Source organism: Blattabacterium cuenoti (assembly GCF_014251235.1).
Lineage (GTDB): Bacteria > Bacteroidota > Bacteroidia > Flavobacteriales > Blattabacteriaceae > Blattabacterium > Blattabacterium cuenoti_AF.
Genome location: NZ_CP059181.1, coordinates 402690 through 460360 on the forward strand (window position 1 = coordinate 402690; position 57671 = coordinate 460360).

Here is a 57671-nt window from a genome sequence, read left to right on the forward strand (position 1 = left end):
TAAAATTTTTAAATGAAGATTTTGAGGAAAATATTGTTCATAACTCTTAGAGTTTATTGTGATTGACAATTTTTCACTAGATTGTAAATACACGCGAGCAAGAGATCTTTTCCTCCTTCCTACGGAATGATGAACTGTCATATAGTATTATTATAATTTTTTAATAAAACAGGATTTTGAGCATTATGCTTATGATCTTTTCCTTTATAAATACGTAATTTTTTTATCATTTTTTTTCCTAAACGATTTTTAGGAAGCATACCTTTAACTGCTTTATATATTAAAATTCTCGAATCCTTTTTAAAAAGATCTTTCACTGTAGTTATTCTTTTTCCCCCTGGATAACCAGTATAACGAATATATTTCTTTTTTAACCATTTTTTTCCAGTCAATTGAATTTGATCAGAATTAATTACAATTATATAATCTCCACAATCAAAATTAGGAGAAAAAAAAGGTTTATCTTTTCCTTTTATTCTAAATGCTATTTCTGAAGAAAAACGACCAAGTTTTTGATGATTTGCATCCATAATGATCCATTTTTTCTTGTGAAAAAAATTCTTTCCAGAGTCAGTTTTAAAACTTAACGGGTCCATGTTCTTTTTCTATTTCTTTTTTTATTATTAACCTAATATAAGAATTTTTAAAAAAAAATTCCTAAATAAGGAATGACTTTTTGTCATAAAAAAACTAAACATTTCAATTTAAATAAGTTTATTTTTGTCTACTAAATATAATAACTTCATTATGGCATAATGATTGGAGAATTCTTCATAATTAAAAAAAGTAATAAATAATGAGTAGTAAAATTATAGGAATAGATTTAGGAACAACAAATTCTTGTGTTTCCGTTATGGAGATAAATGATCCTGTGGTTATACCAAATTCAGAAGGAAAAAGAACGACCCCGTCTATAGTTGCTTTTGTAAGTGGAGGAGAAAGAAAAATAGGAGATCCTGCTAAAAGACAGGCTGTGACTAATCCACAAAAAACTATTTTTTCAATCAAACGTTTTATGGGAAGAATGTATTCTGAAGTAACTGAAGAATTAAAAAATATTCCATATAAAATTGTGAAAGGTGGAAATAATACACCTCGTGTTGATATAGAAAATAGATTATATGCTCCACAAGAAATATCTGCTATGATACTTCAAAAAATGAAAAAAACTGCGGAAGATTATCTAGGAGAAGAATTGAAAAGAGCAGTTATTACTGTTCCCGCTTATTTTAATGATGCTCAAAGACAAGCAACAAAAGAAGCTGGAGAAATAGCAGGATTAAAAGTGGAAAGAATTATTAACGAGCCTACTGCTGCGGCATTGGCCTATGGTTTAGATAAAAGTAAACAAAACAAAAAAATTGCAGTCTATGATTTAGGAGGAGGAACGTTTGATGTTTCAATATTAGAATTAGGAGATGGAGTATTCGAAGTCCTTTCAACTAATGGTGATACTCATTTGGGTGGAGATGACTTTGATCAAGTAATAATAGATTATCTCGCAAACGAATTTTCTTCTAGAGAAAATATAGATCTAAGAAAAGATCCTATGGCTTTACAACGTTTAAAAGAAGCAGCAGAAAAAGCTAAAATTGAATTATCTTCTTCTACTCAAACAGAAATAAATTTACCATATATAACAGCTACAGAATCTGGACCTAAGCATTTAGTTTTATCATTAACTCGTTCAAAATTCGAACAAATTTCTGAAAAATTAATACAAAGATCTGTTAATCCATGTTCTAAAGCGTTAAAAGATGCAAATTTATCTACTAAAGATATAGACGAAGTCATTTTAGTAGGTGGATCTACTAGAATTCCAAGAGTACAGAAAAGTGTAGAAAATTTTTTTCAAAAAAAACCATCTAAAGGTGTTAATCCTGATGAAGTTGTTGCTATTGGAGCTGCTATACAGGGTGGAGTTTTAACTGGAGATGTTCAAAATGTTTTATTATTAGATGTTACTCCTTTATCATTAGGTATTGAAACATTAGGAGGAGTTTTTACAAAACTTATAGAATCAAATACTACCATTCCTACTAAAAAATCAGAAACCTTTTCTACAGCTTCAGATAACCAATCAGCAGTAACCATAAGAGTAGGACAAGGTGAACGATCTATGTTTAATGATAATAAAGAAATAGGTAGATTTGACTTAGTAGATATCCCTCCTGCACCTAGAGGTATTCCTCAAATAGAGGTTAGTTTCGATATTGATGCAAATGGTATACTTAACGTTTCAGCAAAAGATAAAGGGACTGGAAAAGAACAGTCTATACGTATTGAAACATCATCAGGCTTAAATAAAGATGAAATAGAAAAAATGAAGAGAGAAGCAAAAGAAAACGCTCAAAAAGATGAAAAAACAAAAGGAGAAATAGAGAAATTAAATTCAGCAGATAATCAAATATTTCAAACAGAAAAACAACTAAAAGATTATGAAAATAAATTGTCCGAAGACAATAAAAAAAAGATTACACAATTCTTGGAAGAATTAAAAGAAGCCTATTCTAAAAAAGATTTTGAAAAAATAGATCTTTCTATAAAAAATTTAAACGAAATTTGGACAAAAGTGTTACAAGAAATATATGAATCTTCTAAGAACAAAAATGAAAACAAAAATGAGGAAAAAAAAGAAAAAAAAGATAAACAAAGTAGTAATGAAAATGTACAAGATGTAGATTATGAAGAAGTAAAATAAATATATTAGGGACGAAAATTTTTATGGAATAAAAGATATTACAGTTTTTCCAGCAATAACTTTTTCTCCCTTTTTCACAAAAAAAGTAGTATTCAATGGTAAATAAAGATCTATTCTAGATCCAAATTTAATAAATCCAAATTCTTCTCCTTTTTCTGCTAAATCATTCTTTTTAGAATATAGAATTATACGACGAGCTATAATTCCTGCAATTTGTCTAAATAAAATTTTTTTTTTCGTTTTTGTTTCAACAACTACTGTTGTTCTTTCGTTATTTAGTGAATTTTTATGATCCCATGCAAACCAATATTTACCAGGATGATATTTAACATAAATTACTTTTCCAGAAACAGGGAATCTGTTTACATGAACATCAAACGGGGACATAAAAATAGAAATGCACCAACTATTTCTTTTTAAAAATTCATTTTCATAGATTTTTTTTATTATTATTACTTTTCCATCAGCAGGAGAAATAATCTCTTTATCATTATTTGTTTTTAAAACTGTTCTTTTTGGATTTCTAAAAAAAAAAAGAAAAAAACAGTATAACATGATTGAAAAAAAAGAAATAATAAAACTTATTTTTTTTTGGAAAAAAAATAAGGAAATAAAAATACATATTAATATGAAAACTAACGTATAAATTAAAAAAAAGTAACCTTCTTTATGAATCATAAATTTTTATATTTATACTTAAAATTTTTTTTCTTATAAAGAATAAATTAGAATAATTATAAACATGATAGGAATAACAAATATAAGACTATCTAATCTATCTAAGAAACCACCATGTCCAGGAAACCATATTCCAGAACCAGAATTTTTTACATCGTAAGATCTTTTAATGTATGATTCTACAAGATCTCCTATAGTAGAAAAAATAGGAATAATAAAAGAAAAAAAACACCAGTATTTTTTATCCCATATTTTATATAGAAAAATTCCAAAAATTAAACAAAAAAATAAACCTCCAAAAAATCCTTCCAAAGATTTTTCGGGAGATATAAAACTAGCTATTTTTCTTTTTCCAAATTTTTTTCCTATTAAATAGGATAAAGTATCATGAATCCATATCAAAATAAATATACCTAAAATTAAATTTTTTCCACTATTAACAGTTTTATAAATATAAAAAGTTAAAAAAAAAGGTAATACAATATAAACTAAACCAAAAATTAAATTACTTATTTGCATTATATTTTCCTTTTTTGGAAGCGTTTTTTGATAAAAAATCTGTATTCCAAGAAAAAATATAGGAGAAAAAATAAAACTTATAACATAAGGTAATGTCTCCTCTTTCATTTCCATAAAAAAATCAAAAAATATTGATAATAAAAAAAATAGTGAAATTATTTTTATAAAAAAAGACTTTGTTTTTGAAATAACCAAAAATTCATAAAGACAAAAAAAAGATAGAATCATCATTAAAATTCTAAAATATTTTTCTCCTTTTTCTATAGAAAATAAAATTAAAAAAATATAAATAAATCCAGTAAAAAATCTTATAAAAAAATTCATTATTTCTTATAATATATCAAGATAATGCATGATGATTAATTGTTAGTATATCTTCAATATCATCAGAAAAAGGTCTTTTTCCAAAAATTTTTTTCAAATCTTCTCTAAATATAACCTCCTTGTCTAACAATTGATTAGCTAACATTGATAATTTATCTTTATTCTTTTTCAATAAATTTTTAGCTCTCTGATATTCTTCTTCTATAATTTTAGATACCTCTTCGTCTATAATTTGCGCTGTTCTTTCACTATAAGGTTTTGTAAAAGAAAATTCATTTTGACCAGCAGAATCATAATAAGAAATATTTCCAATTTTGTTATTCAATCCAAAAATAACGACCATAGATTGTGCTTGTTTAGTTACTCTTTCTAAATCATTTAAAGCCCCAGTAGATATACTATTGAAAATAATCTCTTCTGCAGATCTTCCTGCTAATAAGGCACATATTTCATCCTTCATTTGTTCTAAAGTAGTTAATTGTCTTTCTTCTGGTAAATACCATGCAGAACCCAAAGATTTTCCTCTTGGAACTATCGTCACTTTTACTAAAGGAGCTGCATGTTCTAATAACCAACTTATAGTAGCATGTCCTGCTTCATGATATGCTATCCTTTTTTTTTCATTTGGTTTAATTATTTTACTCTTTTTTTCCAATCCTCCTATAATTCGATCTATAGCGTCTAAAAAATCCTGATGGTATATTTTAGGTCTATTTTTTCTAGCAGCAATGAGAGCAGATTCGTTACAGATATTAGCAATATCTGCTCCACTAAAACCTGGAGTTTGTCTAGCTAAAAAATCAATATCAACTTTATCTGATAAAATTAAATTTTTTAGGTGAACACGGAATATTTCTTTTCTTTCATTTAATTCAGGTGGATCTACTATTATAGTACGATCAAATCGTCCTGGACGAAGTAATGCTTTATCTAAAATATCAGATCTGTTAGTAGCAGCTAAAACAATAACGTTAGTATGGGTTCCAAAACCATCCATTTCTGTAAGTAATTGATTTAATGTATTCTCTCTTTCATCATTAGATCCTGCTATACTGCTTTTTCCCCTAGCTCTTCCAATGGCATCAATTTCATCTATAAATATCATACATGGAGATTTTTCTTTAGCTTTTTCGAATAAATCTCTAACTCTAGAGGCTCCTACACCTACAAACATTTCTACAAAATCCGATCCAGATAGAGAAAAAAAAGGAACTCTTGCCTCACCAGCAACTGCTTTTGCTAATAGAGTTTTACCAGTTCCGGGTGGTCCTATTAAAAGAGCCCCTTTTGGAATTTTACCTCCTAATTTAGTATATTTTTGAGGACTCTTTAAAAACTCAACAATTTCTTGAACTTCTTCTTTAGCCCCTTCTAAACCAGCTACATCTTTAAATGTTATTTTCACATTATCATTTTCATCAAATAATTTAGCTCTCGATTTTCCAATATTGAATATTTGTCCTCCTGCTCCTCCTCCAGCTGCTCCTATTTTACGAAATATAAACATCCAAAAAAGAACAAATAATATTAAAAATATACCATAATCAAAAAAAAATTTAGTAAGAGTATATTCTTGCTGATTTTTAAAATCAATCAGAGTGTCTAATTTGTATTTATTTTTATATTCTTCAAATTTTTTTTGAAAGAATTGCAAATCACCTATTTCAAATTCATATTGTAAAGGATTTGTTATAAATTTATAACTGTTATTATTTTTTAGTGAATAATTTGAATTTAAAAAATTATTAGAAGATAAAAATTCTTTTTTTAAATAAACATATACAATTTCTCTGTGTTTGACTATAATTTTCTGAACTTCTCCTTTTACTAATATTTTGAAAAAAGTATCTTGATCTATTTTTCTAGGGTTAGAAAAAGAAGTTTTAAAAAAAAATATACCTAAAAATATAGCTAATATAACTGCATATATCCAAAAAAAGTTATTTTTATTTTTTACTTTTTTATCTATCATAAGATTGTCTTCATTGTTTTAAATATAAACCGTTCCATTTTTTTTCCAAATTTGTTCTATATTGTAATAATTTCTTGCTTTTTTCTGAAAAATATGAACAACAATAGAAACGTAGTCCATTAATATCCATTCTCCATTTTTTAAACCTTCAACATGCCATGGTTTTTCTTTTAACTCTTCTATTGTTATTTCTTGTATAGATCTAAATATAGCATGAACTTGGTTTTTAGTAGATCCACTACAAACTACAAAATAATCACAAACAAAATTATCTCTTTCTTTTAAGTTAAAGATAGAAATTTCTTTACCTTGAACTATTTCAATTCCTTCTATGATTTTTTGCAATAACAAAATGGGTTTGTTTATTTAATAAAATTTTATTTAATTTAATTTCGAAAACAAAAATAAGGTTTTCACATTATTTAAGGAAGTTAAATGTTTTAAAACAAAAAAAATTGAAAAATTTCATTTGGCCAATATATTTAATCTTTATAAAAAAAGTTGATTCTACAAATAAATACCTGAAAAAAAATAAATCAATTTATTATAACAAAGATTGGATTATTGTTTGGTCTAAAAATCAAACAAAAGGAAGAGGAGTAGGAAAAAATAACTGGATATCAGAAAAAGAAAAAAATTTAACTTTTAGCATTTTTATAAAATCTATTACTCTAGATACTAAAAAAGCGTATATAATTAATTTACTTATAAGCAATGCTATTCATAAAATATTGTTTTTTCATTATAAAATGTTAGTTTGGATAAAATGGCCTAATGATATTATCCTCATGAATAAAAAAATTGGTGGTATTTTAATTGAAAATGAAATTTTTTTCAAAAAAATAAAGAAGATTATTGTAGGAATAGGTTTAAACGTAAATCAAACAAATTTTGATATTCAAACTAATATTTCTTCTATGAAACAAATTTATAATAATCATTTTCATTTAGATAAATTATTATATGAAATAATCTATTCTATTCAAAATGAATGTTTTCTTTTTACAAGCTATGGAGAATCATTTATAAGAAAATATTATATAAAATTTTTATACAGAAAAAATAAAAAAACTCGTTTTTTTATTTTCAATAATTCCAATTGTGAAATAAAAGGATTTACTGATGGAATCATACGAAATATTACAAATGAGGGACATTTAATTGTTGAATTATTATACAACAAGAAAAAAATATCTTTTTTTTCTCAAAAAGAAATAAAAACTTTTTTTTGAAAAAAAAATCAACATTAATTACGTTTTTGTCTTTCCTGAATTTTTTGACGAATTTTATTTTCATTCAACATGTATTTTTTTATAAAAAAAATTAATCCAATATTAATAACATTAGATGTAAAATAATAAAGTGAAAGTCCAGATGCATAGCTGTTTATAAACAATAACATAACTACAGGCATGAAATATAATAAAAAATCCATATTAGAGATATCTTCACTGTAATTATTTTTTTCATTGTTACTTAATTTAGTATAAACTAAAAGAGCTATTGAATATAATAAAGTAAGAAGACTTACATGATTTCCATAAAATGGAATAAAAAATGGTAATTCTAAAATTGAGTCATAAGATGTCAAATCTTTAACCCATAGAAAATGTTTTCCTCTAAGATTTATCAAAGTAGGAAAAAATTTAAATAAAGAATAAAAAATAGGGATTTGAAAAATAGCTGAAAAACATCCAGACATAGGATTGATTCCTGCTTTTTTATACAATTTTATTATTTCTCTTTGTTTTATTAATGTATCATAATTTTTGAATTTATTATTTATATTATCTATTTCTGGACGTATAAATTTCATCATAGCACTTAACTTATATTGTTTATAAGTTATGGGTGATAAAATCAATTTAACTACAATAGTCATCAGAATAATGATTATTCCATAATTTAAATTTGTTTTTTCTAAAAAAGAGAAAATTAACAAAAAAAAATATTTATTTATCCATTTTAAAAAACCCCAACCAAATGGAATAATGTTTTCTATTTTTTGATCATATTTTTTTAGAAAAGAAAAATCCAATGGACCAAAATATAATCGAAATAAAATTTTTATTTCCTTATTCTTTTTTATTTTGAAAAGAAATTTTGATTTAACTTTTTTTAAAAATGGTCCAGAAAGGAAATTCTCAGAACGAACAAAAGAATGATCAAATGGTTTTTTAAAGATAAATATAGATGCGAAAAATTGTTGTTTATTAGCTAACCAATTTAAATCAGTTATTTTTTTCTCTTCTTCCTCTTTTTCAGATAAGTATTTAATTTTTCTATTTTCATTATTATTTATAGTAGAATAATAAACTTGTGTATAAGAATTTTCCCATTTTTTATCCTTTTCTAAAGAAAAAATCTTCTGTTCTAAATTTATTGATGCTTCCTCACCTATTTTAAAAGAAGAAGATAAATTAATTGTACGGATCTGAAAATCTAAATCATATTGATTCTTCGATTTTAAAATATAAATATGTTCTATAAAACCATTATTATAAGGATTTTTAGCCCTCATAACAAGAATTGTAAAGTTTTTTTCGTTTTTAAAAAAAAAAGGATAAAATAATAGAGAATTTGTATGTATTAATTTTTCATTTCCTTTTTTATTCGAAAAAGGAAAAGCCATGTTGTATAAAAAACTAGAATCTTTTATTAGATAAAGATTTTTTTTATGAACTAAATAATTAGCATCGTATGCCTTATATTTTTTTAAAAAGACTTCACTAATAGATCCTCCTAAACTAGTGACCTTTAATCTTAAAACTTTATTTTCTAAAATAAAATCTTTTGTTTTACTATTTCTATTGTTAGAATTTTTTAAAAAAAAAGTTTCTATCTTTTTTTTTTTTACATATTTTTTATTTTCAATATTTTCCTTATTGAAATAAGTAAAAAATATTAAGATAGATAAAATAAGAAACAAACCAATTATAGAATTATAATCTAAATTTCTAACCTTCATACATAATACTTTTTCTATAATTTTTAGACGCTTTTACAAAATTCTTGAATAAAGGATGTGGTTTTGTAATTGTACTACTATATTCAGGGTGATATTGAACTCCTAAGAAAAAAATATGATTTTTTAACTCTATTGCTTCTACCAATCCTGTCTCATTATTAATTCCTACTGATTCCATTCCAGATTTAGAAAAAAGATGTATATAATCATTATTAAATTCATATCTATGACGGTGTCTTTCTAAAATTTCTTTCTTTCCATAGATAGAAAATATCTTAGAATTTTTTATTAAAGAACATTTCCATTCTCCTAAACGCATAGTTCCACCCTTTCTAGTTAAATTTTTTTGTTTTTTCATCAGATTGATAACAGGATAAATAGTATTAGGATTCATTTCAATGCTATCCGCTTCTTTTATATTTAAAACATTTCTAGCAAATTCTATTAATGCTATTTGCATTCCTAAACATATTCCTAAAAAAGGAATTTGATTTTCTCTTGCATATTTTGTGGCAAGAATTTTACCTTCTATTCCTCTACTACCAAATCCAGGAGCAATCAGTATTCCAGATATTTTATCAAAATATTTGTTTACATTTTTTTCTTTGATCATTCCAGAATAAATCCACCTAATATTAATACGAACTTCATTTTCTGTTCCTCCATGAATTAATGCTTCTTCTATAGATTTATAAGAATCACGTAAAGAAATATATTTACCTACTAAAGCTATATTTATCTTATACTTAGGATTTTTGTATCTATTTATAAAAACATTCCATTTATCTAACTTTGGAGAGGTGGAAGTTGATAACTTTAAACAATTCAATACTACTTTATCAAAATTTTGCTTGTATAAGAGAAATGGAAGATCATAAATCATTTTAGTATCAATAGATTCTATAACATGTTCAGATTCTATATTACAAAATAATGCTAATTTATCACGTATATTTTTGGTTATATGTTTTTCTGTTCTACAAACTAAAATATCAGCTTGAATTCCTTTTTCCATTAAATTTCTTACAGAATATTGTGTAGGTTTTGTTTTTATTTCCCCTGTAACTGATATATATGGCAATAAAGTTAAATGAATAACAAGACTATTAAATCTTCCCAAATTCCATTTTAGTTGACGTACAGTTTCTATATAAGGTAAACTTTCTATATCACCAACTGTCCCTCCTATTTCTATAATAACAATATCATAATTTTTTTTTTCGATAAGTTTTTTAATACATTTTTTAATTTCATCTGTAATATGTGGTATAACCTGTACCGTTTTACCTAAATAGACACCTTTCCTTTCATTGTCTATGACTGTTTTATATATCAACCCAGATGTAACATTATTATCTTTAGTCATTGATTGATCTAAAAATCTTTCATAATATCCTAAATCTAAATCTGTTTCATAACCATCTTTTGTAACAAAACATTCCCCATGTTCATAAGGATTTAAAGTTCCAGAATCAATATTAAAATAAGGATCTAATTTTTGTATCGTTATCTTATAACCTCTTTTTTTTAATAACATTCCTAAAGAAGCAGATATAATACCTTTACCTAATGATGAGGTAACACCTCCTGTGACAAAAATGTATTTTGTTCCCAAAATCTAGAAATATAATTTTTATTTTTTCAATTGTATTTAAGAAGTCTTTACTAATCTAAAAAAATGAATTTAAATTTTTTTTTTATATTTGCCAAACAAGGAGCAAGTTCTACACAATCAGCTCCCTATGAATCCTCCAGGGTGGGAACACAGCAAAGGTTATTAGGTTGTAGCGATGTGATGTAGAATCGCTTGCTTCTTAATAATAAAACTTCTTATTCAGAAACCATAAAAAAAATTATGGAAAATTCATTAATCTGCAATTTCTGCGGTAAAAAAAAAGATGAAATTACTTTTATTATATCAGGTATTAATGGTCATATTTGCAATTTTTGTATAGAAAAGACTTATTCTATTATTCATAAAAATTTTTCTGCAAAAAAAGAAAATAAAAATGAAAATAACGAAAAAATAGAAATTAAAAAACCTAAAGAAATAAAAAAATTTTTAGATGAATATCTAATAGGACAAGAAGATACAAAAAAAATTATTTCTGTAGCTGTTTATAATCATTATAAACGTATTTTTTTTGAAAAAAAAAAGAAAAATGAAAAAGATAAACATGATGTAGAGATAGAAAAATCTAATATATTATTAATAGGAAATACAGGTACAGGAAAAACATTACTTGCAAAAAGTATATCTAAACTTTTAAAAGTTCCTTTTACAATAGCAGATGCTACTTCATTAACAGAAGCAGGTTACGTTGGAGAAGATGTAGAATCTATTTTAACAAGATTATTACAATCTGCTAATTACAATGTAAATTATGCTGAAAAAGGAATAGTATTTATAGATGAAATTGATAAAATCTCAAGGAAAAAAGGAAATCCATCTATTACAAGAGATGTGTCCGGAGAAGGGGTACAACAAGCTTTACTTAAAATATTAGAAGGTTCTAATATCAATGTTCCTCCTCAAGGAGGAAGAAAACATCCAGATCAAAAAATGATACAAATGAATACAAATAATATTTTATTTATAGCTGGAGGAACTTTTGATGGCATAGAAGATATTTTATATGATAGAATACACAAAATATCTATAGGATTTTTTTCGAATAGAAATGAAAATAAAAATATGATAAAAAATATCATGGCTCATGACTTAAAATCATTTGGATTAATACCTGAACTTATAGGTAGATTTCCTATCATTACATATTTGAATCCATTAAATAAAGATTTATTAAAAAGAGTTTTATTAGAGCCTAAAAATGCTTTAATAAAACAATATCAAAAATTATTTGAAATGGAGAACATATCTTTAAATTTAACAGGAGATGCTGCAGATGTAATAGTCGACCATACAATAAAATTAGGCTTAGGAGCTAGAGGTTTACGTTTTTTTTGTGAAAAAATATTTTTAGATTATTTTTTTAACATCAATAAAAAAACTAAAAAAACAAAACTAAATATAGATAAAGATATAGTTGTAAAAAAATTATCTTAATTTGAATTATTCAAATTAATTTGATTCCACAATTCTTTTTTTAAACTAAAAATTCCATTATTTTTAATAGATGAAATGAAAAAAATTTTTTCTCCAAAAAAATCTTTTTCAATCACTTTTTTTTCTTTTTCTTTTGTTTCATGTTCTATTAAATCTGATTTTGAAATAACTAGTATACGTTTTTTTTTTAATAATATTGGATTAAATTTTTCTAATTCTTTTAATAATATAGAGTACTCTTTTTTCTTGTTTCTTGTTTCTGAAGAAATCAAAAATAATAAAATAGAATTTCGTTCTATATGTTTTAAAAAAAAAAGGCCCAAGCCTTTTCCTTCTGATGCATCTTCTATAATACCAGGTATATCTGCAACAATAAATTTATTATAACCAAATTCAACTATTCCCAAATTTGGAATAATAGTAGTGAAAGGATAATTTCCTATTTTTGGTTTAGATTTTGTTATTTTAGATAGTAAAGTAGATTTTCCAGCATTAGGAAATCCAATAATACCAACATCTGCCAATATTTTTAATTCTAATAAAAACCAGTTGCCTTTAGTTTTTATTCCCGATTGAGAATAGTAAGGAGATCTCCATGTAGAACTTCTAAAAAAAGAATTACCTCTTCCACCTTTTCCTCCTTCTAACAATATTTTTTCTTGAAAATTTTTTTCAATTTCAATCAGAATATTTTTATTTTCATCTTTTATTATAGTGCCTATAGGTACTTCTATAAGTAAATTTTTACCATTAGCTCCGGTTGAATTATTTTTTTTACCTGTAAATCCAGTTTTTGCTACCCAATATCTATTATATTTTAAATGAATAAATGTTTGAATACGAGAATTTCCTCTTATAATAATATCTCCACCTTTTCCTCCAGAACCTCCATCTGGTTTTCCTTTTATTATATATTTTTCCCTATGAAAATGAATACATCCTTTACCTCCATCTCCACTTTTACAATAGATTTTTATAGAATCTATAAAATTTTTTTTCATTAAAAATATTTTATTCTTTTTAAGATATTTTTCTCTATAAAAAAAGATATATTATTAATAGATAAAGAAGCTTGTATGTTCACAATATATTTTTTCCATTTTTCATTATTCCAAATGTATTCTGTGTTATTTTTATATTCTTCAATTCTTTTGTAAATAGTTAAAATATTGTTATCATCATCACGATCACTTATTTTTCCTCTTTTTATCAATCTATCTATTAGTAATTTTTCTCTTATAAAAAAAGAAAAAATTATATTTATATTTCCTAAATAAAGATTCTTCAATATTTCTTCTAAAAAGAAAATTTGATTTTTTGTTCTAGGATATCCATCGTAAATAATTCCATCTGAAAAAACATTTTTTTCAATTTCTATTTTCACTAGATTTTTAGTTATATAATCAGGAACTAATTTTCCTTCTTTGAGAAAAGAAAAAATTTTTTTTCCAAAATCTGTTTTAAACTTGATATGTTTTCTAAATATTTTTCCAGTAGATAAATGATACCATCCAAATTTTTTAGATAATATACGGGCTTGAGTTCCTTTTCCACATCCTGGTGGTCCAAATAATATGATATGTATCATAAATAAATAAGTGTAAGACTGTAATGAAACAAAAAAGTTAGAAAGTTCTTTTTTAACTTATATTATATTTTATAAATGGATCGCTCTTCCATAAGCATTTGAAATAGATTCTATTATACATTCACTTAATGAAGGATGTGGGTGAATACAATTTATAATTTCATAGTTGGTAGATTCTAAATTTCTGGCAACAACTACCTCTGAAATAAGATCCGTCACATTATATCCTATCATATGACAACCTAACCATTCATCATACTTATCGTCAAATATGACTTTAACAAATCCTTCTGTTTTTTCATTACAAACAGATTTTCCGATAGCGCTAAAAGGAAATTTACCTACTCTTATTTGATAACCTTTTTCTATTGCTTCTTTTTCTGTATAACCAACTGATGCTATTTCAGGATAACAATAAACACACTTAGGTATATTATTATAATCTATTTTTTGTGTATTTAAACCTTTTATATTTTCTACACAAGTTATAGCTTCACGTGAAGCTACATGAGCCAAGGATGGACCTTCTATTACATCTCCAATAGCATAATATCCATCTATATTCGTTTTATATTTTTCATCTACAATAATAAAACCTTTTTCATTAGTGTGAATTCCTATATTTTTCAATCCTAAAAATTTAGTATTTGGAATTACTCCAGTAGCATAAAATATTATATCCGCTTTCTCCTTTAATAGAAAATTCGGTGTTTGAACATCTGCTGTTATAACTCCTTGATTGTTTTTTATTATTTTTTTAATAAAGGAAGAAACATAACATTCTATTCCCATTTGATTAAAATATGTCTTTATAGAATCAGATATTTCTTGATCTCCACTTGGAAAAATACGAGAATTTTTTTCTATAAGAATGACTTTTACTCCCATAGAATGATAAAAATAGGAAAATTCCAACCCTACGGAACCAGAACCAACAATAATTATTTTTTTAGGCAAAAAAGATAGATTTAATGCTTCCTTATATCCTATTATTTTTTTATTCAATTCTTGAAACTTTTTTTTTCTAGGAATAGAACCTGTAGCTATAATTATATATGTAGATATATATTCTTTTATTTTATTTCCATTTTGATAAATTTCAACAATTTTTCCTTTTTTTAGTCTTGCAATACCATAAACAATATGTATTTGATTTTTTTTCATTAAAAATGATATTCCATTCCTCATTTTTTTTACTACATCTCTGCTTTTAGAAAGAATTTTAGAATAATCTAGATTAATAGGATCATGTAATCCAAATAAATCCTTATTTTCTTTTATATTCTGTAATATTTGAGCACTTCTCAAAAGAGATTTTGTAGGAATGCAACCCCAATTTAAACATACTCCACCAAGAGATTCCTTCTCAATCATCGCTACTTTCATACCCAATTGTGCTGCACGAATAGAAGCAACGTAACCTCCTGGTCCACTTCCTAAAACAATAACATCAAAATGCATAATTTTTTATTCATAATATGCCATGGATAAATTTACAGTATTTTTTTAATAAAGATAAATTTCCATAAATTTGTATTTTATTATGTTTCAATTCCAATTAATTTAATTATTAAATTATGAAATTTTTTATAGATACAGCTAATGTAGAAGAAATAAGAAAGGCTAAAAATTTAGGAGTACTTGATGGTGTTACAACTAATCCTTCCTTATTATCTAAAGAGAATCTTTCAATAAAAGAAATTGACAATCATTATTTATCTATTTGCAAAATTTTAGAAGAAACAGGAAAAAAAGGAGATATTAGTGCAGAAATAATTAGTTCAAATTATGAAGATATAATTCAAGAAGGTGAAAAATTATCTTCTATACATCCAAAAATAGTAGTCAAAATACCTATTTCTAAAAATGGATTAAAAGCTATTCAATATTTCTCAAAAAAAAATATTAAAACAAATTGTACTCTTGTTTTTTCTTCTGGACAAGCTCTTTTAGCAGCAAAAGCAGGATCTAATTATGTTTCTCCATTTATAGGAAGAATAGATGATTTATCATCTAATGGTTTAACTTTAATCAAGGAAATAAAAGATATATATGATACTTTTCATTTCAAATCTAAAATTATAGGAGCATCTATACGTAATACATTACACATTATTGAATGTGCTAAAATAGGAATATACGCTGTTACCTCTCCTCTAAAAATAATAGAAACTCTTTTATATCATCCTTTAACAAACAAAGGATTAGAAAAATTTTTAAAAGATTATAAAGAAAAAATTTATTAACGTATTTTTAGTTTTCCATCTAACAAATATTGAATTGCTATGGATGTTGATTTTGGCAATTTTTCATAAAATTTCGATAAATCTATTTGTTCTTTATTTTCAATAATTTCTTCTAAATTATTTTTAGATAATACATAAAATTCCTCTAATTTTTTATCTAAATCTTCTTTAAGATTTTTATTTAGTTTCTGACTAACTCTATCTAAAATACAAATAGTTTCATATATATTTTTACCGGATTTTTTTTCTAATTTTGAACGATCAATAGTTATTGTATTTATTGGAGCATGAAAATCTTTTAAATTCATAATCTTATTAATTTTTTATAATACATTTGTAACTCTTTTATTCTAGAATTTGAATTAGGATATAATTTTACATATTCATTATATGAATCAAAAAAAGTTGATGCTTTCTCTTTGTTATCTGCCATTTTATATTTTATTACACAAATTTTATATAAAACTTTTTCTTTAAAAATACTATCTGGATATCTTTTTATGAAATCTTGAAAATAAATTAAAGAAGATTTATATTTTTGCATAAGAAAATAGGAATTTGCTATATAAAAATCTTTTTTTTCTAATTTTTTCATTAAAATATCTAGAATATTTTTTGCTTCTTTTATTTTTTCATGATTAGGATATCTTTGAATAAATGTTTTTAACAAATCAATTGCTACAAGTGTTTTTTTTTGATCTAAGTTAAAATCTAAAGATTTAATAAATTCATCTACTGCATGTTTAAACAAACGATTTTCATCAGAAAACATTTCTACAGAATTAGAAGTAAATTTTTTAAATTTCAAATTTTCAAAAAATCTTCTCAGGATAACGATTTCATATTTAGAAAAATGAATTTTTAAAGAATTCCACCATTTTTTAGGAAAAAAAAAAGAAAAAATATCATCTGATTTAAAAGAATGTGAATCTCCAGAACATCCAATCGTTATTAATAATAATAAGAAAAAAATAATTTTTTTTTTCATGATTTATAATATTTTTTTTACTTGATAATTTTAATTTTTCTAACATCCAAATCAAATAAATATAAACCGATTTTATCTTCTCCTATAAAAGAAATTTTATCCAATAAAATTTTTGTAATTGATTCTTCTTCAATTTGTTCCTCAACAAACCATTGTAAAAAATTATAAGTAAAATAATCTTTTTCTTTCAAGGTTAAATTAATTAAAAAATTAATTTCTTTCGATATTTTTTTTTCATGTTCAAACAAAATTTGAAATAAATCTCTTAAAGAAGATTCATTTTTTAAAAAAAAAGTTGATTCTTTTTCAACTCTATTTTCTTTAAAATTTAAAAAAGAATAAACACCTCTTTTATTTATATATCTTATTATTTTTAACATATGCTTTCTCTCTTCATCAGAATGATCATACAAAAAATTATAAATACCTTCCAAATGACCATATTTACATTCTACCAAAGATCCCATAGATAAATATAATTCAGAAGATTCTGATTCTCTATATAATTGTTTATATAAACTTTCTTGTATTTTTTTGCTAAACATAAATTTATTATTCATTTTTATTACTTAAGATTTCTCGTATGTGTTCAATCTTTCTAACATTCTTTTTCTCAAAAAAGAAGATCCATTTAATAATGGAAGTCTAACATATGAAGAACATAAGTTTTTAATATTTAATAGTGTTTTAATACCTGTTGGATTTCCTTCTTCGTAAATAAGTTCAATTATTTCCATTATTTTGTAAAATAAATTAAAAGCTTCTTTCGCTTTGTTTTTCATAGAGTATGAAATCATTTGTGATACTTCACATGGTAAAGCTTGAGCTATTACGGAAATAACTCCTTCTCCTCCTCCTAATATTATAGGGACAGAAATAAAGTCATCTCCAGATATTAAAAGAAAACTCTTAGGTTTTTTTTCAATAATTTTATAAGATTGTAAGATATTTCCAGAAGCTTCTTTAATTCCTATTATTTTTTTAAAATCATTAGCTAATCGAAGGACTGTATCTGGAAGAATATTAGAACCTGTTCTTTTAGGAACGTTATAAATAATAATTTTAGCATCTGTATGATTAATAATAGATTTAAAATGTTGGTAAATTCCTTCTTGAGTTGGTCTACTATAATATGGAGTAACGGAAAGGATTGCATAAAAATCAGATAAATCAACATCTCTTATTTCTTGAATAATATTACTTGTATTATTTCCTCCAATTCCTAAAACTAACGGTAATTGTTTTTGGTTAATACTTTTAATATATTCAATGATATCTTTTTTTTCTTTTTTATCCAAAGTTGATGTTTCTCCTGTAGTTCCCATAATAACTAAATAATCAACCTTGTTTATTACATATTTAACTACTTTTTCAATTCCTTTGAAATCTACATTTCCATCTTTTTTAAAAGGAGTAACCAACGCTACACCTGTTCCATACAATTTTTTCATGGTATAATAAAATATGTCATATTTATTTTTTCACTTATTTATATTTATTATTCATTTTTTAAAAAAAAAATAACAGATGTAGACGTCTGGATAACGTTTTTTATTTCTCAAATAAAATGAGAATTAAAAATCTTTTTTGGCTCTTGGTCTTGCGACAGAAACAATAATATTACGTCCCATAAATTCTTTTCCATTTAATTTTTCTATAGCTTTTTTTGCACTTTCTTCGCTAGACATCTCTATAAAACCAAATCCTTTACTTCTTTTTCTATTAGAACTTGTTTCATCAAAGATGATTTTTGTATGTAATACTTCTCCTATAGATTCAAAATACTTTTGTAATTCTTGTTCTTTTACTTCATAAGATAAATTGCCAACGTATAATTTCGTATTGTCCATATTAATTAAAAATAAATTGTTTGGTAAACAAATTTAGATAAATATTTTTTCTAAAAAAGAAAAAATCTTCTACAAAAAGAAATTATAATAAAAATGAACAATACTTCTAAAATTGTATCTTTTCTTTACTTAACCTAAAATAATTCATTAAAACTGTTAAATATTTTATCTTATAAAACAAAAAAAATGAGGAATGTTTTTTCATTAAAAACAGAAAATGATTTTTTAAATAAAAATTTTTTAATGAATGAAAATGAAAGGATTATCAATAATATCATCATTGTTAGATAATGATTTTTATAAATTCACAATGCAAAATGCAATAATAAAATTATTTCCTTATGCAAAAGCTAGATATGAATTTATCAATAGAGGAAAACATTCCTTTCCAAAAAATTTTTCAGAAAAATTAAAAGAATGTTTAAAACAGATGTCCTATCTAAGACTATCAAATGAGGAAAAAAATTTTTTAGAGAAATCTTGTCCATATTTTGATTATGAATATTTAAATTTTCTAAAAAATTATCAATATAATCCAAAAGAAGTCTGTATAACACAATATGGAGAAAATATAAAAATTTATATAGAAGGATTATGGAACCGTATTATATTATGGGAAGTTCCATTAATGGCTGTAATATCTGAATTATATTACAAATTGACAGGAGCTGAACCTATATCAGATAAAAAAATAATTCTTTTAACAAAAGAAAAACTGAACAGATATAAGAAATTAAATGTTAAAATTGGAGAATATGGAACCAGAAGAAGATTTTCTTACAAAATACAAAAATTAGTTGTTAAAGTTTTAAAAAAAGGAGGAGGTTCTCTTTTTATGGGAACTAGCAATGTTCACTTATCCAATTTTTTTTCTACAAAACCACTTGGAACACATGGACATGAATGGATAATGTTTCATGCGGCAAAATATGGATTTAGTATAGCAGATAGAATTGCTATGGAAAACTGGTTAAATGTATATAGAAATAATATAGGAGTTGCCTTATCTGATACTTATACTTCTTCTATTTTCTTTCAAAATTTTAATCAGAAATTATCCAATATTTTTAACGGAATACGACATGATAGCGGTGATCCTATTTTGTTTATAAAAAAAACAATAGATCATTATAAAAAATTTAAGATAAATCCTTTAAAAAAAGAAATTATATTTTCTGATAATTTAAATCCAAATAAAGTAGCATATATATCATCTTTTTGTAAAAAGAAAATAAATCCTATTTTCGGAATAGGTACAAATTTTACAAATGATGTAGGTGTTCCTTCTATGAATATTGTGATTAAAATGGTAAAAGCTACTCCAAAAAAAGATTGGGTATCTGTTGTAAAACTTTCTAATGTAAACGAAAAATCAACAGGAGACAAAAATATGATTTTTTTAGCTAAAAAAATCTTACACCTATTCTAAATTATAGAAAATAAATAAAGTAGTTAAACTAATAACAATTTATTTTTATAATTTTATCTTATCTTAAAGGTCGTATTATTTATCTTAAATTTAATATTTAATGATATGGATAAAGATAAACCTTCTTTTTATATAGAAAGTTATGGATGTCAAATGAATATTTCTGATAGTGAAATCGTTGTTTCTATTTTACTAGAAAAAGGATATTCTTTAACATACGACTTGAAAAAAGCTCATTTAATTTTGTTAAATACTTGTTCAATACGAAAAAAAGCTTTTTTAACTATAAAAAATAGATTAGAAAATCTAAAATATTTAAAAATAAAAAACAAACAATTCCCATTGTTTGGAATTTTAGGATGTATATCTAAAACAACAGAAAAATCTTTTTTAGATAAAATTGATTTTTTTGTTGACCCTGATGATTATAGAAATATTTCAAACGTGATTGATTCGGTAATTAATAAAGGGTCAAAATCATATATTCCTTCTTTTTCTTTTAAAAAAAATTATAAAGATGAAACCTATGAAGGAATAGAACCTTATTTCCCTTTTAAAAAAAAACAAAGTAAAGTAACAAGTTTTCTAAGCATAACTAGAGGTTGTGATAATATGTGTACATTTTGTATTGTTCCATTTACAAGAGGAAGAGAAAGAAGTAAAAGTCCTTCTTATATAATTGAGGAATGTCAAAAACTATATGAACAAGGATATAAAGAAATAACCCTTTTGGGACAAAATGTGGATTCATATCTTTGGTTTGGTGGTAGATTAAAAAAAGAAATAAAAAATAGTAAAAAGATAGAAAAAAAAATAATAGATTTCTCCAATCTTTTAGACCTTATAGCTAAGGAATTTCCATCCATGAGGATTAGATTTTCTACTTCTAATCCTCAAGATATGTCTTATGAAGTTATAGAGATAATGTCTAAGCATTCAAATATTTGTAAACATATTCATTTACCAGTTCAATCTGGAAGCAATAAAATACTTAAAATAATGAATAGAAAATATACCCGTGAAATATATATTTCGTTAATAAAAAGAATTAGATCTATAATACCAGAATGTTCTATCTCCCATGATATTATGGCAGGTTTTTGTCACGAAACGGAAGAAGATCATCAAGAAACTTTAAGTTTAATGAATGAAGTTAAATATAATTATGGTTATATGTTTAGTTACTCACCTAGACCAGGTACTTTTTCTTATAAAAAATTAAAAGATACTGTTCCAATAAGAGTGAAGAAAAGAAGGTTAAAAGAAATTATTGAGTTACAAAAAACTCATTCCATTTTTCATATGAAAAAATTTTTAGGAAAAACAGAAAAAGTATTAATCGAAGGTGAATCCAAAAAAAATCATAACAATTGGTATGGAAGAAATACACAAAATATAGTTGTTGTATTTCCAAAAAAAAATACAAAAATAGGAGAAACGATTCTTATTAAAATAATTAATTTTTCATCTGCAACCCTAATAGGAAAAATAGAAAATAAACATTCTAATTGTTCCAATTAAATACATACATGGATAAATTTATTCAGAATATAAAACAAAAATTTAATATCATAGGAAATGATCATTCTTTACAAAGAACCATAGAAAAATCTATTCAAGTGGCTCCTAGTGATATTTCTGTCTTGGTTCTTGGTGAAAGCGGTGTAGGAAAAGAAATTATTCCAAAAATAATTCATCAATTTTCTTTCAGAAAACATAATTCATTTATAGCTGTCAATTGTGGAGCAATTCCAGAAGGAACTATTGATAGTGAGCTTTTTGGTCATGAAAAAGGTTCTTTTACCGGTGCTATAAATATGAGAAAAGGCTATTTTGAAGAAGCAAATGGAGGTACTATTTTTTTAGATGAAGTAGGAGAATTACCCATAACAACTCAAGTTCGTCTCCTTAGAATTTTAGAATCAGGTGAGTTTATAAAAGTTGGATCTTCTCATGTTCAAAAAACTAACATACGTGTTGTTGCTGCAACTAATTTAAATATGATAGAATCTATACGAAAAGGGAAATTTAGGGAAGATTTGTATTACCGTTTAAACACAGTACAAATAAACATACCACCTTTACGATTTCGGAAAAATGATATTGAACCATTATTTAAAAAATTTTCTAATGATTTTTCCGAAAAATATAAAATTCCTCCAATTAAACTTACTGAAAAATCTTTAAGATACTTAGAAGATTATCCTTGGCCAGGAAATATAAGACAATTGAAAAATTTAATTGAACAAATTTCTATAATAGAAAAAAAAAGAGAAATATCTATTGATAAATTGAAAGAATATATTCCAGAAAATTCTCCTTCTTTATCTTTTCCATCATCAAACAACGAACGTATTTTTCAAGATTTTTCATCCGAAAGAGATTTTCTGTATAAAGTTTTATTTGATATGAAAAAAAATTTCAATAATCTAAAAAGTTTAATATTTCAATTTATCAAAAATAAAAATAACGAAAACAATAATTTTATAAAAAAAAATCAAAAAATTATAGAAAAAGTTTTCGGAAAAATAATAAACTCTTCTGATAATTCTTCTTCTGTAGAATCCACTATAATGGAAGATCCTATTTTTAGATTAGAGCATTCATCTTCAGATCTTACTACTAATTCTCAAGAACAAGAAGAAGATCTAGATTATGAAGAGATAGAGGAAGATTCTTATAAAAATGAATCAAAAAATTTTTCTTTACAAAAAAAAGAAATAGAATTTATTCAAAAATCTTTGAAAAAAAATAATGGAAAAAGAAAAAAAACGGCTAAAGAATTAGGTATATCAGAAAGAACCTTATATAGAAAAATTAAACAGTATGGCTTATAAAATTTTTTTTCATCTAATAGATTAAAATTATTTTATAAATTATCTAATAATTAAATAAATATTTATTATGAAATTATCCATATTTATTATAGGTTTTTTTATTATTTTAACTTGTTTTTTTCTTATCACAATAATTTTGATACAAAATCCAAAACAAGGATTTATTTCTCAATCTTTTATGGAAGATAATTTCAGATTTTTTGGAGTCAAAAGAACTAATATTCTTCTAAAAAGAATAACTTGGTTATCATCAATAATGATATTATTTCTCATTTTACTCTTCAATTTAATATTAAAACATTAAATATGCCATTATGGCATTTAATCACTTAATATATGTAATTAACATACCAAATTTTTTATTTGGCATGTTTTTGGCTTTTAACGATTAATATCGTTAACCTTAAAAAATTATTAGATATGGTGGAAGTAAAAATTAAACCATTAGCAGATCGAGTTCTTATACAACCTGATCCAGCTGAAACAAAAACAGAATCAGGTATTATTATTCCAGATACAGCAAAGGAAAAACCACAAAAAGGAAAAGTAATAGCCATTGGAAATGGTAAAAAAAATGAACCTATGATTTTAAAAAAAGGAGATAGAGTTTTATATGGTAAATATTCAGGAACTGAATTAAAATGGGAGGGAGAAGAATATCTCGTTATGAGAGAATCTGATGTTATAGCTATTATTTGATTATAAAGGGTGTATCTTGTAAATAAATCATCCATTTAAATAAAAAAAATATAAAAAATTATGGCAAAAGATATTAAATTTGATATTGAAGCAAGAGATAAATTGAAAAAAGGAGTGGATGCATTAGCTAATGCAGTAAAAGTTACCTTAGGACCAAAAGGTCGTAATGTTGTTTTACAAAAGTCTTTTGGAGGCCCTCAAGTAACTAAAGATGGAGTATCAGTAGCTAAAGAAATAGAATTAGAAGATTCTATAGAAAATTTAGGAGCTCAAATGGTTAAAGAAGTAGCTTCTAAAACTAACGATGTAGCAGGTGATGGTACTACAACAGCAACAGTTTTAGCTCAAGCTATTGTTAGAGAAGGTTTAAAAAATGTTGCTGCTGGAGCGAACCCTATGGATTTAAAAAGAGGAATAGACAAAGCTTTAGAAGTAGTCATTTTGGATCTTAAAAAACAATCTAGAGAAGTAGGAGGAAATACTGAAAAAATAAAACAGGTTGCTTCCATTTCCGCTAATAATGATGAAAAAACAGGAGCATTAATAGCAGATGCTTTTGAAAAAGTAGGAAAAGAAGGAGTGATTACTGTGGAAGAAGCTAAAGGAACAGATACGTCAGTAGACGTAGTTGAAGGCATGCAATTTGATAGAGGATATCAATCTCCTTATTTTGTAACAAATACTGAAAAAATGATAACAGAATTTGATCAACCTCAGATTCTATTATCTGATAAAAAAATAGCAGCAATGAAAGACTTGCTTCCTATTTTAGAACCTGTTGCTCAATCTGGAAAACCTCTTTTAATTATTTCTGAAGAAGTAGAAGGAGAAGCTTTAGCTACTCTTGTAGTCAATAAAATACGTGGAACAATCAAAGTCGCAGCTATAAAAGCTCCTGGATTTGGAGATAGAAGAAAAGCTATGTTAGAAGATATAGCAATTCTTACAGGAGGGACGGTCATTTCAGAGGAAACAGGAAGTAAATTAGAAGATGTTAAACTTCATATGTTAGGAAAAGCAGAAAGAGTAATTATAGATAAAGATAATACTACTATTGTTAATGGAGGAGGAAGTAAAAAAGACATAAGAACTCGTGTGGATCAAATTAAAGCACAAATAGAAACAACTACATCCGATTATGATAAAGAAAAATTGCAAGAACGTCTTGCTAAATTAGCTGGAGGAGTAGCTGTTCTTTATGTAGGAGCTGCATCTGAAGTTGAAATGAAAGAAAAAAAAGACCGTGTAGACGATGCTTTAAACGCTACTCGTGCAGCAGTGGAAGAAGGAATTGTTGCCGGTGGTGGTGTAGCTTTAGTTCGAGCTGTAAAATCTTTAGACCATATTATAGGAGATAATTCTGATCAAGATACAGGTATACAAATAGTAAGAAGATCACTTGAGGAACCTTTACGTCAAATTGTAGCAAACGCAGGAGGAGAAGGATCTGTTGTTGTCGCTAAAGTTGCAGAAGGAAAAGGTGATTTTGGATATGATGCAAAAATAGGGGAATATAAAAATATGATAGTTGAAGGAATCATAGACCCTACTAAAGTAGCTAGAGTTGCGTTAGAAAATGCAGCTTCAGTATCAGGAATGTTGCTTACAACAGAATGTGTTGTTACAGAAATAAAAAAAGATGAACCAAATACACCTCCAATGCCTGGACCAGGTGGTGGAGGAATGGGAGGAATGATGTAGTATTTCCCTTATAATAAAAAAAAATAGTGTCATAAACAGACACTATTTTTTTTTATTTAGTTCGGTTTTTTTTATTTATTCAGTCCATTTCCTTTGAACTTTTAAAGTTTGTTCTATTACATCTCTAACACATCCTTTTCCTCCTTTTTTTGGAGATATATATTTAGATATATCTTTTACTTCTTGAATTGCATCTTTTGGACAACAAGGAAATGCAACCATCTTCATTATTTCAATATCCGGAATATCATCTCCCATATATAGAATTCTTTCTTTAGAAAGATTTAATATTTTGCAAAAATCATTCAAACAACTTATTTTGTTCTCTGTTCTTTGGTAGATATAACGAATATTTAACCTTCTTAAACGTCTAAATACCATTAAATCTGAACCTCTTGTTATTACACATAAGTTATAACCTCTCATTTCTGCTAATTGCATAGCATAACCATCTTTTGCAAACATTTGACGAACCATATTCCCATCAGGAAATAAATTTAAAGAGCAATTAGTCAATACTCCATCTACATCAAATACAAAAGTATCTATATTCTTCATTATATTTCTATAATCTTCCATGATGCAATAATTATAAAACTTTAATTAATTATAGAAATTATATAATATAAAAAGAAGAAAAAATAAAATTTAATATTTAAAGATCCTCAAAATTAACATTTGTAAATTTTTTTGAATCTGATATTCTTTTTTCTTTCATTTCTTGATGATGAAAAGAATGATTTTTGAAATCTTTTTGATGACGTTCTGAAATTACTTCTCTTCCCTTTTCATTAATAATAAATCGAATCATATCATCGAGTATATTCTGAAATTTAGAAAAATCTTCTTTATACAAATAAATTTTGTGTTTCTTATATATGATTTCTCCTGTTTCAGTAAAATTTTTTTTACTCTCAGTAATAGTTAAATAATAATCACCAGCTCTTGTTTCTCTTGCATCAAAAAAATACGTACGACTTCCAGTTTTTAATGTACGTGAACAAATTTCATTTTTTTCTTTAAAATTTTCTTTTTCGTCCATTTCAAAAAATTTAAATATTCCTTAATAAAGCAAATCTAATTAAAAAAAAAGAATTTTTAGTTAATTTCAGAAAAAAAATAACGATGATCTATTATTTTGCATATTTTTCCATTTTTTAAAAAAATAACTAAATCAAAATCAGATATATATGATGTGTCATGTGTAATAATAATTATTATACTATTTTTCATCTCCTCTTTTATATAACGAAGAATAAGTTTTCTAGTTTTTTGATCTATAGCAGAAAAACTATCATCAAAAATGAGAATGCTTGGATTTCTTATAATAGCTCTCGCTATACATATTCTTTGTCTTTGTCCAACAGATAACGTCATACCTCTTTCTCCTATTATAGTATGATACCCTTTTTTTAAATTAAGAATATCATCTTCTATCATAGCGTTTTTAGCTGCATTATAAACTTGATAAGGTTTTACTTTTTTTAGACATCCTATTGCTATATTGTTATATATTGAATCAGAAAAAAGAAAAGATTCTTGAGGAACATATCCTATTTTACTTCTAAAACTATATAAATCGTAATTCTTGATAGACAAATTATCGATTAATATTTCTCCTTTATTTGGATCATATAAACGAGAAATTAATCTTCCAATTGTTGTTTTTCCAGAACCTGTCTCTCCAGTTAAAATTAAAGTCTTTCCTTTATGAATAGTAAAGGAAACTTGTTTAATAGAAATTTTTTTTTTCTTTTCTTTTAAAGAATTATAAATAAAACTAACATTTTTAAATTGTATTTTTCTAAAAAATTTTCTTTGAATCAATTTATTACTATAATTATAACTTATTTTAGGTTTTTTATCTAAAAATTCACAAATTCTTTCTTTCGAAACTTTAGCTCTCTCTACAATAGATACAATCCATCCTAAAATAATAAAAGGAAAAATTAAAGTGTTTATATACGTAAGAAATTCAGCGATAACTCCTATTTCTTTTATTTCTCCTCTAAAATACTTTTTTCCCCCAAAAAAAAGAATTAACAAATGACTAGTTCCTATAAGGAAAATTATAACGGAAGATAATATTGTATCCACCTTTACTAATTCTATATTTTTTCTCCTATATTTTGACAATATTTTTATATGTCTTTTTTGAAAAAATGATTCCGAAACAAAAGATTTAATTACATGAATTCCAGAAAAAGTTTCTTGCATAAAAGAACAAATAGATGATTGACAATTTTGAACTTCTTCACTTCTTTTTGCTATATAAATGCTAATTAAATAGACGGAAATAAAAAGAACAGGAATAGGTATTATTACATAATATGTTAAAGTTTTATCTATAAAAAACATTTGTATAAAAACCATAAAAAATAAAACAATAAGATTTACAAAATACATAATACACGGACCTATATACTGTCGTATAAAAGAAACGTCCTCTGTAAGACGATTCATTAAATCTCCTGTTGAATTTTTTTTATAAAAAGATAAATTCAATTTTTGATAATGAGTGAATATTTCATTTTTGAGATCAAATTCTATCATTCTAGACGTCGTGATAATACATTGTCTCATATGATATTTAACATAACCTCCTATGATGGGAACAATAAGTATAACGCTCGTATATACATAAATTTCTCTTTTTATTAAATGATAATCTATCTTAGATATAGAGGTATTTATAAATATTTTTTTAATTGCATCAATAGATTTTCCTATGTAAGGAATAGGGAAAAGAGTTAAAAAATTTGACAATAAAATTAACGAGAATCCTACACATAAACGTAATGTATACTTACGTATATACTTTTTGCTGAAAATCAGTAAATCAACCATATCTAACCAAAATACAAAAATACAAACTTTTTAAGTTTGGCTTTTTGTTGATGATAAAATTATATATATCATCATATATTTATATGAAAAATTTATGTTGTTAAAAACAATATCAATCAGACGATATTTCAGAATAAAAAGTCTTCAATTTTTATATGCTCAAAAGTTATCTAAAATAGACTCAAAAAAAGTAGAAAAAAATATGCTTCAAAGTATTGAAGGATTACATGATTTATATATATATCTTCTTTATTTAATATTAAAGATGAGAGATAGAGCTATAAGGATAAATAATAAAATAAAAAATAAAACAGGTCTTATCCAAAGGATGGCATATAATTCTATCTTAAAAACATTATCAAGTAATAAATATTATTTACTAGAATATAGAAATCTAAAAAATTCTAAAAAAACTTTATTAGAAAAAAATGAATATATTCTCTCCTTCTTTCTAAAAGAAATGAATACATCTAAAATTTATAAAAAATTTATTCAAAAATCCAATTTTTCTTTCGAAGAAGATAAAAATTTTATTATTAAATTTTATAGAAATTTTATTATATCTAATAATAAAAAATTGATAGAATATACAGATGATTTAATATATCTAAATGGATCAAGTGATTTATACATAGCACATATGATGGTATGCAAAACTTTAAAATTTATTCAACTAACCACTCCAAAGAATTTTAAATTATATAATATTTATAAAAATAAAGAAAATAAAAAATTTATAGTTGATTTATACAGAAACACTATTCTTTACAAAGAAGAATTCAACAGTTTAATCCGTGATACATCTAATAATTGGGATATAAAAAGAATATCAACTATAGATTTAATCATACTACAAATGGCTATTTGCGAATTTTTATACTTTCCTACTATTCCTCCAAAAGCAACTATGAATGAATATATTGAAATAACAAAAATATTTTGTATGGAAAAAAGTAAAATTTTTATTAATGGAATTCTAGATCAAGTATTTAAATGTTTATATAAAAACAAAAAAATTTTTAAAGAAAAAAATAAGGGAATAATAAAATAAATTTTTATTTTTTATATTCAAAAATAAATCCTATTTTCTTCTTTATGTTTTCTCTTTTACAACAAAATCCTATGATAAGCACACTATGGATGTTTGCTTTAATATTTATTGTTTTTTATTTTTTCATGATACGTCCTCAAATACGAAAGCAAAAAATCGAAAAAAATTTTCAAGAAAATATAAAAAAAGGGAATCACATAGTGACAAATTCAGGTATACATGGTAAAATAATAGAAATAACGGATATTATTCTTGTAATAGAAACCATTGTAGGAAAGATAAAACTTGAAAGAAACACAATATCTAAAGAACTAACTCAATTACGTTATCATAATAACAAAGATGATAAAAAAGAAATAAAGAAAAAAAAATGAATCATTTTTTAGTTGGAATAACTGGTCAAATGGGAACTGGAAAAAGTATATTTAGTTCTTTTTTTAAAAAAAAGGATATTCCTATATATTATTCAGATAAAAAATGTAAAAAATTAATGAATACCGTCAAATATATCAAACAAAATATTAAAAAATATTTTGGATATAAATCTTATCAAGACAACAAAGTTAATACGAATTTTTTATCGGAAAAAATATTTAAAGATCAAAATTCATTAAAATACTTATGTTCCATTTTATATCCATGGATATTTTTAGATTTTAAAAACTGGATTTCATTACAGAAAAAAACTATTTATCTTATAAAAGAATCAGCATTATTATTTGAAAGTGGAACATATAAAAATTGTAATCTTATCATAAACATGATTTCTCCTATAGATCAAATGATTGATAGAGTAAAAAAGAGAGATAATCTAAATAAAAGACAGATTCTGGATCGTATTAAATTTCAACTTTCCAATAAAGAAAGAAAAAAATATTCTAATTTCAATATTGAAAATTCCAAAGATTTTTCTTTTTTAGAAAAAAAAGCAGAAATTATACACAATCAAATCATTTCATTTTTATGGGAAAAGGAGATAAAAAAACAAGAAGAGGAAAAATAAGAAACAAAACATATGGAAATCTACGTCCAAAACCTAAAAACTTAAGGAAAAATAAGAAACAAAACATATGGAAATCTACGTCTAAAAACCTAAAAACTTAAGAAAAAATAAGTAATTAAAATTAATCTTCTTCTTTCCTATTAAGAACAGATAAAAAATAAATAAATTGAACTAGACTACCCATTGCTGATATTATATATGTCATAGAAGCCCATTTTAACGAATCTTTCGCTTGATCATATTCTTGATAAGAGACTATATTCTTTTCTTTTAACCAATTTAATGCTCTTTTACTTGCATCAAATTCTATAGGAAGTGTAACAAACGAAAAAAGTACAGCTAAAAAAAAGAAACATAAACCCATTTTTAATAGAATAGAACTTTTTCCTCCACTACTGTAAAAAACTGTAAGTCCAGATATTATTAGTAAACTTGTAAATCTTGAACTAAAATTTAAAAAAGGAATTAAATAATTCCGTAATTTTAACATATTATAACCATGTTTATGCTGTAATGCATGTCCACATTCATGAGCGGCTACAGAAGCAGAAGCTGCTGTATTTTCATAATATACTTTTTCACTTAAATTAACGGTTTTATTTATGGGATCATAATAATCTGTTAAAAAACCTTCAATCGATATAACTTCAACATCATAAATACCACAATCACTTAACATTTTTTCTGCTATTTCTTTACCGCTCATATTATTCTGTAATTTACATTCAGAATAAATTTGAAATTTATCTTTTAATATTTTACTAACAATTATACTAATAGTAAATGTGATTCCTACAATTAAATAATAAATCATTTCAATTAATTTAACTAAAACAAAATTATTAATTTAATAATTAAAATTAAAATATATAAATATATATTTATAGGTTATAACTTGGTAAGTCAAACTTTTAACCATGAATATTCCAACAAAAAATAATCTAAAAAGAGTTGTTATTATTGGTTCCGGATTTGCTGGTTTACAAGTTGCAAAAAAATTAAAAAGAAATAAATTTCAAATAGTCCTTATAGATAAAAATAATTATCATACTTTTCAACCTTTATTGTATCAAGTAGCTACAGCTGGTTTAGAACCAGATTCAATTGCACATTCTATCAGAACAATTATTAAAAAAACTGAAAATTTCTTTTTTAGATTAGCTAATGTTCATTATATAAATACAAAAGAACAAAAAATATATACTTCTGTAGGATATTTACAGTATGATTACTTAATTATTGCTACTGGTTCTATAACGAATTATTTTGGTAATAAAAATATAGAATATTTTTCATTTCCTATGAAATCTATTCCAGAAGCATTAAACTTAAGAAGTTTAATATTACAGGATTTTGAATCAGCTTTAATTTCTAAAGATCCACTGGAAAAAGATAGACTTATGACTTTTGTTATTGTAGGAGGGGGACCTACCGGAGTTGAATTAGCAGGAGCTCTAGCTGAAATGAAAAAATTTGTATTACCTCATGATTATCCTGATTTAGATATAGAACGTATGAATATTTATTTATTACAAGCATCTCCAAGATTGTTAGATGGAATGTCCGAAATATCTGCTAAACATGCATTTAAAAATTTAAAAGAATTAGGAGTAAAAATTTGGTTAAATTGTTTTGTTAAAGATTATAATGGTAAAATTATTTTTATAGACAAAAATAAAAAGATAGAAACTTCTAATGTGATATGGGCCGCAGGAGTTAAAGGCGCAATGATAAAAGGGTTTCTAAAAAAAGATATGGAAGGACAAAGATTATTAGTAGATAAACATTTAAAAACTTTAAATTATCATAATATTTTTGCAATAGGAGATATTGCTTGCATGGTTGAAAATAAAATGTATCCAAACGGACATCCTATGATGGCTCAAACCGCTATTCAACAAGGAAATTTTCTTTCTGAAAATTTTGATCTTATTTTAGAAAATAAGCTTAAAAAGTCTTTTAAATATAAAAATTTTGGAGTAATGGCGACTATCGGTAGAAATAAAGCTGTTTGTGATTTTTCTTTTTTTAAACTAAAAGGATTCTTAGCATGGATTATTTGGATGTTTGTACATTTAATTAGTCTGATTAGTTTCAGAAATAAAGCAATAGCCTTAATGAATTGGGTTATTCAATATTTTCAATATAATAAAAGTGTACGATTAATTATAAGACCATTTAGAAGAAAAAAAATTAATTGAAAATAAATTTTGAAAGAATACTTTTTATTTTTTTTTCCGTTTCTATATATTCTTTTTCTATTTCACTTTTTTTAGTGATTCCACTTCCTGCATATAAAATTATTTCTTTCTTATCCATTTTTATTCTTGCACATCTTAAATTTACATATAGTTCTATCTTATTTTCATTTTCACACAATGGACCAAAAAAGCCTGAATAAAACTCTCTTTTAAATCCTTCATTTTCTTGAATAAAAGAAAAAGATTTTTTTTTTGGAAAACCACAAACAGAAGGAGTTGGAAATATTTGATTGATTAATTGATAACAATTAGGTTTTTTTGAAAAAGAAAAATAAATAGGTGTTTTTAAATGATATAATTTTCCTAAGTTCATAACTCTGGTTTTTTCTACAGAAAGAAATCCAGAATATTTCTTTAAAAAATTAGTGATATAGTTAACAACTATATAATGTTCTTCTGATTCTTTAAAAGTCCATTTTTTATCTTTTTTATTTCCCCAAATAGTACCAGCAATTGCTACTGTTTCCAATTGATTATCATCTAATTTAATTAATAATTCTGGTGTAGCACCTATCCAGAAACCATAATTTAAATCATACCATAAACTAATAAATGCATTAGGATAAGAAAAGATTAGTTTTTGAAAAGTTCTTTTCAAAAAAAAATTATGAAATGGTATTTTCAAATATCTAGATATCACTACTTTTTTCATAAATCCATTTTCTATAGCTTTATAAGCCTTATTAAGTAATGATTTATATTTACATGTATCATTAAAAATAAAATTAGATTTTGATATTTTATTTGTTAATTTTCCATAATAATCAATATTATTTTTTATGTTAGATAAATAAATTTCTTTTGTGTTAATTTTTACAATAGTTTTTTGATCAAAACTACAAATTATGAATAAATTTTTGTCTTTATCAATATTATTTTCTTGAGATTGAGAATAAAAAAAAATTCTGTTTTCATATGGTTTTTTAAATAGAATAAAACTATTCTGATTCCAATAATTTTTTATTATTTTTTTATATAATTTTATTATACTAATTTTTATCATTAATTTTTGGGATAATTATATTTGTCATTTTACAATAACTTATTGTATCTTTCTTTTCGTTATAAATTTTTGTTTTCAAAAAATGAATTCTTCTTCCTTTATAAACAATTTTTGCCATTGCGAATATAAATCCACTTTTAATTTTTCGGATATGATTTGCTGAAATTTCAATATTAAAAATGTTAAATTTTTTTTGATCTATATTAATATTTGATAAGGAACTACTAACGCTTTCAGCTAAAGATAAAGTTGCTCCACCATGAAGAAACCCTATAGGTTGAAGTTTATTTTGATCTATTGCCATTTTTGCTATCAAAAAATTTTTACCTAAATCAATATATTTTATTTTTAAAAAACTTATAAATGTATTTTTATTCAAAAAATTTAATTCTTTTAATATTTCCTTATTACTTTTTTTCATCTTTATTTACAATAATAAAAAAAATGTAATAAATCATAAATCTATACAATTATGTATTTATATTTATTTTATATTTTATTTACATTTGTCCGTCGAAAAAAATAAAATATGGAAAAAAAAAACGATTGTATTCCTTTAATAGGAAAAAACAATAAAATAATAGGTTTTGAAGAAAAAAAAAAATCCACAAAAATGGTTTATTACATAGTGCAGTATCTGTTTTTATTTTTAAAAAAAGTAGAATTTTAAAAAAAAAGCCTATGTTAATGCTGCAAAGAAGATCATCCAAAAAATATCATTCTTCACTTTTATGGACAAATACTTGTTGCACACATCCAATAAAAAATGAAACGATTTTATCAGCAGCACATCGTTGTTTAATAGAAGAAATGGGTTTTGATTGTTTTTTAGAAAAAAAATTTTTTTTTACTTATTATAAGTTACTTAATAATGGATTAATAGAAAATGAATTAGATCACGTTTTTGTAGGTTATTATGATTACTCCCCTATTATAAATACCAAAGAAGTAGATAATTGGAAATGGATCACTTTAAAAGAGTTAATAGAAGATATCAAAATATACCCTGAATCTTATACCATTTGGTTTAAGATAATCATGAATAATTATTTAAGAAAAATTATAAATTATTAATAATGAAGGCTACTATAAATAAAAAAGGTATTTTTTGCGCAGCTCATAGACTTTATAATCATCAATGGAGTAACGATAAAAATATTGAAATTTTTGGAAAATGTGCATATTTAAATTATCATGGACATAATTATGAATATATTGTAAGTTTAACTGGAGAAGTTGATTTAATAACGGGTTTTGTTTTTAGTTTACATGAATTAAAAAACATTCTATTTGAAGAAATAGAAAATGTTTTAGATCATAGAAATATAAATATTGACATTGAATATTTTTCTAAAAAAAACCCAACAGTAGAAAATATTGTTATCTATATATGGAATAAAATTAGAAAAAGAATATCTAATAAATTTTCTGTAAAAGTAACTTTATATGAAACTAAAAATAATTTTGTAGAATATGATGGATTTTGATTTTTTAAAAAAAACAACTTTATATAAAAATCATATAAAATTAGGAGCAAAAATGGAACCATTTTCTGGTTTTCTTATGCCTTTTCAATATGATTCATCATTAGTCGAACATATGTCTGTAAGAAAAAATGTAGGAATATTTGATATAAGTCATATGGGAAAGTTTTTTTTACATGGAAAAGATTCCAAATCATTACTTCAATACATCACGACAAACAATTTATCAGAAATAAAGTCTGGTCAAGCACAATATTCTTGTTTAATTAATAAATTAGGAGGAATTATTGATGATTTAGTTATTTATAAATTTTCAGAAGAAAAATTTCTACTCATCATAAATGCTTCCAATATTGAAAAAAATAAAAAATGGATAAAATATCATATAAAAAATGATAAAAAAAATATACAATTTTTAGATAAATCTAATGATTATTCTATTATATCAATACAAGGACCGAATTCTTTTTTTTCCATTCAAAAATTAACAGATATTTCTTTGAAAAAAATTCCTTTTTATTCTTTTAATATTGGAAAGTTTGCAGGAATAAAAGATATTTTAATATCTTATACAGGATATACAGGATCAAAAGGAGTAGAAATTTATATTCCTAATGAATATGCAGAATATATATGGAAAGAAATACTAAGAATAGGATCCTCTTTTTCTATACAACCTTGTGGTTTATTGAGCAGAAACTCTTTAAGACTAGAAATGGGATACCGTTTATATGGACAAGATTTAGATGAAAATACAACACCTATAGAAGCCGGTTTATCCTGGATTACAAAATTTAAAAAAGATTTCTTAGCAAAAGAAATATTACAAAAACAGAAAAAAGAAGGAAATCATAAAAAATTTCTATCTTTTCTTATAGAAGAAAAAGGAAAAATACCAAGATTTGGTTACCATTTAAAAGATAAAAATGGGAAAATTCTTGGTAAAGTTACTTCTGGTGTATACTCCCCTATCCTAAAAAAAGGAATAGGACTAGGTTTTATTTTTAAAAACGTTAAAGAAGAAAAACATATATTTATTTCTATACGTAATAAAAACATACCTATAAAAATAGTGAAATTACCATTCGTCGATATATGTAATTCATAATATTATATATATCATTTTATTATTAAATAAATAATAAATTTCTCTACAATAGAAAAAACAAGTACAACATATTTAGACCATTTCAAAAAAAATATTTTATTAGCTTTTCCTATACTTTTTACTCAACTTGGAGTTATATCTATTGGTTTTTCTGATAATATAATGGTTGGATTTCTAGGGAAAAAAGCCTTAGCTTCCGTCTCATTGGCTAATGCTGTTTTCTTTATTATAATCATTTTTGGTTTGGGGATATCTACTGGTTTCTCTTCTCTAATAGCATCTATTGATGCTAAAAAAGAATATAAAAAAGGAATTACAATTTTTTATCATGCTTTAATTCTTAATTTTTTTTTGTCAATAATAATGTTTATTTGTGTACATATTTTTTTCTATATTCTTCCGTATTTAGGACAACCTAAAGAAATTTTAAACGACACTATTTCTTTTTTAAATATAAATTCTATATCCATGATTCCTTGGATGATATTTGAAGTTTTCCGAAAATTTTCAGAAGGATTATCTTTAGTTTATCCTAGTTTATTTATTACATGGATTTCTGCTTTTGTTAACATTATTTTAAATTATTTATTTATTAATGGTTTATTTAATTTTCCTAAATTAGGAATAAAAGGAGTTGCATATGCTACTTTAATATCTCGTATAACTATGTTAATAGGGATTAATTTTATATTATATCAATATAAAAAAGTTCGTAATTATTATAATTCTTTTTCTTCTTTTCTATCCATTTTTATTTTAAAGAAAAAATATTTTGAAGAAATATTAAAAATAGGAGTACCTTCTGGTTTACATATGTTATTTGAAATGAGTACTTTTTCTATATCTTCTTTTATAACAGGAAAATGTGGAATAAAAGATTTAGCTGCTCATCAAATAGTTCTAAGCTTAGTTTCATCTACTTTTCTTTTAAGTACAGGGTTTTCTTTAACTGCAACAATAAGAATAGGAAACCAATTAGCATTAAAAAATTATTATGAACTAAGAAAAATTGGATGGTCTATCATATTGATGGGTACCATTTTTATGCTAATATGCAGTTCTATTTTTATTTTATTTAGAAATTATATACCCTATATGTATATAAAAAATGATATGGAAGTCATCGATATAACTAAAAAAATCATTGTTATAGCTAGTATATTTCAATTATTCGATGGAATACAAGGATTCATACTTGGAGCTTTAAGAGGAATACAGGATGTTAAAATACCTATGAGAATAAGTTTTTTTTCTTATTGCGTTATTGCATTACCTATAGCTTGGTTTTTATCTATTCATCTTAAATTTGGAGGAATAGGAGTCTGGATAGGTCTATCTTTAGGTATTATTATCTCATCTATACTTCTTCTCATAAGATATGAAAGAATAACTAAAAATCTTCTGAAAAAAGAATAAAATTTTTTCTTTATTTTTTTCTTCTGAGGACTGAATTAAATACATATATTTGTTATTTATAATTTTTTGATTATAAATAAATTCTCTTTATTTTTTAATATCGTATGTTTCTATGAAAACATTTAAAGATTATCATTTTTTAAATGATAAAATTCTTCTTGCCCTAGAAGATATTGGTTTTATATCTCCAACTCCTATACAAGAAAAAGTAATTCCATATTTACTTAAATCAGAAAAGGATATCATAGCTTTATCTCAAACAGGAACTGGAAAAACAGCTGCTTTTGGTTTACCAATTATTCAAAAAATAAATTTAAAAATACATTTTCCTCAAGCTTTAATATTATGTCCAACCAGAGAACTTTGTGTACAAATCACACGTGATATTTTTCGTTTTTCTAAACATATGTCATTAATAAAATCCATATCACTATATGGAGGGGTAAGTATTGAAAATCAAATTATTTCTTTAAGAAAAAAAGTCCATATTGTAGTAGGAACTCCTGGAAGAGTGATCGATTTAATACAAAGAAAAAAATTTTATCTATCTAAAATACGATTTTTAGTTTTAGATGAATCAGATGAAATGTTAGATATGGGTTTTAAAGAAGAAATAGATTCTATTATAAATAGATTACCAAAAGAACGGCAAAGTTTACTTTTTTCTGCTACGATGTCTAAATATATGAATAAGATAGCTCATACTTATTTAAAAAATCCTATAGAAATTATCATAGGAAAAAAAAATATAGGACCTAATAATGTTAAACACTCATATTTTATAGTAAATGATCAAAATAAATACCTTTCTCTAAAACGAATTCTAGATATCAATCTAGGTATCTATGGTATTATATTTTGCAAAACAATAAAAGAGACTATAAGAATAGCGGAATACTTAGTCAAAGATGGATATAATGCAGAAGCTCTTTATGGAGATCTTCCACAAAAAAAACGTGAGTATGTAATGAATAGATTTAGAAAAAAAATTACACAGTTTTTAGTAGCTACAGATATTGCCTCCAGAGGTATAGATGTAAAAGACATTACTCATATAATTAATTATAATATACCAAATGAATGTAAAACTTATGTACATAGAAGTGGTAGAACTGGAAGAGCAGGAAGTTATGGAACTTCCATTTGCATAATACATTCTAAAGAAACTAAAAATTTACGTCAATTTGAAAAAAAGATAGGAAAAAATTTTGAAAAAATAAAAATTCCTTCTGAGAAAGAAATATGTAAAAAAAAACTTTTCTATTTTATAGAAAAAGTAAAAAAAACTGTTGTAGATGAAAAATCTATGAGACCTTTTTTACCTGAAATACAAAGAGAATTAGAACTTTTTAATAAAGAAGAATTGATTAAACGTTTTTCTTGGATAGAAATTCATCGTTTTCTTTCTTCTTATAAAAATTCTAAGGATCTTAATCCTCCTATTTTTTCATCTAAAAAAAATGTTTTTTTAACTAGAAAAAATTAAAAATAGAATCTTTATCTAAACTTTTCCTAAATTTATAGAATTAAATAATCTTTAATAGGATCTTTTTTACATACAAGAAAATCTTTTTTTTTGAAAAAAATTTAAAAAATTATAAATGATTTATGGCAGGTAATATTTTTGGAAACTTATTTAGAATTACAACCTTTGGAGAAAGCCATGGAGAAGCTTTAGGAGGAATCATAGATGGATGTCCTGCTGGAATAGAACTAAATTTTGAAGAAATACAAAATGAACTAAATAGAAGAAGACCTGGGCAATCTTCTATTGTTACTCAAAGAAATGAACCTGATAAAGTTAATTTTCTTTCAGGAATTATAGGTAATAAAACTACAGGGACCCCTATTGGTTTTATTATTTATAATAAAGATCATAAATCTGAAGATTATAAACATATTCAGGATATTTATCGTCCTTCTCATTCTGATTTTACATATGAGAAAAAATATGGAATAAGGGATTATAGAGGAGGAGGACGTTCATCTGCTCGTGAAACTATATCTAGAGTTGTAGCTGGATCAATAGCAAAGCAATTAATCAAAGATATGAAAATTATATCTTACGTTTCTTCAGTTGGAAATATATCTATAAATAAATCTTATCAAGACTTAGATTTGTCTAAAATTGAAGAATCAACGATAAGATGTCCAGACACATATACTTCAAATAAAATGATATCATTAATTCAAAAGGTAAAGAAAAAAGGAGATACAATAGGAGGAACTATTACTTGTGTAATTAAAAATGTACCTGTAGGAATAGGTGAACCTATTTTTGATAAACTCCATGCAGAATTAGGTAAGGCTATGCTTTCTATTAATGCTGTCAAAGGATTTGAATATGGAAGTGGTTTTTTTGGATCAGAATTAACAGGTTCTAAACATAATGATTTATTTAATAGTGATGGAAGTACAAAAACAAATTTCTCTGGAGGTATTCTAGGAGGGATATCAAATGGAATGGATATTTACTTTAGAGTAGCTTTTAAACCTGTAGCTACTATTATACAAAAACAAAAAACTTTAGATAAACATGGAAATTTAGTTTTTATGAAAGGAAAAGGAAGACACGATCCATGTGTTTTACCTAGAGCTATTCCAATTGTAGAATCTATGACGGCTTTAGTTCTTGCAGACTACTGGATGTATAGAAAGTTATCTAAATATTCATTAATAAGAAATTAAAATCATTGTTTTTAGTTTTAATATTGGGTCCAACAGGAATAGGAAAAACATCTTTATCCATTTTTTTAGCAAAAAAATTAAAAACACAAATTTTATCTTGTGATTCTAGACAATTTTTTAAAGAATTGAAAATAGGAACTTCTATGCCTAATCTAAAAGATAGAAAATCTATTCCACATCATTTTATTGGTCATTTAAGTATACATGATAATTATAACGCTAGACTTTTTGAAATAGATTCCTTAAAAAAAATGCAAAAATTATTTCTAATACATCCTATTTTGATTATGGTAGGAGGTTCTGGTTTATATGAAAAATCCGTTACTGAAGGATTATCGGAAATACCAAAAATTGATGTGAATATAAGAAATGATCTAATTTTTAACTTTAAAAAAAAAGGAATTTCCTTTCTTAAAGAAGAATTGAATAAAATAGAAAAAAAAAATATACCCTTAATAGATCTAAATAATCCTAGACGTTTAATTAGATTTTTAGAAATAATAAAATCAACAGGAAAACCCCCCCATGTTTTTTTCAAAAAAAAAAGAAGAAATTTTTCTATTATAAAAATAGGATTAACATTACCTAGAGATGAATTATATTCCAAAATTAATACAAGAGTGGAAAAAATGATAAAAATGGGGCTTTTTGAAGAAGCAAAGACGTACTACATATTTAGACATTTAAACAGTTTACAAACTATAGGGTATAAAGATATTTTCGATTTCTTATCCAAGAAAAAATATTCATCTTCATTTGTTGATGTTATAGAAAATATAAAAAAAAACACTAGAAGATATGCAAAAAGACAAATATGTTGGTATAAAAAAGATTTTTCAATTACTTGGTTTCATCCAAAAAATAGAGAAGAAATATTTTCATTTATTTTAAGAAAAACAAATGGGCAATACTGGATTTGAACCAGTGACCCCCTGCTTGTAAAACAGATGCTCTAAACCAGACTGAGCTAATTACCCTTCTATTAAAAAATAAAATATCAATTCAAAAGTCAAATGTAAAGAAAAAAAATACAATTTTAGAATAAAGCTTCGGATACTATAAAAGTACTTCCAGTTATTAAAATTAAATCTCCTTTTTTGGATTTTTTTTTAGCTGAATAAAAGGCCTCTTTTACCGATGAAAAAAAATATTTTTTATTATTATTAATAAATAATTTTTGTATTAATTGTTTAATTTTTTCTATGGATAATTTTCTTTTTATATTAGGTTCACAAAAATAAAAGAAAGCATTAACAGGAAGAAGTTTTAATATATCTTCTATTTTTTTACCTTTTACAAAACCTAAAACTAAATGTAATTCTTCATAATATTCTTTCTCTAATTGTTTTTTAATCATAAAAAAACCGCCCTCGTTATGAGCAATATCCAAAATTATTTTTGGATTTTCACTTTTAAATATTTGCCACCTTCCTTTAAAAAAAGGATTTAGTATTACTTTTTTTAATCCATTTTTTATAGATTCACTTGAGATAAAAAAATTTTTTCTTTTCTGTAAAATATCTATAGTTTTTAATACAACACTTTTATTATATATTTGATAATCTGCTTCAAAAGGAATTTTATATATCGAATAATTATTCATTTTTTTTACAAAATATATAGGAGAATTTTTTATTAATGCTTTTTTAAAAAAGATAGATCGGACATCTTCAGATATTTGACTTCCAATTATAACTGATTTATTACTTTTTATAATACCCGATTTTTCTAAAGCTATTTTTAATAAATTATCACCAAGAGATTCGGTATGATCTAAGCTTATATTAGTAATAATAGATATTTCAGGATTAATAATATTAGTTGAATCTAAACGTCCACCCATGCCTACTTCAATAATAGCTATATTTACTTTTTTTTCTTTAAAATATTGAAAAGCCAAAGCAGTATTCATTTCAAAAAATGTCATTTTTTCCTTTTCTATAATTTTTTTATTATCCGAAATAAAACTTACAATAAAATCTTTTTCTATCAGAAGACCATTAAAACTTATTCTTTCTCTATAATCTATCATATGAGGAGAAGTATATTTTCCTATATTATATTTTTCTTCTTGTAAGATAGAAGATAACATATGTGTAGTAGATCCTTTTCCATTCGTTCCTCCAATATGAATGCTTTTGAAAAAATTTTGTGGATTTCCTAAATAAGAACAAAAATTTTTTATTCTTTCTAATCCAGGTTTATAATCTTTGATTCCATTTTTTTGATAAAATGGAAGATGATTAAAAATCCATTGAATTGTTTCAGTATAATTCACTTTTTTTCTTATTTTTATAAAACAAAATTAGACTTTTTTAAAAAAAATCATTAAATTTATTTTTTTAATCTACACAATCATAAGCATCCAACATTTGCATTTTATTGAAAGGATAATAGAAGAGGATTTAAAGAATGGTTTTCCTATAAAAAAAATAAAATTCAGATTTCCTCCTGAACCAAATGGTTTTCTTCACATTGGACATGTTAAAGCTATATACCTAAATTTTGAACTTGGAAAAAAGTATAATTCTCCAGTAAATCTAAGATTTGATGATACAAATCCTTTGAAAGAAAATAAGGAATTTATAGAATCTATTAAAAAAGATATAAAATTTTTGGGTTTCAAATGGAATAAAGAATGTTATACTTCTGATTATTTTCAAAAATTGTACGAATTAGCCATAAAACTTATTAAAAAAAATAAAGCTTATGTAGATGAACAAACTAAAGAAAATATAAAGTTTCAAAGAAAAAATCCTTTTGAAGATGGAATAAAAAGTTCCTATAGAGATAGGTCTATAGATGATAATCTATATTTTTTTGAAAAAATGAAAAATGGTTTTTTTAAAGAAGGTTCTTGTGTATTAAGAGCTAAAATAGACATGAAGTCATCCAACATGAACATGCGTGATCCAATTATGTATAGAATCTTAAAGAAAAAACATTTTAGAACTAAAAATGAATGGTGTATTTATCCTACTTATGACTGGAGTCACGGTCAAAGCGATTATTTTGAACAAATATCTCACTCTTTATGTTCTTTGGAATTTGAAAATAAAAGACCATTATATAATTGGTTTATTAATCAAATACATGATGAAAATCATATTCATATGATAAAACCTAAACAAATAGAATTTTCTCGATTAAATTTAAGTGATAGTATAACAAGCAAAAGAAAAATTCAATATTTAATTGAAAAAAATATCATTCAATCTTGGGATGATCCAAGACTATTAACTATATCAGGTTTACGTCGTAGAGGATATCCATCTTTATCTATAAAAAGATTTATTCAAAAAATAGGAATTTCAAAAAGAAAAAATACTATTGATACATCTCTTCTTGAATTTAGAGTTAGGGAACATTTAAACAAAATTTCCCCTAGAGTAATGGTAGTTTTTAAACCTATAAAACTAGTTATAGATAATTATTCTGAAAATCATACTGAATGGATGGATGCAGAAAATAATCCAGAAGATCCAAATTTTGGATATAGAAAAATTCCTTTCTCAAAATTTTTATATATAGAAGAAAATGATTTTTTAGAAAAAAAAATAGATAACTTTTTTAGACTTTCTATTGGACATGAAGTCAGACTTAAAAATTCCTACATTATAAAGGCTCATTCTATCAAAAAGGATGATAAATCAAAAAAAATATTAGAAATACACTGTTCCTATGACCCATCAAGTCAATCTTCTCTTCAAAAAAACAAAAAATATACGGGAAAAAAAAGGATCAAAAGTACTTTACATTGGGTTTCTATAAAACACTCTATTCCTATAAATATAAATTTATATAATCATCTTTTTTTAAAAGAACCAAATAAAAAAAATATTTTAAATTTAAAATCTATAGAAAAAGTCATAGGTTATGCAGAACCATCTTTGCACAAAGCTAAAAAAGGAGATCATTTTCAATTTCAAAGAATTGGATATTTTTATGCAGATGGAGAGAATAATGAAAAATTAATTTTTCATCAGACTGTATCCATTAAAAATCGGTGTAATGATAATATTAAAAAAATTCAGGATTAGAATTTTCATATTCTCTCAATCCAGTTCCAGCAGGAATTTTATGTCCAACTATCACATTTTCTTTTAATCCATATAAATTATCTGTTTTGCTGCTTATAGCTGCTTCACTTAAAACTTTTGTTGTTTCTTGAAAAGAAGCTGCGGATATAAAAGATTTAGTTTGTAAAGCGGCCTTAGTTATTCCTTGTAATATAGGTCTAGCAGTAGCTGGTATAGAATTTCTTGTTTTTATTAATTTTTTATTTTTGTACTTCAAAACTACATTTTCATTTCTAATTTCTCTAGATGTAACAATATCTCCAATCTTAAAATTTGTAGATTCTCCGGAATCTTCAATAACTATCATTTGAGAGATTCTATCGTTTTCTTCTATAAAATCATCTTTATATTCTATATGTCCTTCTAAGAATCGAGTATCTCCAGCTTCAATTACTTCTACTTTTCTCATCATTTGCAAAACAATCACTTCAAAATGTTTATCATTAATTTTTACACCTTGTAAACGATAAACTTCTTGTATTTCTTTTATTAAATACTCTTGAACAGATCTAGGTCCTCTAATATTTAATATATCATTTGGAGTTATAGCTCCATCAGATAAAGGCATTCCTGCTTTTATATAATCATTTTCTTGAACGAGAATTTGATTAGTTAATTTCACTAAATACTTTCTTATCTCTCCTGTTTTAGATTCAACTATAATTTCTCTATTCCCCCTTTTTATTTTTCCATGACTAACTATACCATCCATCTCCGATACTACAGCAGGATTAGAAGGGTTACGAGCTTCAAACAATTCAGATAAACGAGGTAATCCACCTGTAATATCTCCAGATTTAGCAGACATTCTTGGTACTTTTACTAAAATTTTTCCTAATTTTATTTGTTCTTTATCTTCTACCATTAAATGCGCTCCTACAGGTAAATTATAAATTTTCAACTCTTTATCATTTTTATCGCTAATTTTTAATGCAGGTACTATATTTTTATTTCTTACTTCCGTTACAACTTTTTCTTTAAATCCTGTTTGTTCATCTGTTTCTACTTGAAAAGAAATTCCTTGTTCTAAATCTTGATAAGATATTTTACCAGAATATTCTGATACTATAACAGCATTATATAGATCCCATTGACATATTTTATCTCCTTCTTTTAACTCATCTCCATTTTTCACATATAAAGTAGATCCATAGGGAATATTTTTTACCATTAAAATGGATGTTTGATCTTTACTCAATAATTTCATTTCTGCAGAACGAGATACTACTATATCTACTTTTTTTCCAGAATCATTTATAATATTAACAACCTTTAAATCTTCAAACTCTATAAAACCATTATATCTTGCTCTTATTTGTGAAGATTCTGTAATATTTCCAGCAGTACCTCCAACATGGAAAGTCCGAAGAGTTAATTGTGTTCCAGGCTCTCCAATTGATTGAGCGGCAATAACACCTACCGCTTCTCCTTTTTGTACTATTTTTCCAGATGAAAGATTCCTACCATAACATTTAGAACAAATACCCATTTTAGCTTCACAAGTTAGAGGAGAACGAACTTTTACTATATCTATTCCCGATTTATCAATTAAATTTGCTATTTGTTCATCTATCATTTCTCCGGAAGAAACTATTAATTTATTCTGATCTTTTGGACAAAAAATATCATTTAAAGATATCCGTCCTAAAACCCTTTCAGATAAAGTTTCAACTATTTCTTCATTTTGTTTTAATGCAGATATTTTTAAACCACGTAAAGTTTTACAATCTTCTATTTTTATAATAACATCTTGTGCTGCATCTACTAAGCGTCTTGTTAAATATCCAGCATCTGCTGTTTTCAAAGCTGTATCAGCTAAACCCTTTCTAGCTCCATGAGTAGATATAAAATACTCTAAAATAGAAAGACCTTCTCTAAAATTAGACAATATTGGATTTTCAATAATTTCTCCACTAGAAGATCCTGTTTTTTGAGGTTTTGCCATTAATCCACGCATACCAGACAATTGACGTATTTGTTCTTTAGATCCTCTAGCTCCAGAATCTAACATCATATATACAGGATTAAAACCATGTCTATCTTCACGCATATATTTCATTACTTTTTCTGTAAGCATTGCATTTGTATTAGTCCATATATCAATTACTTGATTATAACGTTCATTATTCGTTATTAATCCCATATTGTAATTTGATTTTACATTGTCTACTTGTTTTATTGCATGATTAACCATTTTTTCTTTATCATCTGGAATGATTATATCTCCCAATCCAAAAGAAAGACCTCCTTTAAAAGCATTAAAAAAACCTAAATCTTTAATATCGTCTAAAAACTTTGCTGTAGTGGGAACATCTGTCAAATGCAAAATTTGTCCTATAATATATCTTAAAGATTTTTTTGTCAATGATTCATTTATAAATCCTACTTTTTCTGGAACAATTTGATTAAATAAAACTCTACCAACTGTAGTTTTCACTAATTTATTAGTTAGTAATCCTTTTTCTAAAATATTTACTTTTACTTGAATTAAAGAATGTAATTCTACTATATTTTGATTATATGCAATTTCTACTTCTTCAGATGAATAGAAAATCATTCCTTCTCCTTTTATTTTTCTAGTTTTATTTGAAACTAAAGATTTAGTCATGTAATATAAACCTAAAACCATATCCTGAGATGGAACAGTAATAGGAGAACCATTAGCCGGATTTAATATATTTTGAGAAGCTAACATAAGAATTTTAGCTTCTAAAATAGCTCCAGGGGATAAAGGAAGATGAACAGCCATTTGATCTCCATCAAAATCAGCGTTAAAAGCTGCACAAACTAAAGGATGTAATTGTATTGCTTTTCCCTCTATTAATTTAGGCTGAAAAGCCTGTATTCCTAACCTATGTAAAGTTGGTGCTCTATTTAATAAAACAGGATGACCTTTTAATACATTTTCCAGAATATCCCATATCATAGAATCTCTTTTATCAATAATTCTTTTAGCGGATTTAACTGTTTTAACTATTCCTCTCTCAATCAATTTTCGTATAACAAAAGGTTTATAAAGTTCTGCCGCCATATCTTTAGGAAGTCCACATTCATGTAATTTTAAATGTGGGCCAACTACAATAACAGATCTGGAAGAATAATCTACTCTTTTTCCAAGAAGATTTTGTCTAAAACGACCCTGTTTCCCTTTCAAAGAATCAGATAAAGATTTTAAAGGACGATTACCTTCTGATTTTACTGCAGAAATTTTCCTAGAATTATCAAATAAAGAATCAACAGCTTCTTGTAACATTCTTTTCTCATTACGTAAAATAACTTCCGGAGCTTTAATCTCTATAAGTCTTTTTAAACGATTATTTCTTATTAAAACACGTCTATATAAATCAGTCATATCAGAAGCAGCATAACGTCCTCCATCCAGAGGAACAAGAGGTCGTAATTCTGGTGGTATAACAGATAAAATATGAATAATCATCCAAGAAACATTTCCACCATTTTTTTTACCATCTCTAAATGATTCAACAACTTGCAAACGCTTTAAAGCCTCAATTCGTCTCTGTTTAGAAGTTTCATTATTCGCTTGATTTCTTAATTCAATTGATAATTGATCCAAATCTATACGATTCAAAAGATCCTCTATACATTCAGCTCCCATTTTTGCTATAAATTTATTTGGATCAGTGTCTTCTAAAGAAAGATTACCTTTTGGTAATTTTTCTAAAATAGATAAATAATCTTCTTCCGTAAGAAAATCTCCTTTTTGAATAGGATTAACTCCACTATCTGAACGAAAAGCTTCACCTACCTGAATGACTACATATCTCTCATAATAAATAATCATTTCTAACTTTTTTGATGGAATACCTAGCAAATAACCTATTTTATTAGGTGAAGAACGAAAATACCATATATGAACAATAGGAACAACTAAACTAATATGTCCCATACGTTCTCTCCTTACTTTTTTATCAGTTACCTCTACTCCACATCTATCACAAATAATTCCTTTGTAACGAATTCTTTTATATTTTCCACAAGCACATTCATAATCCTTTACAGGACCAAAAATACGTTCACAAAAAAGACCATCTCTTTCCGGTTTATGAGTTCTATAATTTATAGTTTCTGGTTTTAATACTTCACCATGAGATTCTTTCAATATAACCTCTGGAGAAGAAAGTCGGAGAGTTATTTTATTAAATTTATTATTTCTTTTTATAGTAGTAAACATTTGTTCCTATTCTTCTAACTTAATATCTAATCCTAACCCCTTCAATTCATAACATAATACTTGAAAAGATTCAGGGTTATTTGGTTCTGGCATAGGTTCTCCTTTCACTATAGCTTCATAAGTTTTTGCTCTTCCTATTACATCATCTGATTTAACAGTCAATATTTCACGTAAAATATTAGAAGCTCCAAAAGCTTCTAAAGCCCAAACCTCCATTTCACCAAAACGTTGACCTCCAAATTGTGATTTTCCACCTAAAGGTTGCTGAGTTATCAAAGAGTAAGGTCCAATAGAACGAGAATGCATTTTATCATCCACCATATGACCTAGTTTTAATATATATATAACACCAACGGTAGCTGGTTGATCAAATCTTTCTCCTGTTCCTCCATCAAACAAATAGGTAGTTCCAAAACGAGGAATTTCAGCTTTTTCTGTAAATTTTGTTATTTGATCTATAGTAGCTCCATCAAATATTGGAGTAGAAAATTTAATTTTCAAATTATATCCAGCCCAACCTAACACTGTTTCATATATTTGTCCTATGTTCATTCTGGAAGGGACACCTAATGGATTCAAAACAATATCTACAGAACTTCCATCTTCTAAAAAAGGCATATCTTCTTCACGAAGAATTCTAGCTACAACTCCTTTATTTCCATGTCTTCCTGCCATTTTATCTCCTACTTTTAATTTCCTTTTTTTTGCTATATATACTTTAGCAAGTTTGATAATACCAGAAGGCAATTCATCTCCAACTGTAATAGAAAACTTCTTGTGTTTTAAAAAACTAATTAAATCATTAACAGCTATTTTATAATTATGTAGGATTTCGGATACTATGTTATTTGTTTTTATATTATCCGTCCAATCAAACGAATCTACTTCTAGATAATCAGATATCTCACTGAGATTTTTTTGACTAAAAAAAACTCCTTTTTCTAAAAACTCTTTCTTTTTTTCATTAAATACTATTTTTCTAGAAGTTTCTTTTCCATTTAATACAGTATTCAATTTATTTAACAATAAATGTTTTAAATCATGAAATTTTTTTTCATACTCTTTTTCCATTTTATCGATCATAAGTTGATCTATTATTCTAGATTTTTTATCTTTTATACTACGAGTAAATAATTTTGTATCAATAACAACTCCAAATAATGATGGTTCAGCTCTTAAAGAAACATCTTTTACATTTCCAGCTTTATCACCAAAAATAGCCCTTAATAATTTTTCTTCTGGTGTAGGATCGGATTCTCCTTTAGGAGTTATTTTACCGATTAAAATATCTCCAGGTTTTACTTCTGCTCCTACCCTGATAATACCATTTTCATCCAAGTTCCTAGTTGCTTCTTCACTAACATTAGGTATGTCATTTGTTAGTTCTTCCATACCCAATTTAGTATCACGTACATCTAAAGAATATTCATCTATATGGATAGAAGTAAACCAATCTTCACTTACCACCTTTTCTGATATTAAAACAGCATCTTCAAAATTATATCCGTTACAAGGAATAAAAGCAGCCCTTAGATTTCTTCCTAATGCTAATTCTCCATTTTCTGTTGCATATCCTTCACATAAAATTTGTCCTTTCATTACTTTCATCCCTTTTTTAACTATAGGTTTTAAATTAATACATGTATTTTGATTTGTTTTTCTAAATTTAATTAAATCATAAGTCTTGATTTCACTATCAAAACTAACTAATTTATCTCTTTCAGTTTGATTATAACGAATAACAATTTTTTTCGAATCAATATACTCTACTACTCCGTTTTTTTCTGCATTAATTAAAATACGTGAATCCTTTGCTACCCTTTCTTCCAATCCTGTTCCTACAATAGGAGCCTCTGGTTTTAACAATGGAACAGCTTGACGCATCATATTAGATCCCATTAATGCTCTATTTGCATCGTCATGTTCTAAAAAAGGAATTAAAGAAGCAGAAATAGAAGCTATTTGGTTAGGAGCTACATCTATATAATCTACTTTATCAGGTGTAACAACAGGAAAATCTCCATCTTCCCTGGATATAATTCTGTCATTAATAAAATTACCATATTTATCTATAGCATTTGCCTGAGCTATAATTTTACCTTCCTCTTCTTCTGCACTCAAATATCTAACTTTTGATGGAAATTTAACCTTTCCACTATCATTTTGAATAGCAGAAATGTAAGGTGTTTCTACAAAACCCATATCATTAACTTTAGCAAAAACAGACAGTGATGATATCAAACCTATATTTGGGCCTTCTGGTGTTTCAATAGGACATAATCTTCCATAATGAGAATAATTAACATCTCTAACCTCAAACCCTGCTCTTTCTCTAGATAACCCCCCAGGGCCTAAAGCAGATAATCTTCTTTTGTGTGTAAGTTCCGATAATGGATTGGTTTGATCCATAAATTGAGATAATTGATTAGTTCCGAAAAAAGTATTAATGACAGAAGATAAGGTTTTTGCATTAATTAAGTCAACAGGCATGAAAACTTCGTTGTCTCGAACATTCATTCTCTCTCTGATAGTTCTAGACATCCTTGCTAAACCAATACTAAATTGTGTATAAAGTTGTTCTCCAACAGTTCTAACGCGTCTATTAGATAAATGATCTATATCATCCACTTCTTTTTTAGAATTGAATAAAGCATTTAAATGTTCTATTATTGCTATAATATCTTCTTTAGTAAGAACTAGATAATCAGGATCAATATTTAATCCAAGACGTTTGTTAAGACGATATCTTCCTACAGGACCTAAACTATATCTTGTATCAGAAAAAAAAAGTTTATCTATAACCCCCCTAGCTATTTCTTCATCTGGTGGTTCTGTATTTCTTAATTGTCTATATATAAATTCTACTGCTTCTTTTTCAGAATTAGTAGGATCTTTTTGCAAAGTATTATATATAATAGAATAATCTTTCTTTTTTCCACTTTTTTTATGTAACAAGATTTTTTCTATTTCATTTTCTATTATTAGATCAATATGTTCTTGTGTTAATTTTATATCCCTATCTATTAATATTTCATTTTTTTCGATAGATACAACTTCTCCTGTATCTTCATCAACAAAATCTTCATGCCAAATATTCAATATCCTAGCTGCTAATGTTCTACCAAAAATAGAAGAAAGATTATTTTTTTTTATGTTGACTTCTTCTGCTAAATCAAATATTTCTAATATATCTTTATCTCTTTCATATCCAATAGCACGAAGTAATGTTGTCATTGGAAGTTTCTTCTTTCTATCAATGTAAGCATACATGACATTATTGATATCTGTAGCAAATTCAATCCAAGATCCTTTAAAAGGAATAATTCTTGCTGAATATAACTTAGTTCCATTTGCATGATGAGATTGTCCGAAAAAAACACCAGGAGAACGATGTAATTGAGAAACAATTACACGTTCTGCTCCATTAAATATAAAAGAACCAGAAGGTGTCATATAAGGATATGTCCCCAAATAAACATCTTGAGTAACAGTTTCAAAATCTTCATGTTCAGGATCAGTACAATACAATTTTAATTTAGCTTTTAAAGGAACACTGTAAGTTAAGCCTCTTTCTATACATTCTTCTATAGAATATCTCGGAGTATCAATAGAATAACCTTTAAATTCTAAAACAAAGGAATTCCTAGCATCCGAAATAGGGAAATTTTCCATAAAAGCTTTAAACAAACCTTCATTTTTTCTGTCTTTCGGTTTTGTGTCTAATTGAAAAAATTCTTTAAAAGATTTTATTTGAATATCCAGAAAATCTGGATAATCTACTTTTTTATCTACAGAGGAAAAATTTATCCTTTCCGAAATTTCTTTTTTTGTATTTACCAAATTTAATAGTTATTTAAATTTTTATAAAAAAAATGAATTTTTTATTTTAATTCAACTTCAGCTCCTATATTTTCAAGTTTATTTTTTATATCTTCTGCTTCTTTTTTTTCAATAGATTCTTTAATAATAGTAGGGACACTATCCACTAATTCTTTAGACTCTTTTAAACCCTTTCCCGTTATATCTTTCACTAATTTAACTACAGATAATTTAGAATTTCCAGATGATTTTAAAATAAGATTAAATAATTTTTGTTCTTCTTTATTATCAATTTTTTCATTCTTATTTATTGAAAAAAGTTTAGAAGAATCCAAAATATGATTAGAGGGTTCTATTCCATATTTTTCTTTCAAAAAAAGTGTTAATTCATTAACTTCTTTCACTGTTAAATTAACCAATTGTTCTGCTAGCTTTTTTATCATTATTATTTTTTTTTAAATAAAAATTATTTTTTTTTGGATAATATTTCTGTGATTCTAAAAAAATTATTCTGAAAAATATTCAGAGAAGAAATAACATTTCCGATTGGATTTTTAAGAGAATTTAAAATATCTGTTATAAGATCTTTTTTAGACTTCAAATTAATTAATTTATCTAAATCTTTGTTTCCAAAATAAAAAGATCCATCTACATATACTCCTTTTAAATAAGGTTTATCCATTTTTCCCTCTATATGAAATTTCTTTATAATTTTTGATGGAATATTAACTGAACCTGAATTAGAAGTCAAAATAGTTGTATTCCCTTTTAAAATAGAAAAAAATGGGTCCATTTTTTTCTTGATACTACTTAACGCATTTTTTAATAAAGTGTTTTTTACTACCTTCATTTGAAAACGATTTTCATAAAAAGTTCTTCTCAAAAAAGAGATTTGATTAGAATTTAAATAAGATACATCAATAATGTATATTATTATATTATTATCTGATAATAAAGAAATCAATTTTAATAATTCTTCTTTTTTCTTTTCCTTCTTCATTTTTTTACAAGACTTTTTAAATCTACTAATAACCCAAAACTCATAGTAGTAGACAAATAAATACTTTTTATATAAGTACCCTTAGAAGATGAAGGCTTATTTTTAATAATTTGATTCATAAATGATTGAACATTATCCAATAAATCTTTACAATTAAAAGAAATCTTTCCTATAGAAGAATGAACAATACCATAACGATCCGCTTTAAAAATAATTTTTCCCAATCGAATAGCTCTAATTAATTCTTTAGGATTCATAGAGATTGTCTCCATTTTAGGATTAGGCATCAATCCTATTGGCCCCAATATTTTACCTATAGGACTTAACTGACTCATAACAGTAGGCATAGCTACTATTATATCCATTCCTTTCCATCCGGATTTAATTTTTTCTATATAATCATCTAATCCTACATAATCAGCTCCAGCTTTTTTAGATTCCAATTCCTTATCTTTTGTTACTAAAGCTAAAATTTTAATTTTCCTTCCTGTTCCATGTGGTAACAAAACAGAACCTCTTAACATCTGATCGGGTAATCGTGTATTTATATTAAGACGAACAGAAATATCTACAGAGGAATCAAATTTTACAAAATTTGTTTCTTTTAGAAGTAAGAAAGCTTCTTCAAAAGAATATTTTTTATTTTGAATAATTTTATCTAAAAAAATTCTTTTATTTTTTGTTATTTTTTTTGACATGAGCAAAGAATAATGTAAAATTAATTTTTTAATCAAAAATTTCTATCCCCATAGAACGTGCCGTTCCTAATATCATAGATATAGCAGATTGAATAGAAAAACAATTCATATCTTCCATTTTATTTTTTGCAATTATCTTAATCTCATCCATACTAATTTTACCAATTTTTGAACGATTAGACTCACTAGACCCTTTTTTTTCTTTTATATTCTTTAACAAAAGGACTGATACTGGAGGTTTTTTAATTAAAAAATCAAATGATTTGTCTTCATAAACAGTAATAATAACTGGACAGTTTTCTCCATGAGAATTTTTTGTTTTAGAATTATATTTTTTACAAAAATCCATAATATTTACTCCAGAACTACCTAAAATAGGACCGATAGGAGGCGAAGGATTAGCTTTCCCTCCTATTATTTTTTGTATTTTAATTTTTTTTATAATTTTTTTACGATGATTCATTTTATATTATATACTATATACGTTATATATATCTATTTTTCTATATTTTTTCTATTTGTGTAAAATTAAGTTCTAATGGAGTTTTTCTTCCAAAAATTAAAACCGATAATTCCAATTTTCTTTTTTCTTCATTAATTTTTTCAATAGTTCCATTGAAACCACTAAATGGTCCGTCTATAACTTTGATAGTTTCTCCAACTAAAAAAGGAATACTGATATTTTCATAAGTTTCGGATAATTGATCTATTTTTCCTAACATTTTATTTACTTCTTCTTTTCTCATAGGGATTGCAGATCCTTTTTTCCCTTCACTTAAAAAATTTATAACTCCAGGGACATTTTTAATTACATGAGCTGCTTCTCCATCTAAATTAATTTCTATCATAACATATCCAGGATAATAAACTTTATCCCTATGAATCCTTTTTCCTTTTCTCATTTGTATAACTTTCTCTATAGGTACTAATACCTTACCTATATAATCTTTAAATCCATTATCTCTAATCTCATTTTCAATATATGATTTTACTTTTTTTTCTTTACCGCTAATAGTTTTTAAAACATACCATTTTTTTTCCAAATTATCCATATATATTATTATTATATTTTTTTATAAGGAAAAAAATTTTTTGATCAAAAAAATCAATAAACCATCTACACCATATAAAAATATGGATAAAAATATAGAAAAAATAGACACTGTAATTGTAGTAATTAGCAAATCCAACCATTTAGGCCATGTTATATTATAAATAAATTCATCGTAAATTTCTAAAAAATAATTTTTTATCTTCATAAAATTTACGAATTTTTATTGCACGGATGGTAAGAATCGAACTTACGACCTTCGGTTTTGGAGACCGATGCTCTACCAGCTGAGCTACACCCGTTCTCTTATTTTTTTCTCTTATTTAAAAAATAATTAATCCATTATTTGAATGACTTGTCCAGCTCCTACAGTTTTACCTCCCTCACGAATAGCAAAACGTAAATTTTCACTTAAAGCTACTGGCTGATGTAATTCTACTTCCATAGAAATATTATCACCAGGCATTACCATTTCTATTCCATCAGATAAATGAATCTCTCCAGTCACATCCGTAGTTCTCAAATAAAATTGAGGACGATATTTATCATGAAAAGGAGTATGTCTTCCTCCTTCTTCTTTTGTTAGAATATATACTTTAGCTTTGAACTTTTTATATGGTTTCAAAGATCCTGGTTTACCAATAACCATACCACGTCTAATGTCATTTTTTTCTATTCCACGCAATAATAAACCTACATTATCACCAGCTTGTCCTCTATCCAAAATTTTACGAAACATTTCTACTCCTGTAACAGTAGAAGATAATTTATTTTCTACCATACCAATAATATCGACAACTTCTCCTGTATTAATAATTCCACTTTCTATACGACCTGTGGCTACAGTTCCTCTTCCCGTTATAGTAAATACATCTTCTATAGGCATTAAAAATGGTTTATCCATTTCTCTAATTGGTTCTGGTATGTATTCATCCAGAACTTTCATAAGTTCTTTAATTTTTTCAATCCATTTTTTTTCCCCATTTAATGCTCCTAACGCAGAACCTTTAACAATAGGTATATTATCTCCATCGTATTCATACTTAGAAAGTAATTCTCTTATTTCCATTTCTACTAATTCTAATAATTCTGGGTCATCAACTTGATCTACTTTATTCATAAAAACAACTATTTTAGGAACACCAACTTGACGTGCTAATAAAATATGTTCTCTTGTTTGAGGCATAGGTCCATCTGTAGCAGCAACTACTAAAATAGCACCATCCATTTGAGCTGCTCCAGTTATCATATTTTTAACATAATCTGCATGTCCAGGACAATCTACATGTGCATAATGTCTGTTTATAGTTTCATATTCAACATGAGAAGTATTAATTGTTATTCCTCTAGCCTTTTCTTCAGGAGCATTATCTATTGCATCAAAACTTTTTTCTTCGGCTAATCCTATTTCTGATAAAACTTTTGTTATTGATGCAGTCAAAGTCGTTTTTCCATGATCAACGTGACCTGTTGTTCCTATATTCAAATGTGGTTTGTCACGTTTAAATTTTTCTTTTGCCATGATAATAGTTTATAAAATTTTTAATAAATCATATAAATAAAAGCCAAAGTCGGGATTTGAACCCGTGACCTCTTCCATACCAAGGAAGTGCTCTTCCTCTGAGCTACATTGGCTATTATTGGTATATTATAATAATAATAGAGCGGAAGACGGGATTCGAACCCGCGACTTTCAACTTGGAAGGCTGATGCTCTACCAACTGAGCTACTTCCGCTTTCCAAAAAAATGGGGAGAGCAGGATTCGAACCTGCGAAGGCAAAGCCAACAGATTTACAGTCTGTCCTCGTTAACCAAACTTGAGTATCTCCCCTTTTCCTTTTTATTTCTATCATCAAACCAAACAAAAACAAAGAAGAGCCGGTGGAGGGATTCGAACCCACGACCCCGAGATTACAAATCACGTGCTCTTTATACCAACTGAGCTACACCGGCAATTATATATACGAAAAAAAATAGATTCCATAATAATTTACTAACCATGAATATCAGGTATGTAGTAGTGTTTACAAATCTATAGAGATTTTTATAAATCTCAAAAAAATAATGAATTTCAAAAAATTTTTATATGTTTAATTTTTTTATTAAAAATTAATAAAAAAAGGATACCAAAGAATATTATCACATCAGAAAAATTAAATACTGGTTTAAATAATTGAAATTTACATCCACCAAAAAAAGGAAACCAATTAGGAATATTGGTATTAATTATAGGAAAATAGAACATATCAACAACACATCCTTCTAGAAAAGAAGCATATCCATTTTTATTAAAAGGATTTTGGATTTTAGATAATCCAGTATAAGGAATCCATTTATGAAATTTTTTATAGTAAATAGTCCCCTTATTAAATAATAAACCATATAAAGCACTATCTATTAAAT

Annotated in this window: 57 protein-coding genes, 6 tRNA genes and 1 other RNA gene (2 of these 64 cut by a window edge); 25 read left to right on the forward strand and 39 right to left on the reverse strand. The window is 25.3% G+C overall.

Annotated features, from left to right (window positions below; translation table 11 throughout):
• Both rpsI and rplM read right to left on the reverse strand, forming a co-directional pair.
• Positions 1–141 carry the 5' portion of a 30S ribosomal protein S9 gene (gene rpsI, locus H0H78_RS01950; RefSeq protein WP_185850824.1) on the reverse strand. The gene continues 243 nt to the left of window position 1, outside the view, so 141 of the gene's 384 nt are visible here — the first part of the coding sequence; its start codon is at positions 139–141; the stop codon falls past the left edge of the window.
• Positions 138–596 carry a 50S ribosomal protein L13 gene (gene rplM, locus H0H78_RS01955; protein WP_185850825.1) on the reverse strand — a complete coding sequence of 153 codons (459 nt, stop codon included), beginning with the start codon at positions 594–596 and terminating at the stop codon, positions 138–140. The genes rpsI and rplM overlap by 4 nt, the downstream gene beginning before the upstream one ends.
• Positions 597–796: 200 nt before the next feature.
• On the opposite strand from rplM, the gene dnaK reads away from it, so the two are divergent.
• Positions 797–2701 carry a molecular chaperone DnaK gene (dnaK, locus tag H0H78_RS01960; protein ID WP_185850826.1) on the forward strand — a complete coding sequence of 635 codons (1905 nt, stop codon included), beginning with the start codon at positions 797–799 and terminating at the stop codon, positions 2699–2701.
• A gap of 21 nt (positions 2702–2722) precedes the next feature.
• Here dnaK and H0H78_RS01965 read toward each other — a convergent pair whose 3' ends face one another.
• From H0H78_RS01965 to rsfS, 4 genes are read right to left on the reverse strand one after another with little or no spacing between them, the layout of a single operon-like run.
• Positions 2723–3379: a phosphatidylserine decarboxylase family protein gene (locus tag H0H78_RS01965; protein ID WP_185850827.1), complete on the reverse strand. Its 657-nt coding sequence runs from the start codon at positions 3377–3379 to the stop codon at positions 2723–2725.
• Positions 3380–3412: 33 nt separating this feature from the next.
• On the reverse strand, positions 3413–4222 hold the full coding sequence (locus H0H78_RS01970; protein WP_185850828.1) for a phosphatidate cytidylyltransferase: 810 nt from the start codon (positions 4220–4222) through the stop codon (positions 3413–3415).
• A gap of 16 nt (positions 4223–4238) precedes the next feature.
• Positions 4239–6194, reverse strand: coding sequence for an ATP-dependent zinc metalloprotease FtsH (gene ftsH, locus H0H78_RS01975; RefSeq protein ID WP_185850829.1), 1956 nt, complete (start codon positions 6192–6194; stop codon positions 4239–4241).
• Between the two features lie 18 nt (positions 6195–6212).
• Complete coding sequence (gene rsfS / locus H0H78_RS01980) at positions 6213–6545, reverse strand: ribosome silencing factor (RefSeq protein ID WP_185850830.1); 333 nt, start codon at positions 6543–6545, stop codon at positions 6213–6215.
• A 104-nt stretch (positions 6546–6649) separates the two neighbouring features.
• Here rsfS and H0H78_RS01985 point away from each other — a divergent pair, with 104 nt between their 5' ends.
• Positions 6650–7426 (forward strand): biotin--[acetyl-CoA-carboxylase] ligase, encoded by a 777-nt coding sequence (locus H0H78_RS01985; RefSeq protein WP_185850831.1) that lies wholly within the window; start codon positions 6650–6652, stop codon positions 7424–7426.
• A gap of 14 nt (positions 7427–7440) precedes the next feature.
• On the opposite strand, the gene yidC is transcribed toward H0H78_RS01985, so the two are convergent.
• Both yidC and H0H78_RS01995 read right to left on the reverse strand, forming a co-directional pair.
• The gene (gene yidC / locus H0H78_RS01990) at positions 7441–9162 is read right to left on the reverse strand and encodes a membrane protein insertase YidC (protein ID WP_185850832.1); all 1722 of its coding nucleotides are present in this window, start codon (positions 9160–9162) and stop codon (positions 7441–7443) included.
• A complete protein-coding gene (locus H0H78_RS01995) occupies positions 9152–10777 on the reverse strand; it encodes a CTP synthase (RefSeq protein WP_185850833.1) in 1626 nt (541 codons plus the stop codon). Before H0H78_RS01995 ends, yidC begins: the two co-directional genes overlap by 11 nt.
• Before the next feature lie 100 nt (positions 10778–10877).
• Here H0H78_RS01995 and ffs point away from each other — a divergent pair.
• Together ffs and clpX are read left to right on the forward strand one after the other, a co-directional pair.
• Positions 10878–10978, forward strand: an RNA gene (ffs, locus tag H0H78_RS02000) — signal recognition particle sRNA small type.
• Between the two features lie 39 nt (positions 10979–11017).
• Entirely contained in the window at positions 11018–12229 is a 1212-nt protein-coding gene (clpX, locus tag H0H78_RS02005) for an ATP-dependent Clp protease ATP-binding subunit ClpX (protein WP_185850834.1), read from the forward strand.
• Here clpX and obgE read toward each other — a convergent pair.
• The 3 genes from obgE to lpdA all read right to left on the reverse strand — a co-directional run bounded on the left by obgE (position 12226) and on the right by lpdA (position 15278).
• On the reverse strand, positions 12226–13230 hold the full coding sequence (gene obgE / locus H0H78_RS02010; RefSeq protein WP_185850835.1) for a GTPase ObgE: 1005 nt from the start codon (positions 13228–13230) through the stop codon (positions 12226–12228). The two genes, clpX and obgE, sit on opposite strands and share 4 nt — an antisense overlap.
• Positions 13230–13817 carry an adenylate kinase family protein gene (locus tag H0H78_RS02015; RefSeq protein ID WP_185850836.1) on the reverse strand — a complete coding sequence of 196 codons (588 nt, stop codon included), beginning with the start codon at positions 13815–13817 and terminating at the stop codon, positions 13230–13232. The genes obgE and H0H78_RS02015 overlap by 1 nt, the downstream gene beginning before the upstream one ends.
• A 69-nt stretch (positions 13818–13886) precedes the next feature.
• Positions 13887–15278 (reverse strand): dihydrolipoyl dehydrogenase, encoded by a 1392-nt coding sequence (lpdA, locus tag H0H78_RS02020; protein WP_185850837.1) that lies wholly within the window; start codon positions 15276–15278, stop codon positions 13887–13889.
• Between the two features lie 116 nt (positions 15279–15394).
• On the opposite strand from lpdA, the gene fsa reads away from it, so the two are divergent.
• Positions 15395–16063 (forward strand): fructose-6-phosphate aldolase, encoded by a 669-nt coding sequence (gene fsa, locus H0H78_RS02025; protein ID WP_185850838.1) that lies wholly within the window; start codon positions 15395–15397, stop codon positions 16061–16063.
• On the opposite strand, the gene H0H78_RS02030 is transcribed toward fsa, so the two are convergent.
• From H0H78_RS02030 to H0H78_RS02050, 5 genes are all read right to left on the reverse strand, one after another.
• A complete protein-coding gene (locus H0H78_RS02030; RefSeq protein WP_185850839.1) occupies positions 16060–16371 on the reverse strand; it encodes a hypothetical protein in 312 nt (103 codons plus the stop codon). The genes fsa and H0H78_RS02030 overlap by 4 nt on opposite strands.
• On the reverse strand, positions 16368–17051 hold the full coding sequence (locus H0H78_RS02035; protein WP_185850840.1) for an outer membrane protein assembly factor BamD: 684 nt from the start codon (positions 17049–17051) through the stop codon (positions 16368–16370). Before H0H78_RS02035 ends, H0H78_RS02030 begins: the two co-directional genes overlap by 4 nt.
• A 17-nt stretch (positions 17052–17068) precedes the next feature.
• Positions 17069–17596: a ferritin gene (locus H0H78_RS02040; protein WP_185850841.1), complete on the reverse strand. Its 528-nt coding sequence runs from the start codon at positions 17594–17596 to the stop codon at positions 17069–17071.
• A gap of 24 nt (positions 17597–17620) precedes the next feature.
• Positions 17621–18502, reverse strand: coding sequence for a 4-hydroxy-tetrahydrodipicolinate synthase (gene dapA, locus H0H78_RS02045; RefSeq protein WP_185850842.1), 882 nt, complete (start codon positions 18500–18502; stop codon positions 17621–17623).
• Positions 18503–18625: 123 nt separating this feature from the next.
• Entirely contained in the window at positions 18626–18901 is a 276-nt protein-coding gene (locus tag H0H78_RS02050; RefSeq protein WP_185850843.1) for an RNA recognition motif domain-containing protein, read from the reverse strand.
• 253 nt (positions 18902–19154) lie between these two features.
• On the opposite strand from H0H78_RS02050, the gene pncB reads away from it, so the two are divergent.
• The 6 genes from pncB to groL all read left to right on the forward strand — a co-directional run bounded on the left by pncB (position 19155) and on the right by groL (position 25567).
• The gene (gene pncB / locus H0H78_RS02055; RefSeq protein ID WP_185851275.1) at positions 19155–20330 is read left to right on the forward strand and encodes a nicotinate phosphoribosyltransferase; all 1176 of its coding nucleotides are present in this window, start codon (positions 19155–19157) and stop codon (positions 20328–20330) included.
• A gap of 105 nt (positions 20331–20435) precedes the next feature.
• Positions 20436–21851 (forward strand): tRNA (N6-isopentenyl adenosine(37)-C2)-methylthiotransferase MiaB, encoded by a 1416-nt coding sequence (gene miaB / locus H0H78_RS02060; protein WP_185850844.1) that lies wholly within the window; start codon positions 20436–20438, stop codon positions 21849–21851.
• An 8-nt stretch (positions 21852–21859) separates the two neighbouring features.
• Positions 21860–23167, forward strand: coding sequence for a sigma 54-interacting transcriptional regulator (locus H0H78_RS02065; protein WP_185850845.1), 1308 nt, complete (start codon positions 21860–21862; stop codon positions 23165–23167).
• A gap of 67 nt (positions 23168–23234) precedes the next feature.
• Positions 23235–23471, forward strand: a complete 237-nt coding sequence (secG, locus tag H0H78_RS02070) for a preprotein translocase subunit SecG (RefSeq protein WP_185850846.1) — start codon at positions 23235–23237, stop codon at positions 23469–23471.
• Positions 23472–23587: 116 nt separating this feature from the next.
• The gene (locus H0H78_RS02075; RefSeq protein ID WP_185850847.1) at positions 23588–23866 is read left to right on the forward strand and encodes a co-chaperone GroES; all 279 of its coding nucleotides are present in this window, start codon (positions 23588–23590) and stop codon (positions 23864–23866) included.
• A 60-nt stretch (positions 23867–23926) separates the two neighbouring features.
• On the forward strand, positions 23927–25567 hold the full coding sequence (gene groL / locus H0H78_RS02080) for a chaperonin GroEL (protein ID WP_185850848.1): 1641 nt from the start codon (positions 23927–23929) through the stop codon (positions 25565–25567).
• 75 nt (positions 25568–25642) lie between these two features.
• Here the strand turns inward: groL and H0H78_RS02085 are convergent, their stop codons facing one another.
• From H0H78_RS02085 to H0H78_RS02095, 3 genes are all read right to left on the reverse strand, one after another.
• Positions 25643–26146 carry a KdsC family phosphatase gene (locus H0H78_RS02085; RefSeq protein WP_185850849.1) on the reverse strand — a complete coding sequence of 168 codons (504 nt, stop codon included), beginning with the start codon at positions 26144–26146 and terminating at the stop codon, positions 25643–25645.
• A gap of 76 nt (positions 26147–26222) precedes the next feature.
• On the reverse strand, positions 26223–26609 hold the full coding sequence (locus H0H78_RS02090) for a DUF3276 family protein (RefSeq protein WP_185850850.1): 387 nt from the start codon (positions 26607–26609) through the stop codon (positions 26223–26225).
• A gap of 56 nt (positions 26610–26665) precedes the next feature.
• The gene (locus tag H0H78_RS02095; RefSeq protein ID WP_185850851.1) at positions 26666–28414 is read right to left on the reverse strand and encodes an ABC transporter ATP-binding protein; all 1749 of its coding nucleotides are present in this window, start codon (positions 28412–28414) and stop codon (positions 26666–26668) included.
• Between the two features lie 94 nt (positions 28415–28508).
• Between H0H78_RS02095 and nusB the strand changes: the two genes are divergently transcribed.
• The 4 genes from nusB to H0H78_RS02115 are packed head-to-tail and all read left to right on the forward strand — an operon-like array spanning position 28509 to position 30569.
• Positions 28509–29465, forward strand: coding sequence for a transcription antitermination factor NusB (nusB, locus tag H0H78_RS02100; RefSeq protein ID WP_185850852.1), 957 nt, complete (start codon positions 28509–28511; stop codon positions 29463–29465).
• Positions 29466–29509: 44 nt separating this feature from the next.
• The gene (yajC, locus tag H0H78_RS02105; RefSeq protein ID WP_185850853.1) at positions 29510–29839 is read left to right on the forward strand and encodes a preprotein translocase subunit YajC; all 330 of its coding nucleotides are present in this window, start codon (positions 29510–29512) and stop codon (positions 29837–29839) included.
• Complete coding sequence (coaE, locus tag H0H78_RS02110; RefSeq protein ID WP_185850854.1) at positions 29836–30468, forward strand: dephospho-CoA kinase; 633 nt, start codon at positions 29836–29838, stop codon at positions 30466–30468. Before yajC ends, coaE begins: the two co-directional genes overlap by 4 nt.
• Complete coding sequence (locus tag H0H78_RS02115) at positions 30429–30569, forward strand: 30S ribosomal protein THX (RefSeq protein ID WP_185850855.1); 141 nt, start codon at positions 30429–30431, stop codon at positions 30567–30569. Before coaE ends, H0H78_RS02115 begins: the two co-directional genes overlap by 40 nt.
• Before the next feature lie 20 nt (positions 30570–30589).
• Here the strand turns inward: H0H78_RS02115 and H0H78_RS02120 are convergent, their stop codons facing one another.
• The gene (locus tag H0H78_RS02120) at positions 30590–31282 is read right to left on the reverse strand and encodes a zinc metallopeptidase (RefSeq protein WP_185850856.1); all 693 of its coding nucleotides are present in this window, start codon (positions 31280–31282) and stop codon (positions 30590–30592) included.
• 103 nt (positions 31283–31385) lie between these two features.
• On the opposite strand from H0H78_RS02120, the gene H0H78_RS02125 reads away from it, so the two are divergent.
• A complete protein-coding gene (locus H0H78_RS02125; RefSeq protein WP_185850857.1) occupies positions 31386–32669 on the forward strand; it encodes an NAD(P)/FAD-dependent oxidoreductase in 1284 nt (427 codons plus the stop codon).
• Here H0H78_RS02125 and H0H78_RS02130 read toward each other — a convergent pair.
• Positions 32662–33732 (reverse strand): chorismate-binding protein, encoded by a 1071-nt coding sequence (locus tag H0H78_RS02130; RefSeq protein ID WP_185850858.1) that lies wholly within the window; start codon positions 33730–33732, stop codon positions 32662–32664. The genes H0H78_RS02125 and H0H78_RS02130 overlap by 8 nt on opposite strands.
• Positions 33719–34153, reverse strand: coding sequence for a PaaI family thioesterase (locus H0H78_RS02135; protein WP_185850859.1), 435 nt, complete (start codon positions 34151–34153; stop codon positions 33719–33721). Before H0H78_RS02135 ends, H0H78_RS02130 begins: the two co-directional genes overlap by 14 nt.
• A gap of 108 nt (positions 34154–34261) precedes the next feature.
• Here H0H78_RS02135 and H0H78_RS03030 point away from each other — a divergent pair, with 108 nt between their 5' ends.
• The 8 genes from H0H78_RS03030 to miaA all read left to right on the forward strand — a co-directional run bounded on the left by H0H78_RS03030 (position 34262) and on the right by miaA (position 41348).
• The gene (locus H0H78_RS03030) at positions 34262–34402 is read left to right on the forward strand and encodes a hypothetical protein (protein ID WP_238783740.1); all 141 of its coding nucleotides are present in this window, start codon (positions 34262–34264) and stop codon (positions 34400–34402) included.
• A gap of 11 nt (positions 34403–34413) precedes the next feature.
• Positions 34414–34806: an isopentenyl-diphosphate Delta-isomerase gene (locus H0H78_RS02140; RefSeq protein WP_238783741.1), complete on the forward strand. Its 393-nt coding sequence runs from the start codon at positions 34414–34416 to the stop codon at positions 34804–34806.
• A gap of 2 nt (positions 34807–34808) precedes the next feature.
• Positions 34809–35219, forward strand: coding sequence for a 6-pyruvoyl trahydropterin synthase family protein (locus tag H0H78_RS02145; RefSeq protein ID WP_185850860.1), 411 nt, complete (start codon positions 34809–34811; stop codon positions 35217–35219).
• Entirely contained in the window at positions 35209–36324 is a 1116-nt protein-coding gene (gene gcvT, locus H0H78_RS02150) for a glycine cleavage system aminomethyltransferase GcvT (protein ID WP_185851276.1), read from the forward strand. The genes H0H78_RS02145 and gcvT overlap by 11 nt, the downstream gene beginning before the upstream one ends.
• Before the next feature lie 162 nt (positions 36325–36486).
• A complete protein-coding gene (locus tag H0H78_RS02155) occupies positions 36487–37740 on the forward strand; it encodes an MATE family efflux transporter (protein ID WP_238783742.1) in 1254 nt (417 codons plus the stop codon).
• Between the two features lie 112 nt (positions 37741–37852).
• The gene (locus H0H78_RS02160) at positions 37853–39226 is read left to right on the forward strand and encodes a DEAD/DEAH box helicase (RefSeq protein WP_185850861.1); all 1374 of its coding nucleotides are present in this window, start codon (positions 37853–37855) and stop codon (positions 39224–39226) included.
• Positions 39227–39348: 122 nt separating this feature from the next.
• Positions 39349–40428 carry a chorismate synthase gene (aroC, locus tag H0H78_RS02165; RefSeq protein ID WP_185850862.1) on the forward strand — a complete coding sequence of 360 codons (1080 nt, stop codon included), beginning with the start codon at positions 39349–39351 and terminating at the stop codon, positions 40426–40428.
• A gap of 5 nt (positions 40429–40433) precedes the next feature.
• Positions 40434–41348 (forward strand): tRNA (adenosine(37)-N6)-dimethylallyltransferase MiaA, encoded by a 915-nt coding sequence (gene miaA / locus H0H78_RS02170; RefSeq protein WP_238783743.1) that lies wholly within the window; start codon positions 40434–40436, stop codon positions 41346–41348.
• On the opposite strand, the gene H0H78_RS02175 is transcribed toward miaA, so the two are convergent.
• Both H0H78_RS02175 and H0H78_RS02180 read right to left on the reverse strand, forming a co-directional pair.
• A tRNA-Val gene (locus H0H78_RS02175) sits at positions 41330–41405 on the reverse strand. The genes miaA and H0H78_RS02175 overlap by 19 nt on opposite strands.
• A gap of 59 nt (positions 41406–41464) precedes the next feature.
• Entirely contained in the window at positions 41465–42706 is a 1242-nt protein-coding gene (locus tag H0H78_RS02180; RefSeq protein ID WP_185850863.1) for a bifunctional folylpolyglutamate synthase/dihydrofolate synthase, read from the reverse strand.
• Between the two features lie 85 nt (positions 42707–42791).
• Here H0H78_RS02180 and glnS point away from each other — a divergent pair, with 85 nt between their 5' ends.
• Entirely contained in the window at positions 42792–44468 is a 1677-nt protein-coding gene (glnS, locus tag H0H78_RS02185; protein ID WP_185851278.1) for a glutamine--tRNA ligase, read from the forward strand.
• Here the strand turns inward: glnS and rpoC are convergent.
• The 15 genes from rpoC to H0H78_RS02260 form a co-directional block, all read right to left on the reverse strand.
• Positions 44449–48699, reverse strand: a complete 4251-nt coding sequence (gene rpoC, locus H0H78_RS02190) for a DNA-directed RNA polymerase subunit beta' (RefSeq protein WP_185850864.1) — start codon at positions 48697–48699, stop codon at positions 44449–44451. The two genes, glnS and rpoC, sit on opposite strands and share 20 nt — an antisense overlap.
• Before the next feature lie 6 nt (positions 48700–48705).
• Positions 48706–52539, reverse strand: a complete 3834-nt coding sequence (rpoB, locus tag H0H78_RS02195) for a DNA-directed RNA polymerase subunit beta (RefSeq protein WP_185850865.1) — start codon at positions 52537–52539, stop codon at positions 48706–48708.
• Between the two features lie 41 nt (positions 52540–52580).
• Entirely contained in the window at positions 52581–52961 is a 381-nt protein-coding gene (rplL, locus tag H0H78_RS02200) for a 50S ribosomal protein L7/L12 (RefSeq protein WP_185850866.1), read from the reverse strand.
• A gap of 23 nt (positions 52962–52984) precedes the next feature.
• Complete coding sequence (rplJ, locus tag H0H78_RS02205) at positions 52985–53518, reverse strand: 50S ribosomal protein L10 (protein ID WP_185850867.1); 534 nt, start codon at positions 53516–53518, stop codon at positions 52985–52987.
• The gene (gene rplA, locus H0H78_RS02210) at positions 53515–54216 is read right to left on the reverse strand and encodes a 50S ribosomal protein L1 (RefSeq protein WP_185850868.1); all 702 of its coding nucleotides are present in this window, start codon (positions 54214–54216) and stop codon (positions 53515–53517) included. The genes rplJ and rplA overlap by 4 nt, the downstream gene beginning before the upstream one ends.
• A gap of 28 nt (positions 54217–54244) precedes the next feature.
• Positions 54245–54679 carry a 50S ribosomal protein L11 gene (rplK, locus tag H0H78_RS02215; protein WP_185850869.1) on the reverse strand — a complete coding sequence of 145 codons (435 nt, stop codon included), beginning with the start codon at positions 54677–54679 and terminating at the stop codon, positions 54245–54247.
• Between the two features lie 40 nt (positions 54680–54719).
• Positions 54720–55268, reverse strand: coding sequence for a transcription termination/antitermination protein NusG (gene nusG, locus H0H78_RS02220; RefSeq protein ID WP_185850870.1), 549 nt, complete (start codon positions 55266–55268; stop codon positions 54720–54722).
• Between the two features lie 21 nt (positions 55269–55289).
• Positions 55290–55475 carry a preprotein translocase subunit SecE gene (secE, locus tag H0H78_RS02225; RefSeq protein WP_185850871.1) on the reverse strand — a complete coding sequence of 62 codons (186 nt, stop codon included), beginning with the start codon at positions 55473–55475 and terminating at the stop codon, positions 55290–55292.
• Positions 55476–55496: 21 nt separating this feature from the next.
• Positions 55497–55569, reverse strand: a tRNA-Trp gene (locus tag H0H78_RS02230).
• Positions 55570–55601: 32 nt separating this feature from the next.
• The gene (gene tuf, locus H0H78_RS02235; protein ID WP_185850872.1) at positions 55602–56789 is read right to left on the reverse strand and encodes an elongation factor Tu; all 1188 of its coding nucleotides are present in this window, start codon (positions 56787–56789) and stop codon (positions 55602–55604) included.
• A 41-nt stretch (positions 56790–56830) separates the two neighbouring features.
• Positions 56831–56902: transfer RNA gene (locus tag H0H78_RS02240), tRNA-Thr, on the reverse strand.
• A 28-nt stretch (positions 56903–56930) separates the two neighbouring features.
• Positions 56931–57003: transfer RNA gene (locus H0H78_RS02245), tRNA-Gly, on the reverse strand.
• A gap of 12 nt (positions 57004–57015) precedes the next feature.
• A tRNA-Tyr gene (locus tag H0H78_RS02250) sits at positions 57016–57099 on the reverse strand.
• Between the two features lie 45 nt (positions 57100–57144).
• Positions 57145–57221: transfer RNA gene (locus H0H78_RS02255), tRNA-Thr, on the reverse strand.
• A 118-nt stretch (positions 57222–57339) separates the two neighbouring features.
• Positions 57340–57671 carry the 3' portion of a lipoprotein signal peptidase gene (locus H0H78_RS02260; RefSeq protein WP_185850873.1) on the reverse strand. Its footprint extends 313 nt past the window's final position, so the window shows 332 of its 645 coding nt (coding positions 314–645); the start codon falls outside the window, past its right edge — the gene reads right to left on this strand; the stop codon is at positions 57340–57342.

What these genes read in the sequence shown, in the direction of transcription:
- H0H78_RS01970 (WP_185850828.1), bottom strand. Translation starts at nt 4,222, where the DNA reads ATGAATTTTTTTATAAGATTTTTTACTGGATTTATTTATATTTTTTTA.
- H0H78_RS02155 (WP_238783742.1), top strand. Translation starts at nt 36,487, where the DNA reads ATGGTTGGATTTCTAGGGAAAAAAGCCTTAGCTTCCGTCTCATTGGCT.
- nusB (WP_185850852.1), top strand. Translation starts at nt 28,509, where the DNA reads ATGTTGTTAAAAACAATATCAATCAGACGATATTTCAGAATAAAAAGT.
- H0H78_RS02125 (WP_185850857.1), top strand. Translation starts at nt 31,386, where the DNA reads ATGAATATTCCAACAAAAAATAATCTAAAAAGAGTTGTTATTATTGGT.
- rplM (WP_185850825.1), bottom strand. Translation starts at nt 596, where the DNA reads ATGGACCCGTTAAGTTTTAAAACTGACTCTGGAAAGAATTTTTTTCAC.
- secG (WP_185850846.1), top strand. Translation starts at nt 23,235, where the DNA reads ATGAAATTATCCATATTTATTATAGGTTTTTTTATTATTTTAACTTGT.
- H0H78_RS02135 (WP_185850859.1), bottom strand. Translation starts at nt 34,153, where the DNA reads ATGAAAAAAAGTAATAAGGAAATATTAAAAGAATTAAATTTTTTGAAT.
- H0H78_RS03030 (WP_238783740.1), top strand. Translation starts at nt 34,262, where the DNA reads ATGGAAAAAAAAAACGATTGTATTCCTTTAATAGGAAAAAACAATAAA.
- rplK (WP_185850869.1), bottom strand. Translation starts at nt 54,679, where the DNA reads ATGAATCATCGTAAAAAAATTATAAAAAAAATTAAAATACAAAAAATA.
- H0H78_RS02140 (WP_238783741.1), top strand. Translation starts at nt 34,414, where the DNA reads ATGTTAATGCTGCAAAGAAGATCATCCAAAAAATATCATTCTTCACTT.
- H0H78_RS02035 (WP_185850840.1), bottom strand. Translation starts at nt 17,051, where the DNA reads ATGAAAAAAAAAATTATTTTTTTCTTATTATTATTAATAACGATTGGA.
- H0H78_RS02065 (WP_185850845.1), top strand. Translation starts at nt 21,860, where the DNA reads ATGGATAAATTTATTCAGAATATAAAACAAAAATTTAATATCATAGGA.
- H0H78_RS02160 (WP_185850861.1), top strand. Translation starts at nt 37,853, where the DNA reads ATGAAAACATTTAAAGATTATCATTTTTTAAATGATAAAATTCTTCTT.
- fsa (WP_185850838.1), top strand. Translation starts at nt 15,395, where the DNA reads ATGAAATTTTTTATAGATACAGCTAATGTAGAAGAAATAAGAAAGGCT.
- pncB (WP_185851275.1), top strand. Translation starts at nt 19,155, where the DNA reads ATGAAAGGATTATCAATAATATCATCATTGTTAGATAATGATTTTTAT.
- yidC (WP_185850832.1), bottom strand. Translation starts at nt 9,162, where the DNA reads ATGAAGGTTAGAAATTTAGATTATAATTCTATAATTGGTTTGTTTCTT.
- clpX (WP_185850834.1), top strand. Translation starts at nt 11,018, where the DNA reads ATGGAAAATTCATTAATCTGCAATTTCTGCGGTAAAAAAAAAGATGAA.
- obgE (WP_185850835.1), bottom strand. Translation starts at nt 13,230, where the DNA reads ATGAAAAAAAATTTTATAGATTCTATAAAAATCTATTGTAAAAGTGGA.
- H0H78_RS02095 (WP_185850851.1), bottom strand. Translation starts at nt 28,414, where the DNA reads ATGGTTGATTTACTGATTTTCAGCAAAAAGTATATACGTAAGTATACA.
- H0H78_RS02120 (WP_185850856.1), bottom strand. Translation starts at nt 31,282, where the DNA reads ATGATTTATTATTTAATTGTAGGAATCACATTTACTATTAGTATAATT.
- H0H78_RS02030 (WP_185850839.1), bottom strand. Translation starts at nt 16,371, where the DNA reads ATGAATTTAAAAGATTTTCATGCTCCAATAAATACAATAACTATTGAT.
- H0H78_RS02130 (WP_185850858.1), bottom strand. Translation starts at nt 33,732, where the DNA reads ATGATAAAAATTAGTATAATAAAATTATATAAAAAAATAATAAAAAAT.
- yajC (WP_185850853.1), top strand. Translation starts at nt 29,510, where the DNA reads ATGTTTTCTCTTTTACAACAAAATCCTATGATAAGCACACTATGGATG.
- lpdA (WP_185850837.1), bottom strand. Translation starts at nt 15,278, where the DNA reads ATGCATTTTGATGTTATTGTTTTAGGAAGTGGACCAGGAGGTTACGTT.
- groL (WP_185850848.1), top strand. Translation starts at nt 23,927, where the DNA reads ATGGCAAAAGATATTAAATTTGATATTGAAGCAAGAGATAAATTGAAA.
- miaB (WP_185850844.1), top strand. Translation starts at nt 20,436, where the DNA reads ATGGATAAAGATAAACCTTCTTTTTATATAGAAAGTTATGGATGTCAA.
- secE (WP_185850871.1), bottom strand. Translation starts at nt 55,475, where the DNA reads ATGAAGATAAAAAATTATTTTTTAGAAATTTACGATGAATTTATTTAT.
- dapA (WP_185850842.1), bottom strand. Translation starts at nt 18,502, where the DNA reads ATGAAAAAATTGTATGGAACAGGTGTAGCGTTGGTTACTCCTTTTAAA.
- rplJ (WP_185850867.1), bottom strand. Translation starts at nt 53,518, where the DNA reads ATGAAGAAGGAAAAGAAAAAAGAAGAATTATTAAAATTGATTTCTTTA.
- H0H78_RS02145 (WP_185850860.1), top strand. Translation starts at nt 34,809, where the DNA reads ATGAAGGCTACTATAAATAAAAAAGGTATTTTTTGCGCAGCTCATAGA.
- rplA (WP_185850868.1), bottom strand. Translation starts at nt 54,216, where the DNA reads ATGTCAAAAAAAATAACAAAAAATAAAAGAATTTTTTTAGATAAAATT.
- H0H78_RS02115 (WP_185850855.1), top strand. Translation starts at nt 30,429, where the DNA reads ATGGGAAAAGGAGATAAAAAAACAAGAAGAGGAAAAATAAGAAACAAA.
- rpoC (WP_185850864.1), bottom strand. Translation starts at nt 48,699, where the DNA reads ATGTTTACTACTATAAAAAGAAATAATAAATTTAATAAAATAACTCTC.
- ftsH (WP_185850829.1), bottom strand. Translation starts at nt 6,194, where the DNA reads ATGATAGATAAAAAAGTAAAAAATAAAAATAACTTTTTTTGGATATAT.
- H0H78_RS02090 (WP_185850850.1), bottom strand. Translation starts at nt 26,609, where the DNA reads ATGGACGAAAAAGAAAATTTTAAAGAAAAAAATGAAATTTGTTCACGT.
- H0H78_RS02075 (WP_185850847.1), top strand. Translation starts at nt 23,588, where the DNA reads ATGGTGGAAGTAAAAATTAAACCATTAGCAGATCGAGTTCTTATACAA.
- rplL (WP_185850866.1), bottom strand. Translation starts at nt 52,961, where the DNA reads ATGATAAAAAAGCTAGCAGAACAATTGGTTAATTTAACAGTGAAAGAA.
- nusG (WP_185850870.1), bottom strand. Translation starts at nt 55,268, where the DNA reads ATGGATAATTTGGAAAAAAAATGGTATGTTTTAAAAACTATTAGCGGT.
- gcvT (WP_185851276.1), top strand. Translation starts at nt 35,209, where the DNA reads ATGGATTTTGATTTTTTAAAAAAAACAACTTTATATAAAAATCATATA.
- tuf (WP_185850872.1), bottom strand. Translation starts at nt 56,789, where the DNA reads ATGGCAAAAGAAAAATTTAAACGTGACAAACCACATTTGAATATAGGA.
- coaE (WP_185850854.1), top strand. Translation starts at nt 29,836, where the DNA reads ATGAATCATTTTTTAGTTGGAATAACTGGTCAAATGGGAACTGGAAAA.
- aroC (WP_185850862.1), top strand. Translation starts at nt 39,349, where the DNA reads ATGGCAGGTAATATTTTTGGAAACTTATTTAGAATTACAACCTTTGGA.
- dnaK (WP_185850826.1), top strand. Translation starts at nt 797, where the DNA reads ATGAGTAGTAAAATTATAGGAATAGATTTAGGAACAACAAATTCTTGT.
- H0H78_RS02085 (WP_185850849.1), bottom strand. Translation starts at nt 26,146, where the DNA reads ATGGAAGATTATAGAAATATAATGAAGAATATAGATACTTTTGTATTT.
- H0H78_RS02040 (WP_185850841.1), bottom strand. Translation starts at nt 17,596, where the DNA reads ATGTTTAGCAAAAAAATACAAGAAAGTTTATATAAACAATTATATAGA.
- H0H78_RS02050 (WP_185850843.1), bottom strand. Translation starts at nt 18,901, where the DNA reads ATGGACAATACGAAATTATACGTTGGCAATTTATCTTATGAAGTAAAA.
- H0H78_RS01965 (WP_185850827.1), bottom strand. Translation starts at nt 3,379, where the DNA reads ATGATTCATAAAGAAGGTTACTTTTTTTTAATTTATACGTTAGTTTTC.
- H0H78_RS02015 (WP_185850836.1), bottom strand. Translation starts at nt 13,817, where the DNA reads ATGATACATATCATATTATTTGGACCACCAGGATGTGGAAAAGGAACT.